At 44.0% G+C, this 57671-nt stretch carries 51 protein-coding genes (1 of these 51 running past the window's edge); 31 read left to right on the top strand and 20 right to left on the bottom strand.

Features of this window, described 5'->3' with window-relative positions; all coding sequences use genetic code 11:
• The 8 genes from GQF63_RS14860 to GQF63_RS14825 form a co-directional block, all read left to right on the top strand.
• Positions 1 to 206: the 3' portion of a DUF2795 domain-containing protein gene (locus GQF63_RS14860; protein ID WP_002996718.1), read on the top strand. 16 nt of this gene lie to the left of the window's left edge; the window shows 206 of its 222 coding nt (coding positions 17-222); the start codon falls outside the window, past its left edge; its stop codon occupies positions 204 to 206.
• Positions 207 to 295: 89 nt separating this feature from the next.
• Positions 296 to 757, top strand: a complete 462-nt coding sequence (locus tag GQF63_RS14855) for a hypothetical protein (RefSeq protein WP_160370029.1) — start codon at positions 296 to 298, stop codon at positions 755 to 757.
• Positions 758 to 960: 203 nt separating this feature from the next.
• Entirely contained in the window at positions 961 to 1950 is a 990-nt protein-coding gene (gene trpD / locus GQF63_RS14850; protein WP_160370028.1) for an anthranilate phosphoribosyltransferase, read from the top strand.
• Positions 1943 to 2590, top strand: a complete 648-nt coding sequence (locus GQF63_RS14845; RefSeq protein ID WP_160370027.1) for a phosphoribosylanthranilate isomerase — start codon at positions 1943 to 1945, stop codon at positions 2588 to 2590. The genes trpD and GQF63_RS14845 overlap by 8 nt, the downstream gene beginning before the upstream one ends.
• A complete protein-coding gene (gene trpB / locus GQF63_RS14840; protein WP_160370026.1) occupies positions 2568 to 3752 on the top strand; it encodes a tryptophan synthase subunit beta in 1185 nt (394 codons plus the stop codon). Before GQF63_RS14845 ends, trpB begins: the two co-directional genes overlap by 23 nt.
• 4 nt (positions 3753 to 3756) lie before the next feature.
• Positions 3757 to 4518, top strand: a complete 762-nt coding sequence (gene trpA / locus GQF63_RS14835; RefSeq protein WP_160370025.1) for a tryptophan synthase subunit alpha — start codon at positions 3757 to 3759, stop codon at positions 4516 to 4518.
• 275 nt (positions 4519 to 4793) lie between these two features.
• The gene (locus GQF63_RS14830) at positions 4794 to 5228 is read left to right on the top strand and encodes an HYC_CC_PP family protein (RefSeq protein ID WP_160370024.1); all 435 of its coding nucleotides are present in this window, start codon (positions 4794 to 4796) and stop codon (positions 5226 to 5228) included.
• 59 nt (positions 5229 to 5287) lie between these two features.
• Complete coding sequence (locus tag GQF63_RS14825; RefSeq protein ID WP_160370023.1) at positions 5288 to 7990, top strand: TonB-dependent receptor domain-containing protein; 2703 nt, start codon at positions 5288 to 5290, stop codon at positions 7988 to 7990.
• Positions 7991 to 8015: 25 nt separating this feature from the next.
• Here GQF63_RS14825 and GQF63_RS14820 read toward each other — a convergent pair whose 3' ends face one another.
• The 4 genes from GQF63_RS14820 to floA all read right to left on the bottom strand — a co-directional run bounded on the left by GQF63_RS14820 (position 8016) and on the right by floA (position 11053).
• Entirely contained in the window at positions 8016 to 8606 is a 591-nt protein-coding gene (locus GQF63_RS14820) for a Maf family protein (RefSeq protein WP_160370022.1), read from the bottom strand.
• The gene (locus GQF63_RS14815) at positions 8606 to 9124 is read right to left on the bottom strand and encodes a KdsC family phosphatase (RefSeq protein WP_160370021.1); all 519 of its coding nucleotides are present in this window, start codon (positions 9122 to 9124) and stop codon (positions 8606 to 8608) included. The genes GQF63_RS14820 and GQF63_RS14815 overlap by 1 nt, the downstream gene beginning before the upstream one ends.
• Positions 9125 to 9234: 110 nt before the next feature.
• Positions 9235 to 9357, bottom strand: a complete 123-nt coding sequence (locus GQF63_RS19885) for a hypothetical protein (protein ID WP_281346845.1) — start codon at positions 9355 to 9357, stop codon at positions 9235 to 9237.
• Between the two features lie 718 nt (positions 9358 to 10075).
• Positions 10076 to 11053 carry a flotillin-like protein FloA gene (gene floA, locus GQF63_RS14810; protein WP_160370020.1) on the bottom strand — a complete coding sequence of 326 codons (978 nt, stop codon included), beginning with the start codon at positions 11051 to 11053 and terminating at the stop codon, positions 10076 to 10078.
• A gap of 139 nt (positions 11054 to 11192) precedes the next feature.
• Here floA and GQF63_RS14805 point away from each other — a divergent pair, with 139 nt between their 5' ends.
• The 8 genes from GQF63_RS14805 (at position 11193) to GQF63_RS14770 (ending at position 21457) form a co-directional block, all read left to right on the top strand.
• Positions 11193 to 12320: a hypothetical protein gene (locus GQF63_RS14805; protein ID WP_160370019.1), complete on the top strand. Its 1128-nt coding sequence runs from the start codon at positions 11193 to 11195 to the stop codon at positions 12318 to 12320.
• A 10-nt stretch (positions 12321 to 12330) separates the two neighbouring features.
• On the top strand, positions 12331 to 15774 hold the full coding sequence (locus GQF63_RS14800; RefSeq protein WP_160370018.1) for a hybrid sensor histidine kinase/response regulator: 3444 nt from the start codon (positions 12331 to 12333) through the stop codon (positions 15772 to 15774).
• Positions 15762 to 16595 carry a CheR family methyltransferase gene (locus tag GQF63_RS14795; protein WP_160370017.1) on the top strand — a complete coding sequence of 278 codons (834 nt, stop codon included), beginning with the start codon at positions 15762 to 15764 and terminating at the stop codon, positions 16593 to 16595. Before GQF63_RS14800 ends, GQF63_RS14795 begins: the two co-directional genes overlap by 13 nt.
• Complete coding sequence (locus GQF63_RS14790) at positions 16595 to 17167, top strand: chemotaxis protein CheB (protein ID WP_160370016.1); 573 nt, start codon at positions 16595 to 16597, stop codon at positions 17165 to 17167. The genes GQF63_RS14795 and GQF63_RS14790 overlap by 1 nt, the downstream gene beginning before the upstream one ends.
• 7 nt (positions 17168 to 17174) lie before the next feature.
• On the top strand, positions 17175 to 18782 hold the full coding sequence (locus GQF63_RS14785; protein ID WP_160370015.1) for a response regulator: 1608 nt from the start codon (positions 17175 to 17177) through the stop codon (positions 18780 to 18782).
• 82 nt (positions 18783 to 18864) lie between these two features.
• A complete protein-coding gene (locus tag GQF63_RS14780; protein ID WP_160370014.1) occupies positions 18865 to 19401 on the top strand; it encodes a plastocyanin/azurin family copper-binding protein in 537 nt (178 codons plus the stop codon).
• Between the two features lie 182 nt (positions 19402 to 19583).
• Positions 19584 to 20990, top strand: a complete 1407-nt coding sequence (lpdA, locus tag GQF63_RS14775; RefSeq protein WP_160370013.1) for a dihydrolipoyl dehydrogenase — start codon at positions 19584 to 19586, stop codon at positions 20988 to 20990.
• Positions 20991 to 21049: 59 nt separating this feature from the next.
• A complete protein-coding gene (locus GQF63_RS14770) occupies positions 21050 to 21457 on the top strand; it encodes an acyl-CoA thioesterase (RefSeq protein ID WP_160370012.1) in 408 nt (135 codons plus the stop codon).
• A gap of 70 nt (positions 21458 to 21527) precedes the next feature.
• On the opposite strand, the gene GQF63_RS14765 is transcribed toward GQF63_RS14770, so the two are convergent.
• A complete protein-coding gene (locus GQF63_RS14765) occupies positions 21528 to 21749 on the bottom strand; it encodes a DUF3817 domain-containing protein (protein WP_246163557.1) in 222 nt (73 codons plus the stop codon).
• Between the two features lie 191 nt (positions 21750 to 21940).
• On the opposite strand from GQF63_RS14765, the gene lpdA (GQF63_RS14760) reads away from it, so the two are divergent.
• The gene (gene lpdA, locus GQF63_RS14760) at positions 21941 to 23329 is read left to right on the top strand and encodes a dihydrolipoyl dehydrogenase (RefSeq protein WP_160370011.1); all 1389 of its coding nucleotides are present in this window, start codon (positions 21941 to 21943) and stop codon (positions 23327 to 23329) included.
• 279 nt (positions 23330 to 23608) lie between these two features.
• Here the strand turns inward: lpdA (GQF63_RS14760) and GQF63_RS14755 are convergent, their stop codons facing one another.
• The gene (locus tag GQF63_RS14755; RefSeq protein ID WP_160370010.1) at positions 23609 to 24646 is read right to left on the bottom strand and encodes a DUF2157 domain-containing protein; all 1038 of its coding nucleotides are present in this window, start codon (positions 24644 to 24646) and stop codon (positions 23609 to 23611) included.
• A 116-nt stretch (positions 24647 to 24762) separates the two neighbouring features.
• On the opposite strand from GQF63_RS14755, the gene uvrA reads away from it, so the two are divergent.
• The gene (uvrA, locus tag GQF63_RS14750; protein ID WP_246163555.1) at positions 24763 to 27621 is read left to right on the top strand and encodes an excinuclease ABC subunit UvrA; all 2859 of its coding nucleotides are present in this window, start codon (positions 24763 to 24765) and stop codon (positions 27619 to 27621) included.
• A gap of 42 nt (positions 27622 to 27663) precedes the next feature.
• On the opposite strand, the gene GQF63_RS14745 is transcribed toward uvrA, so the two are convergent.
• The 4 genes from GQF63_RS14745 to GQF63_RS14730 all read right to left on the bottom strand — a co-directional run bounded on the left by GQF63_RS14745 (position 27664) and on the right by GQF63_RS14730 (position 33003).
• Positions 27664 to 28644 carry a hypothetical protein gene (locus tag GQF63_RS14745; RefSeq protein ID WP_160370009.1) on the bottom strand — a complete coding sequence of 327 codons (981 nt, stop codon included), beginning with the start codon at positions 28642 to 28644 and terminating at the stop codon, positions 27664 to 27666.
• Positions 28645 to 28729: 85 nt separating this feature from the next.
• Positions 28730 to 30841, bottom strand: coding sequence for a type IA DNA topoisomerase (locus tag GQF63_RS14740; RefSeq protein WP_160370008.1), 2112 nt, complete (start codon positions 30839 to 30841; stop codon positions 28730 to 28732).
• Positions 30842 to 31130: 289 nt separating this feature from the next.
• Positions 31131 to 32480: a deoxyguanosinetriphosphate triphosphohydrolase gene (locus GQF63_RS14735; RefSeq protein ID WP_160370007.1), complete on the bottom strand. Its 1350-nt coding sequence runs from the start codon at positions 32478 to 32480 to the stop codon at positions 31131 to 31133.
• Positions 32481 to 32529: 49 nt separating this feature from the next.
• Positions 32530 to 33003 carry a hypothetical protein gene (locus GQF63_RS14730; RefSeq protein ID WP_160370006.1) on the bottom strand — a complete coding sequence of 158 codons (474 nt, stop codon included), beginning with the start codon at positions 33001 to 33003 and terminating at the stop codon, positions 32530 to 32532.
• A gap of 107 nt (positions 33004 to 33110) precedes the next feature.
• On the opposite strand from GQF63_RS14730, the gene GQF63_RS14725 reads away from it, so the two are divergent.
• Positions 33111 to 34175 carry an aldose epimerase family protein gene (locus GQF63_RS14725; protein ID WP_212592598.1) on the top strand — a complete coding sequence of 355 codons (1065 nt, stop codon included), beginning with the start codon at positions 33111 to 33113 and terminating at the stop codon, positions 34173 to 34175.
• Positions 34176 to 34204: 29 nt separating this feature from the next.
• Here the strand turns inward: GQF63_RS14725 and argH are convergent, their stop codons facing one another.
• Positions 34205 to 35536 carry an argininosuccinate lyase gene (gene argH, locus GQF63_RS14720; RefSeq protein ID WP_160370005.1) on the bottom strand — a complete coding sequence of 444 codons (1332 nt, stop codon included), beginning with the start codon at positions 35534 to 35536 and terminating at the stop codon, positions 34205 to 34207.
• Between the two features lie 1015 nt (positions 35537 to 36551).
• Here argH and rbfA point away from each other — a divergent pair.
• The 5 genes from rbfA to GQF63_RS14695 all read left to right on the top strand — a co-directional run bounded on the left by rbfA (position 36552) and on the right by GQF63_RS14695 (position 41131).
• Entirely contained in the window at positions 36552 to 36923 is a 372-nt protein-coding gene (gene rbfA, locus GQF63_RS14715) for a 30S ribosome-binding factor RbfA (protein ID WP_160370004.1), read from the top strand.
• A gap of 13 nt (positions 36924 to 36936) precedes the next feature.
• Positions 36937 to 37605, top strand: coding sequence for a leucyl/phenylalanyl-tRNA--protein transferase (aat, locus tag GQF63_RS14710; RefSeq protein ID WP_160370003.1), 669 nt, complete (start codon positions 36937 to 36939; stop codon positions 37603 to 37605).
• A complete protein-coding gene (locus GQF63_RS14705; protein ID WP_160370002.1) occupies positions 37583 to 38662 on the top strand; it encodes an aminotransferase class V-fold PLP-dependent enzyme in 1080 nt (359 codons plus the stop codon). Before aat ends, GQF63_RS14705 begins: the two co-directional genes overlap by 23 nt.
• Positions 38659 to 39297, top strand: a complete 639-nt coding sequence (locus GQF63_RS14700) for a hypothetical protein (RefSeq protein WP_160370001.1) — start codon at positions 38659 to 38661, stop codon at positions 39295 to 39297. The genes GQF63_RS14705 and GQF63_RS14700 overlap by 4 nt, the downstream gene beginning before the upstream one ends.
• A gap of 154 nt (positions 39298 to 39451) precedes the next feature.
• Entirely contained in the window at positions 39452 to 41131 is a 1680-nt protein-coding gene (locus GQF63_RS14695; protein ID WP_160370000.1) for a mechanosensitive ion channel family protein, read from the top strand.
• 3 nt (positions 41132 to 41134) lie between these two features.
• Here the strand turns inward: GQF63_RS14695 and GQF63_RS14690 are convergent, their stop codons facing one another.
• On the bottom strand, positions 41135 to 41545 hold the full coding sequence (locus tag GQF63_RS14690; protein WP_160369999.1) for a hypothetical protein: 411 nt from the start codon (positions 41543 to 41545) through the stop codon (positions 41135 to 41137).
• 328 nt (positions 41546 to 41873) lie between these two features.
• On the opposite strand from GQF63_RS14690, the gene hemA reads away from it, so the two are divergent.
• The 5 genes from hemA (at position 41874) to GQF63_RS14665 (ending at position 48061) form a co-directional block, all read left to right on the top strand.
• Complete coding sequence (gene hemA / locus GQF63_RS14685; RefSeq protein ID WP_160369998.1) at positions 41874 to 43115, top strand: glutamyl-tRNA reductase; 1242 nt, start codon at positions 41874 to 41876, stop codon at positions 43113 to 43115.
• A 106-nt stretch (positions 43116 to 43221) separates the two neighbouring features.
• Positions 43222 to 44808 (top strand): hydroxymethylbilane synthase, encoded by a 1587-nt coding sequence (hemC, locus tag GQF63_RS14680; protein ID WP_160369997.1) that lies wholly within the window; start codon positions 43222 to 43224, stop codon positions 44806 to 44808.
• A 47-nt stretch (positions 44809 to 44855) separates the two neighbouring features.
• Complete coding sequence (gene hemB, locus GQF63_RS14675; protein WP_160369996.1) at positions 44856 to 45827, top strand: porphobilinogen synthase; 972 nt, start codon at positions 44856 to 44858, stop codon at positions 45825 to 45827.
• A 72-nt stretch (positions 45828 to 45899) separates the two neighbouring features.
• Positions 45900 to 47345, top strand: a complete 1446-nt coding sequence (gene asnS / locus GQF63_RS14670; protein WP_212592596.1) for an asparagine--tRNA ligase — start codon at positions 45900 to 45902, stop codon at positions 47343 to 47345.
• 95 nt (positions 47346 to 47440) lie between these two features.
• Entirely contained in the window at positions 47441 to 48061 is a 621-nt protein-coding gene (locus tag GQF63_RS14665) for an L-threonylcarbamoyladenylate synthase (RefSeq protein WP_160369995.1), read from the top strand.
• Here GQF63_RS14665 and GQF63_RS14660 read toward each other — a convergent pair.
• A complete protein-coding gene (locus GQF63_RS14660; RefSeq protein ID WP_160369994.1) occupies positions 48056 to 48496 on the bottom strand; it encodes an SRPBCC domain-containing protein in 441 nt (146 codons plus the stop codon). The two genes, GQF63_RS14665 and GQF63_RS14660, sit on opposite strands and share 6 nt — an antisense overlap.
• A gap of 94 nt (positions 48497 to 48590) precedes the next feature.
• Here GQF63_RS14660 and GQF63_RS14655 point away from each other — a divergent pair, with 94 nt between their 5' ends.
• Positions 48591 to 49415, top strand: coding sequence for a nucleotidyltransferase domain-containing protein (locus GQF63_RS14655; RefSeq protein WP_160369993.1), 825 nt, complete (start codon positions 48591 to 48593; stop codon positions 49413 to 49415).
• 1 nt (position 49416) lies between these two features.
• Here GQF63_RS14655 and GQF63_RS14650 read toward each other — a convergent pair whose 3' ends face one another.
• From GQF63_RS14650 to tilS, 7 genes are all read right to left on the bottom strand, one after another.
• Positions 49417 to 49977 carry a Crp/Fnr family transcriptional regulator gene (locus GQF63_RS14650; RefSeq protein ID WP_160369992.1) on the bottom strand — a complete coding sequence of 187 codons (561 nt, stop codon included), beginning with the start codon at positions 49975 to 49977 and terminating at the stop codon, positions 49417 to 49419.
• Position 49978: 1 nt separating this feature from the next.
• Complete coding sequence (locus tag GQF63_RS14645) at positions 49979 to 50878, bottom strand: EamA family transporter (RefSeq protein WP_160369991.1); 900 nt, start codon at positions 50876 to 50878, stop codon at positions 49979 to 49981.
• Between the two features lie 16 nt (positions 50879 to 50894).
• Positions 50895 to 51209, bottom strand: a complete 315-nt coding sequence (locus GQF63_RS14640) for a DciA family protein (RefSeq protein WP_160369990.1) — start codon at positions 51207 to 51209, stop codon at positions 50895 to 50897.
• On the bottom strand, positions 51196 to 52305 hold the full coding sequence (recF, locus tag GQF63_RS14635) for a DNA replication/repair protein RecF (RefSeq protein WP_160369989.1): 1110 nt from the start codon (positions 52303 to 52305) through the stop codon (positions 51196 to 51198). The genes GQF63_RS14640 and recF overlap by 14 nt, the downstream gene beginning before the upstream one ends.
• Before the next feature lie 36 nt (positions 52306 to 52341).
• On the bottom strand, positions 52342 to 52644 hold the full coding sequence (locus GQF63_RS14630) for a DUF4834 family protein (protein ID WP_160369988.1): 303 nt from the start codon (positions 52642 to 52644) through the stop codon (positions 52342 to 52344).
• Between the two features lie 82 nt (positions 52645 to 52726).
• The gene (locus GQF63_RS14625; RefSeq protein ID WP_160369987.1) at positions 52727 to 53212 is read right to left on the bottom strand and encodes a hypothetical protein; all 486 of its coding nucleotides are present in this window, start codon (positions 53210 to 53212) and stop codon (positions 52727 to 52729) included.
• A gap of 5 nt (positions 53213 to 53217) precedes the next feature.
• Positions 53218 to 54543 (bottom strand): tRNA lysidine(34) synthetase TilS, encoded by a 1326-nt coding sequence (gene tilS / locus GQF63_RS14620; protein WP_160369986.1) that lies wholly within the window; start codon positions 54541 to 54543, stop codon positions 53218 to 53220.
• Positions 54544 to 54693: 150 nt separating this feature from the next.
• Here tilS and GQF63_RS14615 point away from each other — a divergent pair, with 150 nt between their 5' ends.
• The gene (locus GQF63_RS14615) at positions 54694 to 57036 is read left to right on the top strand and encodes an OstA-like protein (protein ID WP_160369985.1); all 2343 of its coding nucleotides are present in this window, start codon (positions 54694 to 54696) and stop codon (positions 57034 to 57036) included.
• The last annotated feature ends 635 nt before the right edge of the window (positions 57037 to 57671 follow it).

The following is a 57671-nucleotide window of genomic DNA, read 5'->3' as shown; positions in this document are numbered from 1 at the left end:
AATTAGCTTCGCATTTAGAAGACGCTCCTTGGCCAGCTACCAAAGATGAATTGATTGATTATGCTATTCGTTCAGGAGCACCGGTAGAAGTGATCGAGAATTTACAAGCCTTAGAAGACGATGGTGAACCTTACGAGAACATCGAGGAAATTTGGCCAGATTATCCTACCAAGGATGACTTCTTTTTCAACGAAGACGAATACTAAAAACATGATAGAAGGCGCCTTTTTATAAAAAGGCGCTTTTTATTTAATCCTTTCGGGGATTTCTTCGTCAAAAAGAGAAAACAAACACTATGGGAAAACATCTACTCCTACTAATAAGTATTATCATACCTTATTTTGCTTCCGCGCAAGCGCCTAAATCGAGTGCGCAATTAACGAACAGCCTTACTGTAGCGAAGCACTTTATACAGGACTTAGCCGACCTCGATTTAGCCTTAGATATCGTTCTTAGTGAACAAGTTATTGTAAAGAATCCTGACCAAGAGTTGTATGATTACCTAGAAGCTTCTTTGCAGGAAATACGCTTGAATCTCTCGACAAAAAAAATCGAAGAACTGCAGTTTAAAAAGTATCATGAACTGCCGCAAAAAGAAGTTCGGGATATCGATCCGGAAGGCTTAAACGTAGAGCAAATGGTCTTTGTGTATTCCAAAAACAGGTTGCTAACAGCCTTGTATGTGGAGGGGAATAAAATCAGATCATTTACCTTGGTTTCCAAAGGAAATGAGATGGCGCATTTCGTAACCTATTAGCAAAAAATCATTTTTTTAATAGAATTCTTGCAAATATCAAAAGTATCTTTGATATTTGTTCAATAAGTAATGACAATAAATATCTTAAATACAGCTTGGTGGTGGCACAACAATTAATGTTGTGGCAAAATCCTATTCGTTGAATTTAATGATACAAAAATAGTGGGCTTGCCTTGTGGGCAAGCCTTTTTTTATGCCATATTATGAAAGAGATATTAATACATTTATTTGAGTACAAGTCTTTTACAAGACAAGAGGCTTACAACATCCTGACGAATATTGCGACAGGAAAATACGACAGCCACCAGATTGCGGCTTTCATGACCATCTACGGAATGCGCAGCATCCGTGTGGAGGAGCTTGGCGGCTTTCGGGATGCCATGTACGATCTCTGCCATAAAGTAGACTTCCAGGGCTATGATCTTATCGATATGTGTGGCACGGGTGGCGATGGTAAAAACACCTTCAATATCTCCACCTTGGCGTCTTTTGTGGTTGCCGGAGCGGGATACCACGTGGCTAAGCACGGCAATGTTGGGGTATCCTCGGGCTGTGGCTCCTCCAATGTGATGGAATACCTTGGCTATACCTTTAGCAACGATAAGGAGCAGTTGCAAGCGCAGCTCGAGCGCGCGAACATCTGTTTCCTACATGCGCCCCTGTTCCACCCTGCCATGAAAACCGTTGCTCCCATTCGCAAAGCATTAGCCGTTAAAACCTTTTTCAATATGTTGGGGCCTTTAACCAATCCTGCAAATCCGAAGTTCCAGTCGGTAGGCGTCTTCAGCTTAGAATTAGCCCGATTATACGCATACCTGTATCAGGGAAGTGATAAGCAATACAGCATTATCCACGCTTTAGATGGTTATGATGAAATCTCCTTAACCGGCGATTTCAAAGTGATTAACAATGCCGGAGAAAACTATTATACCGTACAGGAATTAGGCTTCGAGCCGATTCAGGCCGATGCACTGGCTGGTGGTAACACTGTAGAGGAAGCCGCACAGATCTTCCGTCAGATTATTGAAGGAAATGGTACCGACGCGCAGAACAATGCCGTATTAAGCAATGCAGCCTTCGGCATCAAAACCTTCCATCCGGAGAAAAGCTTTGCCGATTGCTATTATGAAGCAGAATCTTCATTATTAGGCTTAAAAGCCTTGAACAGCTTTAAACAATTAATCCATGGCTAAGCAAGGAAAGCTCCTGGTAAAAGTATGCGGTATGCGCGAGAAAGCCAATATTGAAGGGCTATTGCAATTGCCTATCGATTATATCGGTCATATCTTTTACCCGAAGTCGCCTCGTTATCTGGCTAGCCCGCTAGCCATCAGCTACCCAGCCTCGGTCAAGAAAACCGGCGTATTTGTCAACGAATCACAAGAGCAGATTAAGCAGCATATCCAGGATTTCGACCTGAATGCGATCCAATTACATGGCGATGAGCCTGCGGCCTTCTGCCAAGCATTTCAGGCTAGTGGCGTAGAAATTATTAAGGCTTTCGGCATAGACGATGATTTCAACTGGGATCGTTTAGCGCCCTATCTACCATACGTCGATTATTTCCTCTTCGATAGCAAAAGTGCTGCTTACGGCGGAACAGGAAAAGCCTTTAATTGGAATAAACTGAAAGATTACCCTTACGATAAACCCTATTTTTTAAGCGGCGGACTTTCCCTAGAAAACCTAAAGGAAGTGCCTGCCTTTGCAGATGCCCGGTTAATAGGCTTAGACCTGAACTCGAAATTTGAAACAGAACCCGGCTTAAAAGATCTAGATACCTTAAAAAAAGCATTGAAAATAATCAACCATGAGCAAATATCAAGTAAATAAAGAAGGGTATTATGGCCCATTTGGTGGCGCCTATATCCCCGAAATGTTATACCCGAATGTGGAAGAGCTACAGCAGCAATACCTCGATATTATGGCCGATCCTTCCTTTCAGCAAGAGTTCGAACAGCTCCTTCGGGATTATGTAGGTCGCCCATCCCCCTTATATCGGGCCAACCGACTTTCGGAAAAATACAAAACCAACATCTACCTCAAGCGCGAGGACCTCAACCATACCGGTGCCCATAAAATCAACAATACCATTGGCCAGATCTTATTGGCAGAGCGCTTAGGCAAGAAGCGTATTATCGCCGAAACCGGAGCCGGGCAGCATGGTGTTGCCACAGCCACAGTTTGCGCCTTGAAAGGCCTAGAATGTGTGGTTTATATGGGCGAAATCGACATCAAAAGACAGGCACCTAATGTAGCCCGCATGAAGATGATGGGAGCTACCGTTGTGGCGGCGCAATCGGGTAGCAAAACCTTAAAAGATGCCACCAATGAAGCGCTACGCGATTGGATTAACAATCCGGTAGATACACATTACATCATCGGATCGGTGGTAGGGCCACACCCTTACCCCGATATGGTAGCTCGCTTTCAATCCATTATTTCCGAAGAAACCAAAAAGCAACTCCTGGAGAAAACAGGAAAAGAAAACCCCGATATCGTGATGGCCTGTGTGGGTGGCGGATCCAATGCCGCCGGCATGTTCTATCATTTCCTAGACGCTGAAGACGTGCAATTGATTGCTGTGGAAGCTGCCGGACACGGGGTAAACAGCGGCGAGTCTGCGGCAACTACCGTGTTGGGCAAGGAAGGCGTGCTGCATGGCAGCCGTTCCATCCTGATGCAAACCGAAGACGGACAAGTGATCGAGCCTTATTCCATTTCCGCAGGATTAGATTATCCGGGCATCGGCCCGCAACATGCCTGGTTGTTTAAGTCAGGACGCGGCAGCTATGTAAGTGCTACGGATGATGAAGCCATGCAGGCCGGCCTACTGCTGACCAAGCTGGAAGGTATCATCCCGGCTATCGAGTCTTCACACGCCTTAGCGCATTTGGAGAAAATGAACTTTAAAGGCGATGAGACCGTTGTCATCTGTCTTTCCGGACGTGGCGATAAGGATTTGGATAATTATATGAACTATTTTGGATTTTAAGAGCATGCAGATAACAAAACACGCCAATGGATTATTATCCATCTATTTTACGGCAGGATACCCCCATATAGATAGCACCCTGGAAATAGCGAAAGCCTTGGAAGCCGCGGGTGCAGATTTCTTGGAAATCGGATTCCCTTATTCCGATCCGGTGGCCGATGGCCCTACCATCCAGCACAGTTCGGAGGAAGCCCTAAAAAACGGAATGACCCTCAAGGTCTTATTCCAGCAGCTCCAAGATTTACGCAAAGAAGTCAGCATTCCGGTTTACTTAATGGGTTATTTCAATCCGGTATTACAATTTGGAGTGGAGGCCTTTTGCAAAGCCTGTAAAGAGGTGGGAGTTAACGGTACGATTATTCCCGATTTACCCATGTATGAATACGAAGCCCTCTACCAACCAATTTTTGAGGAAAACGGCATCAGCAATATCTTCTTGGTTACTCCACAAACATCGGAGGACCGCATCCGGAAGATCGATAAATTATCCACCGGTTTTATCTACCTGCTCTCCTCGAATGCCACCACAGGGAAGCAATTAAATATACAGGAACAGTCGGAAGCCTATTTCAAACGTATTCAAGCGATGGATTTAAACAGCCCTTTAGTGATAGGTTTTGGTATTCATAACCAGGACACCTTCCAGAAGGCTACCCAATATGCACATGGTGCCATTGTCGGCACCGCCTTTGTCAAATTACTTCGTGAGGAAAATTACTTAGCGAAGATTCCGGAATTCATCCGAGGCATCAAGAACAAAAAATAAGGCTATTAAAAAAGGGGACTCACATCCCCTTTTTTAATTACTTAATTAACTCTATTGAGAATTTTATTAAATAAAAAAATGACCACGCCTGCCGCTAATGTCAGTCCCCCGACACCAATATACAGCAAACTAGGATGTGCAGCTAATTGTTCCATAATATTTTTAGGTTTACTATAAAAGTTATTCGAATATATAATCGAAGCTTCTTTTAAACAAGAAAATTACAAAGAAAATTTTCCACAATTGTTTCAAACTTTTCTATCTTTGATTTATCCATGAGAAAAATAGTTGCCATAATGCTTTTGATGATTTATTCTGTATGCAGTACAGGAGCAACCATCTATATGCATCATTGTGGAAAACGTACGTTGATCTCCTTGATGGATGAAGCCGAAGTAACTCATCAGCAATGTCCTTTTTGTGTGGAACACCATCACAATCAAGACCATAGCGAAGCTGATGGCAGCTGCTGCAGCGACAATGACATGTGCAAAGATGTGCAGGTAGAACTTAAGAATGATACCGAACAGCAACAGTCGTCCTATCAGCAATTGTTTCATTTTTACCCGGCCATCGTTGTTTTACCATGGATAAGCCCATTTATTGCCCAATGGTTGGAGGAATCAAAACCCCAACAAATTCAGGCAACCCCACCCCAATGGGCCTACGAAAACCCTGTTTACATTCTTAACTGCACCTTCAGAATTTGATTTTATTATTGATATCAACCCAATTTATTTCAAAAAATTGATTCAATAATAAAATTAACATGTACTTATATAGAATTTTCCCAATCCTAATATTATTATTTTGTGGGGCTTTAGCACAGGCCCAAACAGCTTTAACCACCGTAAGTTTTGAAGTGACCGGCAATTGTGCCATGTGTAAAAAACGCATCGAAAAAGCAGGTAAAGAAGCTGGAGCACAAAGTATCGAGTGGAGCCAAAACAGCCATCTAGCCACCGTAAAAGTAGATACAAACAAAGTATCCATCGATCATATCAAGAAGCAGATTGCAGCTGCCGGCCATGATACCGACACGCATCGTGCCGCAGATGAAATTTATGAAGTGTTACACGAATGTTGCCTTTACGAACGCTTAGGTGATGATGATCACGACCATGAGGGCCACGATCACGAAGGCCATAAGCACGACGATCATGACCATGAAGGACATGACCACAACCATGAAGGGCATGACCATGCCGGACACGACCATGCGAAGCATGACGAAGATGGTGGTCACAACCACGATCATGACCATGAAGTAACCGGCGTGGTAGTCGATGAAAACGACAAAGGCGATTTAAAACCCATTGCGGAAGTAACCGTTTACTGGGCAGACGAACCTGCGAAAAAGGTGAAAACCAATGAAAACGGCGTTTTCAAAATTATGCACGTGAAACCTTTCCGTTATTTGGTCATTTCCCATGCAGGCATGCAAAGTGACACCGTAGAGGTGAAAAATCTGCATGACATAGTCGTGGTGCAAGCCAAGAACAATGTGCTTAAGGAAATAGTTATTTCCCGCCGTCAGAAATCAAATTACATCTCCAAACTTACGCCTAACCGCATTGAAACCTTAACCGCGAAGGAACTGTTTAAAGCGGCATGTTGCGACCTGAGTGAAAGCTTTACCACCACCGCATCGGTGGATGTGGTCAGTAGCGATGCCGTAACGGGTAGCAAGCAAATCCAGATGTTAGGCTTAAGTGGCATCTATACGCAGTTAACGGTAGAAGGCTTACCGGGACCACGTGCTTTCTCGGCCCCCTTGGGCTTAAACAGCATCGCCGGTACCTGGATCGAAGCCATCAACATCAGTAAAGGGATTGGCTCCGTAGCCAATGGCTTTGAAAACATGGCCGGACAGATTAATATTGAACTTAAAAAACCACATAACAGCGAGAAGTTATTCCTGAATGCCTACGCCAACAATATGGGCCGTACGGATATCAACTTAAACTTAGCACATCACCTGAACGAAAAATGGTCGGTAGGCCTCTTATTGCACGACAACTTTATGTACAATAAGAAGATGAACTTCAGTGATAATGGTTTCCGAGATATCCCCGTGGGGAACTTATTCTCCGGTATTAACCGTTGGCATTATGAAAACGGAAAAGGTGTTATTGCGCAGTTCGGCGTGAAATTCCTGCACGACGATCGTATTGGTGGTCAAGTAGATTTCAATGAAGATACCGACAAATTTGGGCAGAACCGCTATGGTTTAGGCTTCAATAACCAGCGTATTGAAGGTTTCGGAAAACTAGGCTATGTATTTGCAGACAATAAGCACCGCAGTATAGGCTTGCAGCTTTCGGCCAGCCGCTACAAGCAAGAAAGCTTCTTCGGCCACAACACCTATGACAATGAGCAGAAGTCGATCTACGCCAACTTACTATACCAAGATATCTTAGGCTCGGTAGCTCATAAATATAAAGTAGGGGCTTCCGTTCAGCACGATAATCTGGACGAAGAAATAGGCCGCAAAACACAGCAGCAACAAGATTACCTCTTGAACTTTGGTCGCAAAGAAACCACTACCGGTGCCTTTGCTGAATATACCTTCAGCCCATCGGAGAATTTCGACGCTGTTTTAGGCTTACGTCAAGATTATAACAACCTCTATGGATGGTTTACCACCCCACGTGCGGTTCTACGCTATCAACCGGCTTTGGGTACTACCTTGCGTTTAAGCTCGGGCCGCGGACAACGTACCGCCAATATCTTTGCAGAAAACTTAGGAATCTTTGCGTCCAGCCGTGTAATTCAGGACTTAGTCGGCCTAACAGCACAACCTAATGCCTATGGTTTAAAGCCCGAAGTATCTTGGAACACCGGGATTACCATTGACCAGAACTTCCAATTATTTGGTCGTGAGTCTGGCATTTCGGTAGAGCTCTTCCACAATAATTTCGAAAACCAAGTGGTAATCGATTGGGAAGAGAGCCAACAAGTAAGTTTCTATAACCTACAGGGCAAGTCTTATTCCAACAGTATTCAGGCGGAATTCCGGTTCATGCCGATGCAGCACTTTGAGGCACGTATGGCCTACCGGATGCTGGATGTTAAAACCGATTACGAATCGGGCCGTTTAGAAAAACCATTGAATGCAAAACACCGGGGTTTCTTAAACCTGGCTTATAACCTGCATTCAGGCTGGAGTTTCGATTATACCTTGAACGCCGTGGGCACAAAACGCTTACCGCAGACAGCATCAACCTCTAGTCAGCAAACCGCAACACGATCTGATGCCTATGTAACCATGAATGCGCAGGTAAGTCGGAGCTTTGGTAAAAACAAAAACTTCGACCTCTATGTAGGTGCGGAGAACTTTACCAACTACTATCAAAAGGACCCGATCTTAGCGTATGATGATCCTTTCGGTGCCAATTTCGATACCAACCTGGTATGGGGACCGATTACAGGACGCATGTTCTATACCGGCATCCGTTACCATATTAAATAAGAAAAGGGGCTTAAGGCCCCTTTTTCTATACTAGTCGTTTCAATTCTTGTTGCAAACGGGCTGTTGGCAGCCCTATCACGTTCTCATACGATCCGGCAATCTGTTTAATGCCGATTCTGCCTATCCATTCCTGAATACCATAAGAACCTGCCTTATCCAAGGGTTGATAGCGATCTACATAGTAGGCAATCTCTTCGTTAGATAAGGTACTGAACCAAACCTTTGTTTCTTCAGCAAAGGAAAAGCGTTGCCCTTGAAAGGCTAAAGCCACCGCAGTATAGACCAAATGTGCACGGCCGGATAGCGAGGCAATAACCGCCTTTGCCTCCGCCAAATCGCGGGGCTTACCCAGCACCTCCCCTTCTTCATTCACTACAATTGTATCGGCGCAAATCACCAAGGCATCCTGGTAGGCAGCGCTATCAAACGCATTTAATTTAGCTTCTGCAATCGCCCGCACAATAGCTACCGCCGAGGCGTTTGCATCAAAGGTTTCATCCGTTTCCTTCACTTCAACGGTAAAATCCAAATCCATGGAAGCCAGCAATTCTTTCCGCCGCGGCGATTGCGACCCCAGAATAATGCGGATATCTTTTAATTTTTCTTGTAATAACATTAAACACTTTTTATCTGGGTTTCTACCCCCCACATCCCTTGAATCTTCAATATCTTCTCCAAAATATCGCGCACCACACCACGCCCACCTTTAAACGGCGACATGTAATGGCTAATCTGCTTGATATCTTCTACGGCATCCTGCGGACAGGCGGCAATACCCACCAGTTGCATCACTTCATAATCGGGCATATCATCGCCAACATAGAGCAGGTATTCCGATTCAATTTCATACTGCTGCATCAAACTTTCCAATACATCCCGCTTATTGCTCACCCCCAGGTGAATCTCTTGAATACCCAAACCTTCCAAGCGTTTGCGAACGCCCTCCGACTTGCCCCCGGAAATGACCCATAAGTGCAAACCCATCTTCACGGCAAGCTGCATGGCATAGCCATCCTTCACATAGAAAGTCCGCAATTGCTCGCCCGCTTCGGTCACTTGAAGGGTACCATCCGTCAGCACACCATCCACATCCAAGATCACCGCTTTTATCTTTGAAAACTTTTGAAAAATCATTTTGTTGTCCTTTGTTCAAAAATAAGAGGAATATTTCAATTAACCTTTTGTTCTTATTAATCTAATATTGCCAATATTTTATTTGTTATAACAGTTAAATCAGAGAATTGTCAGAAATTAGTTGCAGGGGAAACTTTTTCTTCCAAATCCTTTGCAAAATTAAATTCTTGCTTTACCTTTGTGTCATAATTCGAAGGATAAGTAGAATTATTAGTTAAAATTTGTCTTTTCATAATTTAGGTTTATAATTGGTTAGTATCAAACCCTGGCGCCCATCGTCAGGGTTTTTTCGTGGGGTACGGGAAGGTGGGCAGTGCTTTTAAACAGGGGAGGCTTATTATTACGTGCTGTCATCGTGAGAGGGTAAAATGTTTGCAAAATTTATTGGAAAGTGATGACATTTAGTAGTATTGCTTGTTAAGCTTTGCTTACAAACTGCGGCCCGCTTTATATTACGTGCCGGCAAGTATTGTCATCGTGAGCGGAGTCGAACGACTGGTACGTCAGTGCAATCAGCAACACCTAACAAACTTATTAAAACCATTTTGCGCCAACATCCATGAACAACTATTTTTAATATTGCCATTATTTCAATGCGTATTATGGCGTACTACCTGCACTGACGTACCAGTCGTTCGACTCCGCTCACGATGACAGCACGATGACAGCACGATGACAGCACGATGATAGCACTATGAAATCATAATGGCAAAATTACGACAGTAACCTCTCCCCTTTCACCCCCCTATCTTACCCTATTGCAAAGGGGGTTAATACGGGTGTGAAAGGGGAGTGAAAGGGATCTAAAAAGGGAGAAAGCAGTTCTTGCCCTAGGCTAGTGCATAAACAAAAACACCCGAAAGGCAGCAATCGCTACGCTTCGGGTGATAGATATGGGCACCTTCTTCCTGTTTAAAAAAGGTTAAAGGGCCCTATTAAGGTGGTTAGTTGTTACTTTTTCTCGGGGCCGTTGGGCTTGGAGATGGATGTGCGCATATCGGTATCGGCTTGGATGTTCTGCATTTTGTAGTAATCCATCACACCGAGGTTTCCGTTTCTGAAGGCTTCCGCCATTGCTAAAGGCACCTGCGATTCTGCTTCAATTACTTTTGCTTTGGCTTCCTGTGCTTTGGCGCGCATTTCTTGCTCAGAAGCTACGGCCATGGCACGGCGTTCTTCAGCACGCGCATTGGCTACTTTCAAATCGGCCTCTGCTTGGTCGGTCTGTAATTTAGCCCCTACGTTTTCACCGATATCGATGTCAGCAATATCAATGGAAAGGATTTCAAAGGCTGTACCGGAGTCCAAGCCTTTAGATAATACGGTTTTAGAAATACGGTCAGGATTTTCCAACACCTCCTTATGGTTGGCGGAAGAACCAATGGTTGTTACAATACCCTCGCCTACACGGGCCAGGATTGTTTCTTCACCAGCACCACCCACTAATTGGTTGATGTTGGCACGCACCGTTACTCTGGCTTTCGCAATTAACTGAATACCGTCTTTGGCAACGGCCGCCACGGGAGGCGTATTGATGACCTGCGGATTTACCGACAGCTGTACAGCATCAAACACATCACGACCGGCAAGGTCAATAGCAGTAGCCAATTTAAAGTCTAACGGAATATTGGCCTTATCGGCAGAGATTAAGGCTTTAATTACTTTATTCACATTCCCTCCGGCGAGGTAGTGGGTTTCGATTTCGTTCGTGGTAATTTTTAATCCGGCTTTGGTGGAAGTAATCATGGCATTGGTCACCAAGGCTGGAGATACTTTCCGTAGACGCATTAACACGAGGTTTAATAAACTAATTTTAACATTCGATAATTGGGCGGTAAACCAAAGGTTTACAGGCAGGATATACAATAGGAAAATAATGGCAATAACTGCCCCAATAATGATTAATACGAGTTGAAAAGCTGGATCCATTTAATTTAAGATTAATAAAAACTTCAATTTACTAAAGATATAAATTTTATTTAACACACAAGAGCCCATTTTCAGTTTAAACATATTTACTGATGAATTATTAACTATATTTAATTCTTGACTAATTGATATAAACATTATGCAACTATTGGAAGTAAACCATCCAGAACGCATAAAACTTTTTTTAGACCTTCCGGCCCGGATAAACAAACAGAACCCCGCTTATATCCATCCTATGAATCAGGATATCGAGTCGGTTTTTGATAAGAAATTGAATCCCGCTTTTTCACAGGGCAAGGCTTGCCGATGGATTTTGCTGCATCCCGATGGTACCTGTATTGGCCGAATCGCTGCCTTTCATCATATGGACAAACAGCAGCAACAACAGCAGGCAGGCTGTGGCTTTTTTGAATGCATAGACAGCCAAGAAGCGGCCGATATGCTGTTCGAGCAGGCGAAAACCTGGCTCGCAGCGCAAGGACTGACCCAAATGGATGGCCCGGTAAATTTCGGCAACCGCGACCAATGGTGGGGCTTACTGATTGATGGCTTTCACCCTCCTGTATATGGCATGTTCTACCATCCGCCCTATTATCAGGCGCTATTTCAGCAGTATGGCTTTCAGCCCTTGTTTTGGCAGTATACCTTCCGCAGGGCGCTGCATGCCCCACTGAGTGCAAGTCTGAAACGTAGGGCCGCTCGGATCATGGCGCAGCCCGACTATCAGTTTGCCGACAGCCGCGGATTGAGTACCGACAGCCTGGCGGAACAATTTCTAACCATCTACAATGCTGCCTGGCAACATATGGAGGGGGTAAACCCCTTAACCTTGCCCCAAGTGCAGCAGCTTCTCGCTAAATTAAAACCTATTTTAGATAAAAAAATAATCTGGTTTGCTTACTTCAAGGGGCAAGCAATCGGTTTTTTTGTGAATATTCCAGACTTAAACCAGCTCATTGTGAAATTTTTACGGCATGGAAGTTTAAACATTTACCAAAAATTCAGACTTTTGTATCGAAAAACATGGAAACAATGTCCAACAATGCTTGGCTTCGTTTTTGGCATCCACCCCGACTTTCAAGGTCGTGGGGTAGAAAGCGCACTAATTTTTAAGTTCGCCTCGCAATTTCGGGAAAAACGGAAAAGCGGTTATCAGGAGATTCAAATGAACTGGATTGGCAGTTTCAATAAACCTATGCTCCGGGTAATGCAGGCATTAGATGCCGAATGCTATAAAACACATTGCACGTATAGATATACCTTTTAATGGTTAACATATGACAATTGAAATCACGAAACTTAATACTTTACGCTGGCGCGCGATGTTTAGCATTGTGCTGGCGACCTTGGTGATTATAGGTTCCTTTTGGTATTTTATGGGGAAACAAAAGGAATACACCAATGCCATGAAGGATTACCTGGATTTGGCGCAGGAGAAATTCTACTTATTACAAGAATGGGAAATGGAAATTCAGCAAATTTCCAAGTTCAATTCCTTAGAGCATAATGTGAGTGCCTATTCGCGCGAGCGTGCCGGCAACCAGATCAATGAAATCATTAATAAGCTTGCCCAAACGAATATTCTTTTCGATAGCATTCCGCACAATACGGTAAAGTTGAAGGAGGTTTCCCATCAAATCTTAAGCCATAGCGAGCGCAAGTCGGCCAACAACTTAGACAGCATTTCCAGTGTATTAGCCGACGAGCAAGAGCTCATAATGACGGCGAGCAATGACTTTTCGAACGAAGTGATTAGCCAGCGTTCCCTGAAAACCCTTCAGAAGCTCGATAAACTAAATACCACCCGCAACATCAGCATCGCATTAGGATTATTGGCCTTAATCGTGATTCTGTTTGTGATCTATCAAATTTTAAACATCCTCGATTACCTACGCCGCACTTCGCTGAAAGAAAAAGAATTAAATGAGCAATTCTTGCAGACGAATCAGCAGATGGAGGAACTCAATTGGGTGTTAAATAATTCAGCCAAGGTACATACCATTATTAGTGGCAACCTCTCTGAGCATAGCATTGCTAACCATGCCTTAGCCATTGTGAAAGAAGTATTGAACAGTTATTCCGGCACCATCTACATTCGGAAAGTAGACTCGTATGAAATGGCTTTACGCAGTTCATTTGGCTTGGACGAGAAACAACTGCCCAAAAACATAATGATTGGCGAAGGTATAATTGGTGAAGTTGCCGAATCGAAAACGCCACAGATTATTAAAGTTTCCGACTTAAAGGATATAAAAATAAATACCAGCATTATTGCGGAGCTTCCGGCAGAGGTCATCATCTTCCCGATTATTTTTGAAGATTACTGCATCGGTATCATTGAGGTATTCGGCAGCTTCCCGGATGAGAAGCACGAGAACATCGTGAATTTCTTAGGCCGTGCAAGTAGAGCCATCGGATCGGCGATTAAATCGCGTCAGGATCAAAGTCTGGTAGAAGATCTGTTGGCAGAAACACAGCATCAAACCGAGGAGCTGGAAGCACAGCAAGAAGAATTACGCATTACCAATGAGGAATTGGTGTATAAAACCAACCTCTTGGAGGCTTCAGAAGAAGAATTGCGGGTGCAACAGGAAGAACTTTCGCAGGCCAATAAGGAATTAAACGAAAAGGCCAGCGAGCTGGAGAAACGCAATGATGACTTGAAAACGGCGCAGGCTGAGGTAGAGCTGAAAATTGCCGAGGTGGAGCAGGCCAGCAAATACAAATCGGAATTTATGGCCAATATGAGTCATGAACTGCGCACGCCATTAAACAGTATCTTGATTTTAGCGAAGCTTTTACAAGATAATAAGCTGCAGAACCTCACCGAAGATCAAATCAAGTATTCTTCTGTAATCTATAATGCAGGATCTGATCTGTTGCAATTAATCAATGAACTGTTAGACTTGGCCAAGATAGAATCGGGTAAAGTCGACATCAATAGAGAATCAATTCGTACGGCGGATTTTGCGCAGAATGTGGAAAGCCTATTTAAGGAGATGGCTGGCGATAAAAACATCAACTTCCAGATTGATATTACGGAAGCACCGGAAAGCTTTGTGACGGATGAGTATCGCCTGGAACAAGTGACCAAGAACTTCTTATCGAATGCCTTTAAGTTTACCGAGAAGAATGGCAACATTGAATTGAAAGTGCAGCTCTTGCAAAACAACCTGCATTTTACGGTGAAGGACTCGGGGATCGGTATCTCCAAAGAGAAACAGGCGATTATTTTCGAAGCCTTCCGTCAGGAAGATGGCTCCACCAGCCGTAAATATGGTGGTACGGGCTTAGGTCTTTCCATCTCCAAAGAAATTGCCTCCTTGCTTGGCGGCCGCATTACGTTGGAGAGTGAATCGGGTGTAGGCAGTAAATTCACCTTGATTATTCCTTATATGGCCAGCGACATGGAAATGAGCCATGCTGTTGCGGAGCCTGCCATCCGGGAAGCAGCAAAGGAAACCCGCAAGCAGGAAGGGAAAGAAAAACCGAAAGCGGCAGCGCCATTGGCGGCCTTAAAACTAGAACCGGGCGAGAAGAATATTTTGATTATTGAGGATGACATCAACTTCTCGGAAATTCTGAAAAGCTTCGCTGAAGGTTATGGTTTTAAAGCTAACCAAGCCTATGATGGTGAAACGGGTATTCAAATGGCCAAAGCACAAATTCCGGATGCGATTATTCTGGATGTGATGTTACCGATTGCCGATGGTTGGGAAGTGTTACGCACCTTGAAGAACACCGAGGAAACCAAGCATATTCCTATTCACATGATGTCGGCCGCGAGTTTCGATAAAAAAGAATTTCTGGAGGACGGCGCTATCGGCTTTATGTCTAAACCGGTTACCGAATCGAGCATTGCTTCGGCCTTTGAGAATATTAAACTAAACCTTAACAAAGGGGTTAAAAAGATCTTGTTGATTGAAGACCAGGAGTTTCAGAGCGATTTGATCAAAAAAGCCTTCGCAGAACAGCAGATCAACGTCATCCAGGCCTTTACTATTGAATCGGGATTGAAGAAACTGGAGCAGGAACCAAATATAGACTGCATTATTCTGGATATTAAATTGCCGGATGGTAGCGGTTTAGAAATGTTGGATCAGATTAAAGCGAAGGATAAATTCGAGCGCTTGCCGGTGATTATCAATACGGCCTATGACCTGACCACCGAACAGACGGAACGCATTATGCGCCATACCCAATCGATGGTATTGAAGTCGAGTAAATCCAATACCCGCCTAATCGATGAGGTTAACCTCTTTTTGAACAAGTTGACCGAACCGAGTTATAACCCGATGAAGAATGCCGAAAAAGTGGCCAACAAGGCGACTTATGGCACCTCTAATTTGGAAGGGAAACGCGTATTGATTGCTGACGATGACATGCGCAATGTTTTTGCTTTGACTTCCTCGCTGCAGCAATATAACATGCAGATTGAGATTGCCAACAACGGCAAGGAAGCCGTGGAACTGGTAAACGAAACTGGCAAGCAAATTGATATCGTGCTGATGGATATTATGATGCCGGAGATGGATGGTTATGAAGCGATTCAGGAAATCCGGAAAGATAAAAAGAACAACAACCTCCCTATTATCGCTGTTACGGCAAAAGCCATGAAGGGAGATCGCGAGAAATCGATCGAATTGGGTGCTAGTGATTACATCAGTAAGCCTATTGACATCGATAAACTTGTTTCATTAATGCAAGTATGGCTGAGTTAAACGAAACGCATGAGTTAAGCTTTGCGGAGATTGAAGACCTGGTGTTCTTATTAAAGAACATCTCCGGATTTGATCTTTCCGGGTACACGCGTTCGTCGCTTAAGCGGCGGATACAACGTATCATGGGCTTGGAGCACATGGATATTGTGGATTTGAAGAATGCTTTGGTGAATTTGCCGGGTTTTCAAACCTACTTTATTCAGGAAGTGACGGTAAATGTGACGGAGATGTTCCGGGATCCTGCTTTTTACCGGAAACTGAATAGCGATATCCTGCCCTACCTTTCCAGCTTTCAACGCATCAAAATATGGAGTGCGGGCTGCTCGACGGGTGAGGAGGTCTATTCCTTAGCGATATTACTAAAAGAACAACAATTGAACGAGCGTGCCTTTATTTATGGCACGGATATAAACAGCCAGGTATTGGATGTAGCAAAAAAAGGCATCTATCCTTTGAAGAAGTTTAAAGAGTATACCGAGAACTTCAATGCTATTCATTTGAAGGAGAATTTTTCTTCATATTACACAGCGCGTTATGATGCGGCGATCATCAATCATGATCTGCGGCAGAATATTTTGTTTTCTACGCATAACCTTGCCAGCGATCAGGTTTTCAACGAGTTTCATTTGATTACCTGCCGCAATGTGTTGATCTACTTTGATTTAAAACTTCAAGAACGGGTGATCAACCTCTTTTATGAGTCGCTGGCCTTGTTTGGTTTTTTATGCCTAGGCACCAAAGAGACCTTGATTCGACATGAGGTCATGAAGAATTTCAAGGTGGTTGATAAAGAGTTGAATATTTATCAAAAGATTAAATAATGATCGAGAAACCTGCAACCCACATGATTGCCATTGGCGGCTCGGCAGGCGCTTACGAATTGATCGTGGAGCTCCTGGAAAGCCTACCGGCACATTTTTCTGTGGCCATAGTGGTGGTGTTGCATCGGAATTCGAAATATGAAACAAAAATAGAATCCAGTTTATCACAACGACTCAATAAGAAAGTCATCTCCGTGAAGGACAAAATGACCGTCCTTCCGGATAATATTTACTTCGCCCCGCCGGGATATCACCTGTTGATAGAGCCTCATTTTAGCTTTTCCTTGGATATCTCTGAGCCGGTGCAATTTTCAAGGCCCTCTATCGATGTATTCTTCGAATCGATGGCCGACATCTACCAAGATAAGGGTACCGCCTTCTTGCTGTCGGGTGCTAACACCGACGGAACCTACGGGCTGAAACGCCTATTGGAAATGCAGGCAACCTGTTATATACAGGACCCTAAGGACGCCAAAATAGACACCATGCCTAGAAGCGGCATGACGGTTTCCAAAAAAATAAAGACACTGAATAACGCTGAAATCATAGATTTCTTTAGTCAACTAATTTAATGCTATAATGAAGACGATCAACATTTTACTCCTTGATGATAAAGAAGAAAACATCATCAGTTTACATGCTTTATTGCAGGATGTTGAACATGTGAACATCATTTCATCGACCGATCCGAACGATGCATTAAAGATCTGTTGGAAGGAAGAAATCTCCATTGCCTTGGTGGATGTACAGATGCCGAAGATCAATGGTTTTGAGTTTGTTTCCATCCTCAAGTCTAATCCGAAGACCAGCCATATTATGGCGATTATGGTTACGGCCATTTCAAAAGAAGACAAGTACTTGCTGCAGGGGCTGGAAAGTGGTGCCGTAGACTACCTTTACAAACCGCTGAACCCGGAGATTACCATTGCGAAAGTAAAGTCTTTTGTGCAGCAGATTATTATTCAGCAAGAAATAAAAGAGAAAAACAAGGAACTGGAAGAATCGCGGTTAGAGCTTTTACAAACCAAGGAGGAAGCCATACAAGCGCGAAAATCAAAGGAGATTTTCCTGGCGAATATGAGTCATGAAATCCGTACGCCGATCAATGGCATTATGGGGATTATGCATATGTTTAAAAGCTCGGATCTTTCCAACGAGCAACGCGACTGGTTGAAACGCCTAGACAATGCCTCCCAATCTTTATTATTGATTATTAACGATATTCTGGATCTTTCCAAGATTGATTCAGGCATGCTGAAGATCGAATTCGAAGATTTTAGTTTGGATAAGATGATCGAGGATATTAACCGCATCTATAAAATTAAGGCCAACCATAAGGCGCTGGATTTTAAAATTCAGGTGGACGATGGGGTGCCGCAATACATCCGCTACGATTCCCTGCGTCTGCAGCAGATCATCAGTAACTTTATTTCCAACAGCTTGAAGTTTACGGAAAAGGGTAGCATCACCCTGCACATCAATATCCTGGAGCAACGAGAAAACAATTTCCTGCTGCGCTATACGGTAAAAGATACAGGCATTGGGATTAAAGAGGAATCGGTAGATAAGATTTTCTTGGCCTTTGAGCAAGCCGATGACGGCATTACCAAGAAGTTTGGTGGCACCGGATTGGGCTTAGCTATTGTGAAGCGCCTGGCGAAATTGCTGAACGGACAGGTGGGTGCCAGCAGCGTATATGGGGAAGGTTCGGAATTTTTCTTTGAAGGCTGGTTTGAGGCGACAAGCCCGGCAGATGAAAGCAAGGAAAGCAGCGACCCTTCTTACAACACCTTTCCGAAGCTACAAGACATGCGTGTGTTGGTGGCCGAAGACAACGACCTGAACTCCTTTATGCTGGCGCATATGCTGCGCAGCTGGAATTGTGAGGTAGATATTGTGCGCAACGGTCGTTTGGCCTTGGAAAAGGTGGAAGCCAACCATTATGACCTGATCTTGATGGATACCCATATGCCTATTATGAGTGGTTTTGAAGCCATCAAGGAAATCAAGAACCACATTACACCCGAGAAGCACGGTATTCCGATTATCACGATTTCGGCTTCGGTATTGGAACATGAGCAGGCTGCCGCCTTTCAGGCAGGTGCCGATGGGGTGATTGGGAAGCCCTTTGATCCGATTGAATTGTATCAGAAAATTGTGGCTGTCACAACAAAGCTAAAATCCTAATAATAATTGCATTTATTAGGTTAACAATCGTTATACTAAATAATTTGTAGTAAATTCGAATAAATTATATTAAAGTTTAGTTATGAAAAAATTATTTTTAGCTCCTGCCCTTGCCCTAGCAATTGGAATCTCTTCATGTGGTAACAATGCAGAGAAAAAAGAGGAGACTACAACAACCGAATCAACCCCTGCAGAAACCCCTGCTGCAGCTGAAGAGACTGTTCCTGGTATTGAGAATGTAACTTTATCAAACACATGGACCGTTGAAGGGAATGATCAAATGCAGTATAACATTAACTTAATCCGTGTAAAAGCGGGTGAGCCTGTAGAATTGACGTTGAACAACGTTGGTAAAATGCCTAAAGAAGCTATGGGTCATAACTTTGTGGTTTTAAAACCTGGTGTAGATATCCCTACGTTTGGTGGTGAAGCTGCTTCAGCTGCTGATAATGAGTATATCCCTAAATCAGCATTGACTTCTATCGTTGCTCACACGAAACTTTTAGGTCCAGGTGAATCTGATAAAATCACTTTTACATTAGAAAAAGGGGTTTATCCATACTTATGTAGTTTCCCAGGTCACTTTGGTATTATGCAAGGTAAAATTGTAGCTGAATAATTCGGCCTACACTGGAAAAGATAAAAAGCCCCGCCTGTCGGGGCTTTTCTTTTAAATGATTGCTAAGATGTTATTTTAACGTCATTTATGCGGAAATTAAGTTGCCTAAATATTGAAATGCTTTCGTTAAATAGCTATTTAAATAGTAAATTTGGGCCATAAAAAAATATAAAAAAGACGCTATGCAATACGACGTAATTGTAATCGGTAGTGGCCCTGGTGGATATGTTGCTGCTATCCGTTGTGCCCAATTAGGTTTGAAAACTGCGGTAATTGAAAAATACAGCACCTATGGTGGTACCTGTTTAAATGTAGGTTGTATTCCTTCGAAAGCCCTATTAGACTCATCTGAACATTATCATAACGCTGCGCACAACTTCGCAACGCACGGTATCAGCTTGAGCTCATTGAAAATTGATATGAAACAGATGATCGCTCGTAAGAACGACGTCATTGCTCAAAATACTGCTGGTATCTCTTTCCTATTCAAGAAAAACAAAATCGACGGATACGAAGGGTTAGGCTCATTTGTTGATAAAAACACCATCAAAATCACAAAGAACGATGGTTCAACAGAAGAAATCAAAGGTAAAAACATCATTATTGCTACAGGTTCTAAACCTACAGCATTACCTTTCTTACCGGTTGATAAACAACGCATCATTACTTCAACAGAAGCGTTAAACTTAACAGAAGTGCCGAAGCACCTGATTGTAATCGGTGGTGGTGTAATCGGTTTAGAGTTAGGATCGGTATACGCACGCTTAGGTGCTAAAGTATCGGTTGTGGAATATGCAAAATCTATCATCGCTACCATGGATGGCGGATTAGGTAAAGAATTGCAACGCGTATTGAAGAAAAACTTAGGCATGGAATTCTTCTTAAGCCATAAAGTTACTGGTGCTACTGCCAAAGGCAAAAAAGTAACCGTAACGGCTGAAGATGCTAAAGGACAAACCGTAACCTTAGAAGGCGATTACTGTATCGTGGCTGTAGGTAGAACAGCTTATACCGAAGGTTTAGGCTTAGAAAACATCGGTTTGAAAACCGAAGAAAGAGGAAATAAAATCACGGTGAATGAGCACATGGAAACTTCGGTACCAGGTGTTTATGCTATTGGTGATGTGGTTCGTGGTGCCATGCTTGCGCATAAAGCGGAAGATGAAGGTATCTATGTGGCGGAACACATCGTTGGTCAGAAACCGCATATCGATTATAACTTAATCCCGGGTGTAGTATACACATGGCCTGAGGTTGCTTCCGTTGGACTTACCGAGGAACAATTGAAAGAAGCGGGTAAAAAATACAAAGCTGGAAGCTTCTCCTTTAAAGCATCGGGCCGTGCGAAAGCATCAGGCGATACAGATGGTTTCATTAAGGTATTAGCAGATGCAGATACTGACGAAGTATTAGGTGTACACATGATTGGCCCACGTGCGGCTGATATGATCGCTGAGGCGGTTGTAGCCATGGAATACCGTGCTTCTGCCGAAGATATCGGACGTATTTGCCATGCTCACCCTACCTTTACAGAGGCCTTGAAAGAAGCGGCGCTGGCAGCCACTGCAAATAGAGCGATTCACGCGTAACAAAACAGCAAGAAGGCAAACCGAGGTTTGCCTTCTTTGTTATTTACAAAATTTGTTTCATGAACTTTTATACGAGAAAATGGGTAAAACCCGAAGACCTCAATCCGAACGGTTCTTTATTCGGAGGTACCCTCTTGCGTTGGATTGATGAAGAAGCTGTAATCTACGCGATTGTGCAACTGGGCAACCCACATGTGGTAACCAAGTATATATCGGAGATAAACTTCGTATCTTCTGCGAAGCAAGGCGATATCATCGAACTGGGTATCGAGGCGATCCACTTCGGAAACAGCTCCCTAACCATGCGTTGCGAAGTGCGCAATAAAATCAGTCGGAAAACCATCCTTTCCATCGATAAGCTGGTCTTCGTCAATCTAGATCCCGCAGGGAATCCCGTTCCCCACGGTAAGACGAAGATTACTTATGACTATATGAGTATCGAAAAGGATATCAATAAACGCGATTAAGCCGCTTTCTGCGCTTGGATCTCGCGCTTCAAATCTTTCTCTACCCAGAAGGATACCACAGGAATCAAACTCAGGATGAAATACTTAACAACGCGGCCAAAGGTCCAATTGTCGTTTGCCAACAAGCAATCAATAGCACCACAAAAAGAACAACCAGAAATCCATGGATGGAACCTGCAACACGCACGGCTTCCGGAATGCCGGCGAAGTACTTTAAAGGCATAGCGACAAAGAACAATAAAATAGTGGAAATGGCTTCCCAAAGGGCTACTTGTTGAAATATACGTAACATAGTTAATCTATTAGAATTCGCAAAATAAATCAATTACTGCAGTTTCCAAAAGCGATCTCTTTTCTAATAATATTTATGACACTTCTGTGCTATTTTCCACCTAATTAGGATAAACTAATGGAAAGAGTAAATAAAAAATGTGTACTTTTGGATAATTGAATTACGCAACAACATAACGACAACTAATATTTATGAATTACGACATTATTGTTATTGGTAGTGGTCCAGGCGGGTATGTAGCTGCCATCAGAGCCTCCCAATTAGGGTTCAAAACAGCCATTATCGAACGTGAAGCATTAGGAGGAATTTGCCTTAACTGGGGTTGTATTCCGACAAAGGCACTACTCAAAAGTGCGCAAGTATTCGAATATTTAAATCATGCCGAAGAATATGGTATCAAAGTAAATGGTGGTGAAGCAGACTTTGGCGCTATCGTAAAAAGAAGTCGTGGTGTAGCCGATGGCATGAGCAAGGGAATCCAGTTCTTGATGAAAAAGAACAAGATCGACGTGATCATGGGTACCGCAAAGATTAAAAAAGGTGGAAAAATCGAGGTGAAAGCCGAAGATGGATCAACGAAAGAATATACAGCAAAACATACCATCTTAGCCACAGGTGCGCGCTCTAGAGAGTTGCCTAACTTACCACAAGATGGCAAGAAAATTATTGGCTACCGCCAAGCGATGAACCTACCTAAGCAACCTAAGTCATTAGTTGTTGTGGGTTCTGGTGCTATCGGTGTTGAGTTTGCATACTTCTACAATGCCATCGGTACGCAAGTAACCATCGTTGAGTTTATGGACCGTATCGTTCCGGTTGAGGATGAGGAAATCTCAAAACAATTGGAGAAATCGTTGAAGAAAGCCGGTATCAATATCCTTACGAAATCTGAAGTACAGTCGGTAGATACCAAAGCTGATCTTTGTAAAGTAAGCATCAAAACCGCAAAAGGTGTGGAGACTATTGAAGCTGAGGTTGTTCTTTCTGCGGTTGGTATTACGCCAAACATCGAAAACCTAGGTCTGGAAGAAGTTGGTGTTAAAACCGACAAAGGCCGCGTGTTGGTAGATGACTACTATAAAACGAATATCGATGGCGTATATGCTATCGGTGATATCGTGAAAGGTCAGGCTTTAGCACACGTTGCTTCTGCGGAAGGTATTACTTGTGTAGAAAAAATCAAAGGATTACACGTAGATCCTATCGATTATAACAACATCCCTGGATGTACTTACTGTTCTCCGGAAGTTGCATCTGTAGGATTTACAGAAAAAGCAGCTAAAGACGCTGGATACGAAGTGAAAGTTGGAAAATTCCCATTCTCAGCTTCTGGTAAAGCATCAGCTGCAGGTGCAAAAGATGGCTTTGTAAAAGTAATCTTCGACGCTAAATACGGTGAATTCCTAGGTGCTCACTTGATCGGTGCCAACGTAACAGAGATGATCGCTGAAGTGGTAGTAGCCCGTAAATTAGAAACTACAGGCCACGAAGTATTAAAAGCTGTGCATCCACACCCAACAATGAGTGAAGCGATTATGGAAGCTGTAGCAGACGCTTACGGCGAAGTAATCCATCTGTAATTTAGACAGGAGATTTGAGATATGAGATATGAGAACTTAACAGCTCATAAGGGTTTAAATCTCACTAGATTATTGTAATAAAGAAGTTTATTAAAATACAGATATTAAAAAGAGGAAAGCAGTGCTTTCCTCTTTTTAATATCTGTATATATGGAATATTCTATTTATGCTAAGCAAGAAAAAGCGTAGATGTTATTGTCAAATCAAAAGGCAAAGAATCAACCAGCCTACTCTCACATCTCAAATCTCATATCTCAAATCTCAAATCTCATATCTAAATTATTTTCTTTTCCAGATCTTCTCCGCCCAGCGGCCTACAAACCAGAAGGAGATTGCTAGGATGAGGAAGAAGATGGTTCGGTTGATATTATCCCAAAGGTATTCCACAAAGCGGGTATAGAGGTTTAGGATAAAGAATACAAATCCGATATCACGGGATACATTGTCCTTGCTCTTCATGCCGTAGAGTGCCAAACCTAAGGATAAGGCAATACCAAGCAATCCCCAATAGAAGATTTCATACTGCCGGATGGAAGACCATTTCTCGAAATCGCTGTAGTTTCCGAAGATGGACAGGAGCCATAAGGCGATCATGGTATACAAGAGTCCGATTACATAGGAAGTCGATTGAAAGAATTGTAGGGGTTTTATTCTGTTTTGCAGGAAGATAGCGAAGGAAGTGAGGAGGATGCCAAAGATGGTGAAGCGTAGGGGATAGTTCATGCCCCAGAATTTGAATCCCCAATTGCTATGGTAGGCTGTTTCTGTGGCAAACCATATCCCTAAAGCGACCAGGGTGAAGACCCAGATCAGCTTAGACTGCAGCTTCACGGAAAGATAGCCATAGATCAGGATCGATAGCAGAAAGAGAATCGTGAAATGATGTTCATTACGATCGAGAATCTGTCCTAGAAATCCGATACTGGCCGCAGTGGAGAACGATCCTGCCAGCATGAGGGTTTCATTGGAGAAGGCTTTATCCGGGTTCTTTTGTTTGTTACGGAAGCCCAGCAGGTAAAACAGCACTGCCAATCCGGCGAAGCCAATACAAAACACCACATTCGGCGTATCGTAAAAGTTCTCGATGAGCTTACTGAGGTAATCATCGGAGAATAAGGAGACCACCGAAAAGATTAAGGACGCCAATGCTACCCAAAAAGCATATCGTGCCAGCACTCCCCATTCAAAGCCTTTATCGTCTAGGTTTTCCTTCAGTTCTGCAGCTTTATTAGCATCCAGTAAATGCTGTTCTTGCCAATGGTTTAGGGCGTCTTCCAGAATTTCCCGTTCGGTTTTACTAACGTCTAGTTTTTTCAAGTGTAATTTTTTTGTAGAATAAAGGTAATACTTTTTTGTAGAACGTCGATTATTAGACATTAAAGCTAGCGCCTCTAAAATGTCTCTATAAAAATCTGTAACTTTGCATCTTGCAAATGAAGGATAGATTAATGGCCCAACGAAAAGCAGTAGATCTAGGAGATCAAAGCGAGGTTGAAGTATTTGGAGCTCGCGAACATAACCTAAAAAACATCGACGTTTCTTTTCCTCGAAATCAATTGGTAGTCATCACCGGCTTAAGTGGCAGCGGCAAGTCGTCACTGGCTTTTGACACCATTTATGCCGAGGGACAGCGCCGTTATATGGAGACATTCTCGGCCTACAGCCGACAGTTTCTAGGGGGCATGGAGCGTCCTGATGTCGATAAGATATCCGGCTTGAGTCCGGTTATTTCCATCGAACAGAAAACGACGTCCAAGAATCCACGCTCTACGGTAGGAACCATTACGGAAATCTACGATTTCCTACGTTTGTTGTTTGCACGTGCCGGGGAAGCCTTTTCCTATGTATCGGGCAAGAAGATGGAGCGCATGTCGGATGATGAAATCACCGACCGCATCCTAAAGGATTTCAATGGCGAGGCGATATACATCCTGGCACCCGTGGTAAAGGGTCGGAAAGGACACTACCGTGAGCTGTTTGAGCAAATCAGAAAGCAAGGCTATACCAAAGTCCGGGTAGATGGGGAAATCCTCGACCTGGCACCCAAAATGCAAGTCGACCGTTACAAGATCCACGACATTGAGATCGTTGTTGATCGCATGATGGTGGATGGTGATTCGCGAAAGCGCTTATATACCTCCATCGGGCAAGCATTAAAAACCGCCAAAGGGATTATCAAGATTGCCAACAAAGAAAATAAAGAACAGTTCTTTAGCCGCTATCTGATGGATGCCGAATCGGGTATTTCCTACGATGAGCCGCAACCGAATACCTTTTCGTTTAACTCGCCCTATGGTGCCTGTCCTACTTGCGATGGCCTAGGCTATATCTTTGAGATCGATAAGAACATCGTAATCCCCGATAAAACCTTAAGCATTCAAAAAGGCGCTATTGTGCCGTTAGGCCCTTTACGGGAGTCCTGGAACTTCGCTGTGTTGAAGGCGGTGGCCAAGAAGTACGACTTCTCCTTAACTACCCCTGTCGAAAAGCTTTCCGACGATATTATCAATATGTTGCTCTTCGGAGAAGAAGAACCTATCCACTTAACCGTTTCCTACGGCTCATACGGCGCCCGCGAATATAAAATCCAATTCGCCGGGATCTTCAAGATGCTGGAGGAGATGAGTGGGAAATACTCAGACGACAGCCCGGCGTTGGAAGACTTCCGGACACAGGTACCTTGTCCGAGCTGCCATGGCGACCGCCTGAAAGTAGAATCGCTACATTTCAAAATCGACAATAAGAATATCGCCGAATTAGCATCCCTGGATATTGTGGCACTGAATGAATGGTTCGATGGCTTAGAAAACCGCCTGAATGAACGCCAGGTAATCATCGCTACAGAAATTATTAAAGAAATCAGAACCCGTTTGGGCTTTCTGTTGGATGTAGGCTTAAACTACCTGACCTTAAACCGCAGCTCGAAGAGTCTTTCCGGTGGTGAGGCGCAGCGTATCCGCCTAGCGACACAGATAGGATCCCAACTGGTAAACGTATTATACATCCTTGATGAGCCGAGTATCGGACTACATCAACGCGATAACGAACGCTTGATCAGCGCCCTGAAGAACCTTCGCGACATCGGTAACTCGGTGCTCGTGGTAGAGCACGATAAGGATATGATCTTGCATGCCGACCATGTAATCGATATGGGACCAGCTGCCGGTCTTTACGGTGGTAAGGTAGTGGCAGAAGGTACGCCAGATGAGATCCTCAAAGCCGATACCTTAACCGCAGCCTACTTAAACGGCACAAAGGAAGTTGTTGTTCCCGGCGAGCGACGCGAAGGCAATGGCCATAGCCTCTCCCTTCAAGGAGCGACCGGCCATAACCTCAAGAATGTCAGCATTGATATTCCTTTAGGGAAACTAGTATTAGTAACCGGGGTATCCGGCTCTGGGAAGTCCAGCGTCATTACCAACACCCTATACCCCATCCTGAACCATCACTTCTTCCGTGCGAAGGCAAAACCCCTTCCTTATAAAAAGATTGAAGGCTTAGAACATATCGACAAGGTCATTGAAATCGACCAATCGCCGATTGGAAGAACGCCGCGGTCGAATCCTTCCACCTACACGGGGGTCTTCTCCGATATTCGCGCCTTATATGTGCAATTACCGGAGGCGAAGATCCGTGGCTACAAACCCGGGCGATTCTCCTTCAACGTGAAAGGCGGCCGTTGTGAAACCTGCCAGGGTGCAGGTATGAAGATTATCGAGATGAACTTCCTGCCGGATGTGCAGGTTCCTTGTGAAACCTGTAACGGAAAGCGCTATAACCGGGAAACCCTGGAAGTACGCTATCGGGGTAAGTCCATCGCCGATGTATTGGATATGAGCATCGATGATGCCGTAGACTTCTTCGAGAACATCCCGTCCATCTATCGCAAGATTAAAACCCTGCAAGATGTAGGACTAGGCTATATCACCTTAGGACAATCCTCCACCACCCTATCCGGTGGGGAAGCGCAGCGCGTCAAGTTAGCGACCGAGCTATCCAAGAAAGATACCGGCAAAACCTTCTACATCTTGGATGAGCCTACAACAGGACTCCATTTTGAAGACGTCAATGTGCTGCTAGGTGTTATTAACCGATTGGTAGACCGTGGCAATAGCATCTTGATTATCGAGCATAACCTAGATGTCATCAAAGCGGCCGACTGGGTGATCGATATGGGCCCTGAAGGCGGTAAGAACGGCGGAACAGTCCTCTTCCAAGGCACACCGGAGGAGCTTATCAAACAGAAGAACTCCGAAACCGGACGCTTCCTGAAACTGGAAATGAAAGGCTAAGCATAAAAGAAAACGGCGAACCTGATGGTCCGCCGTTTCTTGTTATTGGGGTAAGTTTTCTACAGTAATCGCTTTGCCCTCGGCATCCTTAATAAAACTCATCGGATGTTCCGGGTCTTTAATAATCTCGAACAGCGTATAGCCCCAAGGCTTCCAGAAGTTCTCCAGCACTTGCCCATAGGTCTTGGCTTGCCAAGGATCGAAGATGGGCTTCATCGTCCAATCATTTAGCGGCATAGGCTCCACAAATACCTTCTCGCCCACCTGCATATAGGTATATTCCGGTAAACGATTAAACAGATAGGCTGTATAAAAATAACGAGCACAGATTTCTTCAAACTGAATCGGATGTAAAAACTGCTCCTTCATCAGGGCAATGGCTTCCTCGTGGTAAATACCGTTGGTTCCATTATCCTGTAAGGTAGCTATCAAGCCAAAGTTCTTCATGCGCAAGGAGAACACCAAGGTGTTGATCTCATCGCGGTATAAGAAGGTTTCCGCGGCATTATCCACATGAAATACTTCCACCGTAAATGGATTCTTATGTTCAAACTCCATCGGGCGAACCATGGATTGCAGCATGGCATGCAAGTTTTTGAACTTATGCACCAAAGCCTGCGAGAAGTTCATCTCCTCTCCTGTCAGCACCGCTTGGCGGATACCGGCTTGAATTTCATTGAAAACAACGCCATACAGAATCTTGCCTACCCATTGAAACAGGGTCAGCTGATCCAGTTCTTTCACCCCTTCATAGCCTTTTTCCATCGCATATTCTACCCGACGGTCAATGGCTTCTACCGCAGCCGCAGCCTCTGTAGAACAAGGCAATTGCAACTTCTTATAGGTGCTAAAACTTTCATCCAGCATCTTAAAAGGTTGCTCCTCCAGGTTGAAGGCGCGCATCATCCACATCGGGAAAACCTGAATCTGCTCGTCGGCCGATTGCAGGGGTGCTCCCGTTAGAAAGCATGTCTTCTGATCGAAGGTGAAATTCAAAAAAGGATTATAGAGTTCTGTTGCCATATGCTTGCAAAGGTAAGATAATAGACTAGCTAACGTGTTTTTTCAACGACATATTACGAAGGTATGACCTGAAAGCGGACAGGTATTAGCCTATGCTCACTTTAAAATCAGTAAACAGGAGGCTACCATCAACCAGGCGGCCATCGGTATGCTTCAAGCCTTTCAAGGCCGATGTTTTTCCCTTTTCCAATAAGTTCTTCATTTCCTTCTCTTCCAGAAAAACACCATGCAGACTACGCCAGATCTTGAAGTCGCAACCGCGGGCATAATGATCACATTGGGCAACCTTATCGTACAGTTGGATTTGGCCAGCATCGCATTTCGGACATTTGATCTTGCCCTTTTGCTGCGGCTTCAGCTCCTCATGGGCAATCGCCACCCGCAATTGCAGCAGCTCGCCGGTAATCTTCTGCGTATAATCTTTAATGTGCTTCATAAACACATCATAGCTTACCTTATTGGCGCGCATCTCCTCCAGCTTCTGCTCCCATTTCCCTGTCAGGGTCACTTTCGCAATGGAACGATCCTTCACCAAGTGATAAACCGCCAGGCCCTTTTCGGTGGGAATCAGCTTCTTTTTATCGCGTTTAATATAGTCGCGCTGAAACAGCGTTTCAATGGTTGCGGCCCGTGTTGCCGGGGTACCCAAGCCACAATCCTTCATGGCCTGCCGCATCTCATCGTCCTCAATCTCCTTGCCCGAAGTTTCCATCGCCTTTAACAGCGAGGCCTCCGTATGGATAGGACGCGCTTTGGTAAAGCGCTCCGCAAGTTCTAAGGTTAATATTTCTAACAACTCCTCCGCAGAAAGCTTAGGCAGCTGTGCATTTTCATTATCCTGATCGTCGGTGTTTTTATCCTCGTCGGGTGCTTCCACCTGATCGGCTGATAAACGCCATCCGTATTGGCGAATCACCGTTCCTTTCGCAATCAGCTCCACCCCTGCCGCATCGATGGTCACCGTAGTGATATCCTTCAAACAGACCTCCGAAAAGCTCTCCACCATGCGCTTGGCAATCATGTTGTAGATGTTCTGCTGATCCATCGGCATGGGGCCAGGCTTCTCCTCGGTCACCAACAACGCATGGTGATCCGTTACCTTCTTATCATCTACCGATCGCTTGTTCAGCTTAGCACCAATGAGGTTCTTAGAAATCACGGCAATCTGCTCCGTAGCGGTATCTGCCAAGTGTTGGAACAGCTCCTCGATTTTCTCGAACACATCTTCCCCAATATAGCGGGAACCGGTACGCGGATAGGTAATCACCTTTTTCTCGTACAGGGTTTGGGCAATACTCAAGGTCTGATCCGCAGAATAACCATACTTCTTGTTGGCATCTTGCTGCAGGGAGGTCAAATCGAATAATAACGGCGGTTGTTCCTTGGTTTCCTTGGCTTCCACCTGGGTCACCTTGGCATTACTACCCACCTGAATCTTAGCAATCGTTTCCTCCGCCAGGTCCTTTTTATCGATCTTATTCGAGGTCGCTTTAAACTGGATGCCCTCCTTTTCAAAACCCGCCTGAATTTTATAGAAAGCCTGAGGCTTAAAATCTTTATTTTCTAAATAACGCGAGCAGATCATCGCCAAGGTTGGCGTCTGCACACGTCCTAAGGATAGCAGGCCCTTATTACCTGCGGCCAGGGTTAAGGCTTGGGTTGCATTAATCCCGATCAGCCAATCCGACTCGGAACGCGAGCGCGCCGACATGTATAAGCTATCGTATTCCGTGCCGGCCTTTAAGTTGGCAAAACCCTCCTTAATAGCCTTATCCGTTTGCGAGGATATCCATAAGCGCCGAAAAGGAACCTCCGATTTCAGGTAATAATAGATATTTCTGAAAATCAACTCCCCTTCACGCCCAGCATCCGTCGCCACGATAATCTCTTCCGCCTGTTCCAATAAGTACTTTATGGTATTCAGCTGCTTTAAGGCACCCTGATCATCCAGCTGCTTACCATCCCGACGAATCTTCTTCACTTCCAATCCAAACTGCGTCGGAATAATAGGCAAATTCTTCATCGACCAGGTATGAAAACCATAAGCTTGGGGTGTACACAGCTGCACCAAATGCCCAAAAGCATAGGTAAAGGCATAACCATTCCCGGCAATATATCCATCTTTTACTTCCTTCGCACCCATTACGCGTGCCAAATCACGTGCTACGGAAGGCTTTTCTGCAATTACAACTTTCATATTTAGATATGAGATGTGAGATGTGAGATTTGAGACCTTTGCTTCTTAATCCTATTCAACTAAGCAATCTGATTAAACGATCTTTATATTAGGCGTAAAGGAAAGTGTATTATAAACAAACCTTGTTTCAGCAATAAAGTGATCATTGTTTCAGCAATTAAACTATATAGCGATATAGAACCATAGCTACCAGCCATGCGAAAACTAAGCAAAGAACAAGATAATCGATATAAGGAACAATACCGTTCTCATATCTCATATCTCATATCTCATATCTCACATCTAAAATCTACTCCCCCAACGAGGCTATAGAAATTCCTTTTATTTTACGGTATAAATCCACGGCGTAGACATCGGTCATGCCAGACACAAAGTCCAGTACTGCGCGAATTTTAGTATATATATCTTCATTTTCTGCATGGAACTGCTCAGGCATCATGGCCACCAACTTTTTGTCGAACATCGACTTATTGGTTTTCAGATAGGCCGGTACAAATTCTTCCAGCAGGGCATTCATCACTTTAAAACCAGCAATTTCAATCTGCACAACAGTTGGCGCATTGTAAATGCGGGCTACTGAAATCTTCGAAATTCGTTGCATATGTGCGACGATATCGGCATTCAGGGCATCCATCAAGGGCTTATCAAAACTACCGTTCAAGAAGTCCTCCTCATGGTCCACAAATACTTGTGCACAGCCATTGATCAGGGTATTGATGGCCTTGGCCCGCAATAAGGACACGCGGCTGGCGGTATCGCCTAAGCTATCCAAACGCGCACGCAGGTCTTCACCGGCACACAAAGGCAATAATAATTCCTCCACTTCCTGATAAGACAGTATTTTTAAATGGTGTGCATCCTCCAGATCGATGATATTATAACAGATATCATCGGCTGCTTCCACCAAATACACCAAGGGATGGCGTAAAAAGCCCTTTGGATTCTGCGGATCACGCTTCAACCCCAACTCATCGGCAATGCGTTCAAAGCAGGCTTTCTCGGCATCGAAGAACCCATATTTCTTGCGGTGATGGGAACCTTTAATATGTCCGTCGATCGCTGCACAAGGGTATTTAACAATCGCCGCCAAACTGGTATAGGTCAGCGCAAATCCTTTCGGATCCTTGCCATTGAAGGCATGCGTTAAAATCCGTAACGCATTGGCGTTTCCTTCGAAATGCGTCAAATCAGCCCATTGCTCCTTACTCACCATTTCTTGGTATTTCATACCCTTACCGTCGGTAAAGAACGTAGAAATTGCCGCTTCCCCGGAATGGCCAAAAGCCGGATTACCCAAGTCATGCGACAAACAGGCTGCCGAAATAATATTACCCACCTCCTGTAAAAATGGTGCTTCCACATCAATATTCGGATGCTTTTTCTTCAGTAAGTTATACACCAAACGTCCTAAAGAACGCCCCACGGAGGCCACCTCCAAGCTATGGGTTAAGCGGTTATGCACAAACACCACGCCCGGCAATGGAAATACCTGGGTTTTATTTTGTAAACGGCGGAAAGGTGAGGAAAAGATCAAACGATCATAATCGCGTTGAAACTCCGAGCGGGCATCAAAATGCTCACTAGGCTCCCGTTGTTCATATCCCCAGCGCTTGGCCGATATCAGTTGGTTCCAATTCATTAAAACAATCAGATTTTGCTAGGCAAATATACATTTTAAAAATGGGAGCTCAGGACTGCGCGGCGCTTTTTTGGTAGTAGAGGCCTAAGCCTAAATTCAGAAAATAAAGGCTTTGCATCACTACTAAAATGAGGAACGAAAGGATGTAAAAGGACTGTATCCGCTGGAAAGTCTCCGTTAACTGACTTATTTGCTGGGGGTTGCCCTTCCATTCTGCCAAGCGATCCAGGTAGCGAAGCCCGAGTAACTGCCAGGTATACACATTTAAACATAGGCAGGTTAAACAGATGAAATGCATGATAGACCAACGGTGCGAATACAGCTGCTCTTCGCTGAAACGATAGAGTAAGGCAAACAAAAGGGAAATACCCGCCAAGGCAAGTACCAAATGGCGTAAAGGCCAAGTCAGCACAAAGCTGCTCGTTGGCTGAATGCTGAAATTGGAAGCCGTAGAAACCTGAAAAATAGCGATCAAGAATAACAGGATCGCCAAGCTGGCAAAATAAAAATAAATCGGTTTCATTCCTTTTCGTTTCCTTGAATTTACAAAAATCAACGGGCTTATTAAAGTTTTTCTTCTTGGCTTCCATTCCCTTATTTACTATCTTTAACCGAGTAATATGCCTAACAATGATTGTCTATACCCTTCCCGAGAAAAAAGATTTTGAAAGCAACATCCAGGGGAAAAACACCCACCTAATTACCCTTCGCAACCGTGCAGGGATGGAAGTTGCCTTAACCGACTTTGGTGCTCGCTTGGTGAGTGCCCTGGTGCCCGACAAGCACGGTAACCTCATCGATGTCATCCTGGGCTTCCCCAGTATACAAGCCTACCTGGATGCCAAGGAGCCTTACCATGGCGCAACAATCGGCCGCTATTGTAACCGAATTGCCCAAGGAAAGTTCAGCTTAAACGAAAAAGAGTATTGCCTGAACCAAAACAACGGCAGCAACAGTTTACACGGTGGGCCTACAGGTTTTCATAACCGGATATGGGATCGACAAGTCAGCTTTAATAAGATTGTTAACTTCTATTATATTTCCCCGGACGGAGAAGAAGGGTTTCCGGGCGAGTTAAAGACAACCATTACTTATGAGTTGACCAATGAAAACGAAATCCTGATGACCTTCCGCGCCTCCACCGATGCACCCACGATTGTCAACCTCACCAACCATGCGTTTTTCAACCTCAATGGCGAAGGCAATGGCGATGTATTGAACCATGAGTTCTGTGTACCTGCCGAAGAATTTATCCCGATAGATGAGAATCAAATCCCCACAGGCGAAGTGCTCCCGGTTGCCGGAACAGCATTAGACTTTCGGGAACCCCGCAAATTAGTAGATTCCATTAGCAGTACAGAAGAGCAGATTGTATTTGGCAGTGGCATCGACCACTCCTATGTGAATAAAGTTGCAGCAAGCCAACCGGCAGCGACGGCCTATGCAAAAGAAAGCGGCATCTTGTTGGAAGTATTTACCTCTGAACCGGCGATGCATTTTTATTCGGGGAATTTCCTTGCCGACGATCAAGGAAAAGCGGGGCAACGTTATTTGCGCTATGGTGGATTCTGTTTCGAAGCACAGCATTATCCGGATAGCCCGAACAAGGCGCATTTCCCTCCCGTGCTGTTGAAACCCGGCGAGCAGTTTGAAAGCATGATTAAGTATAAATTCAGCATAAAAAAGGAGGCCTAAGACCTCCTTTTTACCTTTCTTTTTATTTTTTACTTCACGAGCGCATCGAGTGCCTGATGCACCTTATCGAAGCCAAAGGCTTGCTTCACTTCCGCAAACATACGTTCTAATTGATGATTGCATAGGTTGCCGATGCTACCCTCATGGCTATGGTTCACTTCTTTGGCCGGTTGAAAAGTACCTTCCTCAATCGCCAAACCAATATTTTTGTAGGCCTCACGGAATGGAATGCCTTTTAACACCTCGTTATTAACCACTTCCACACTAAATAAATAATCATATTTCGGATCGTCTAAGATATCCTCCTTAATGCTGATGTGTTGCAACATATAGGTCGCGATGGCAAGACAATCATTTAGTGATTGAAAGGCTGGGAACAGGTTTTCCTTCAGCAATTGCAAGTCGCGGTGGTAACCAACCGGAAGGTTCGTCGTCATCATAGCAATTTCATTCGGTAAAGCCTGAATTTTGTTACAACGAGAACGGATCAACTCGAACACGTCTGGGTTTTTCTTATGCGGCATAATGCTCGATCCGGTGGTCAAATGAGCCGGAAAAGAGATAAAGCCAAAATTCTGATTGATAAACAAGGTCACATCCATGGCAAATTTCGCCAAGGTAGCGGCAATAGAACTCATGGCCTGCGCCAAGATACGCTCGGTTTTACCACGCCCCATCTGCGCATACACCACGTTATAGTTTAAATCTTCAAAGCCCAGCAGTTCGGTGGTCATGGTCCGGTTCAAAGGGAAGGACGAGCCATAGCCTGCAGCAGAACCCAGTGGATTCTTATTGCATACGGACCAAGCCGCTTTTAAAAGCTGTAAATCGTCGATCAAACTCTCGGCATAGGCACCAAACCAAAGGCCAAAGGACGATGGCATCGCGATTTGCAAATGGGTATATCCGGGCATCAACACCTGTTGGTATTGATTGCTTAATTGAATCAATTGTTGAAATAAGGTTTCGGTATTCTGGAAGATGCTTTCGATTTCGGAACGGAAATACAACTTCAGATCGACCAAGACTTGATCATTACGCGATCGGCCGGAATGGATTTTCTTCCCTGCCTCCCCAATCCGTTGGGTCAGCATCATCTCTACCTGCGAGTGCACATCTTCTACGCTATCCTCAATCTGGAATTTATCGTCCATCACCTCTTGGTAAATGGTTTTCAATTCCTGTTGCACCGCAGCAAGATCTTCCGCGCTCATTAAGCCAATGCTTTCCAACATTTTCGTATGCGCCAAAGAACCCAGCACATCAGCAGCAGCCAAGTGTAGATCCATCTCGCGGTCGCGACCAACCGTAAAGGATTCTACAAAGGAATCCACATCAATATTTTTTTGCCAAATCTTCATGTTCAATCTTTTGTGCAACAAAAATACCAATTATAAAAGCAATAAACCCCACAAAAAACAAGAGATTTTCAATTAAAAAAACAAGCCCTCAGCTCAAATGCTATTGCGTTTTAGCAAGCCTTATTCACAGATTATAAACAATTTATTCACCCCTGTTTAACATGAAAAATACCATTAAACCGCGAATCTATACCAAAGAAATAGATATTTACCGGAATAGCCGAAATTAAGTAACCACTTACTTTTTTTTCAAAAACATCTTGGAGTGAACAGATTAAAGCCCTATGTTTGTGATGTAAAGGGGAATGAAAAGAGTACCATAGTGAGTGTAAACTCACGTTAATAACCTCCTAAAAAACTAAACATGATAGACCCAAAAAGTCTTAAAACTTGAAAAATATTATTCTATCCAATTATAAACTAATTTTGATTAAAGACTTGTCACTATGCCCACGACAAGTCTTTTTTTGTGGGGTAGATTTTGCTCTGCTTTTTTATAAACTTTTGTTTTCGTGCTGCCATCGCTTTGTCATTGTGCTGTCATCGTGCTGTCGTCGTGCTGTCATCGTGAGCGGAGTCGAACGACTGGTACGTCAGTACAGGTGTAAAACTGTAATCGATTGATTTCCATTGTTATATTTACAAATTTTATTGTTAACAAGTGTTTTAAGTATGGTTGATTGCATTGACGTACCAGTCGTTCGACTCCGCTCACGATGACAGCACGACGACAGCACGACGACAAACACTCTAACTTCTAAAAGACAACCTTCCCCCCTCCTTCCCCGCTTCCCCCTTTCTCTCCCCTTACTCACCCCTTTATCACCCGTATCAATCCCCTTTGCAAAGGCCGCAACAAGGGACGAGCAAAGCTGCTAAAAAACGAAAGTTAAAACCCATGTCTTTTCAATGCCCTTCGCATTGCCCAATCAAATAGCCATAGCATATTTTCAAAATTCCTTATATTTGCCTTATATCGGAAACGTAATACAGCTTTCCGAAATTCGATAGCATTATGGGAACAGAAAGTAAAAGACAACAGCGATTTGCCGGTGTGATTCAACAAGATTTAGCGGAGATGTTTCAGCGGGAGGGGAATTCATGGGCACCTGGTGCATTTATTACCGTAACGAAAGTTCGTGTTACACCCGACCTATCCATTGCCCGCGTATATTTAAGCTTCTTGAACAGCAGTACAGCTAAGGAAGCAATCACGAATGTACGTAGCAAAACCAATGAAATACGTTATAAATTAGGGGCACGCATCAAGAACCAGGCACGGATTGTACCGCAATTGGAATTCTTCTTAGACGATACCAATGAATACGTAGAGCATATGGATAAATTGTTCGACGAAATCAGCAAAGAACCACGTCAACCCGAATAAGCAGCCTTCCTTCATGGCTTTTTTATTGGATCCAGCTACCTTGGCTTTTCCACATCCCCGTTTGGCCGATGAGGATGGCTTGTTGGCGGTAGGTGCTGACTTGAGCGTGGAGCGACTGCTCTTGGCCTACCAAAATGGTATTTTCCCGTGGTATGACGAAGACAGCCCGATCTTATGGTATGCTCCTAGAGAACGCTTTGTCATTAGCCGTGCCGACATGCGCATCAGCAAAAGCATGAAGCAGGTGATGCGTGGAAAGAAGTTCCGCATTACGCACGATCAGGCTTTTGAAGCCGTTATTCAAGCCTGCGCGAATAGCAAACGAGCAGGACAATCGGGCACTTGGATACTTCCGGAAATGCAGGCCGCCTACCTGCAGCTGCATCAATTGGGTTATGCCCATAGCATTGAAGTATGGGATGGCGATGCGCTCGTAGGTGGATTATATGGTATTCAGGTGGGTGCCGTTTTTTGTGGAGAAAGCATGTTTTCTACGCAAGCCAACAGCTCCAAATTAGCCTTTATCCATTTAGTGCAACTGGAAGGCATCGCCCTCGTCGATTGCCAGATCCATTCTGAGCACTTAGCAAGTATGGGTGCAAAATTGATAGCCCAAGAAGATTTTACTAGCTTTATACAGAATCAACACTTACAGGCTTATGAATTTCCGCGATTACTTTAATATTCCAAGTGATATTTGCTACTTAAATAGCGCAGGAAATGGCCTGCTGCCGGCGCGTAGCTTACAATGGCGTCAGGATTGGCAGGAACAGTTTTTTGATGCCCGTGAGGATCACCGCGACAAACAAGGGGAGTTCCTGAATACGGTACGCGCCAAAATTGCCACCTATTTTCAAGCAGCAAACAGCAAGGTATACCTCTGTCCGAACTTTTCCTTTGCTTACGCCAGTCTGCTGGATCGTTTGCCTACAGATCGGGAGTTTTTAATACTGGAAGGCGAATATCCTTCCATCCAATACCCCCTCATCGCGCGCAAAAGAAAGATCAATAGCCTGGCGGTACATCCGGAAATTGAGGCCAGTATATACGAAGCATTACGCAAAAACCCTAGGCAGGTTTTTGTGGTCAGCATTGTACAATACATCACAGGGCTGAAATTAGATATTGCCTTCTTTCAACAATTGAAGCGTGATTTTCCGGAAACACTCATCATTGCCGATGGTTCTCAATATTTAGGAACCGAGCCTTTTGATTTCGACGCTTCCGGCATAGATGCCATGGCCAGTAGCGGCTATAAATGGCTGTGTAGCGGTTTTGGAAATGGCTTTTTGCTGCTGAATAAAAACTTACAACAACTGTTAGATGCAAACCTGGAGGGAATACCTCGTCCGACGGTAGACTTCTGGCGCGAAAAAGAGGTTTTGGACACGTTCTTTGAACCTGGCCATATCGATACCATCGCCCAAGGTACCTTATTAAGTACCTTGAGTTTATTTCAGGAATTTAATGAAACTGCCATAGCGGAGCATATTCAGGCATTAAGCAACAGCCTATACCCTCAATTGGAGGAGAGAGAACTAGTGCTACCCCTGATTAGTCAACGGAAAAACAAAAGTTCCTTAATCAATATTCAAGTCGATCCGAACCTGTACCCAGAACTGCTACAGGCGGGATTGAAGTGCTTCCCGCGAGGGAGCGGCATCCGCATTGGCTTGCATTTATATAATAATGAATCCGACATTCAAACGTTAATACGCATAATAGATAAGATAAGATGAATTTTAAAATAGGCGATTTGGTGCGTTTTGTAGACGAACCTATCGAAGGACATATTACCTCCTTTATGGCCAACGGCATGGTTGGCGTAACGGACGACACGGGTTTTGAGATCCCGGTGTTACAGAATAAGATTACCCTGGTGCATGGGAATATGCGCATGGAAGAGGATGAAGAGCCTGTGTTGGTAAACAACACGCAGAAATTTATTGATAAGGGCATCTTTTTAGCCTTAACAGGCGAGCAAAAAGAAGGCTTGGTGAAGTTTTTTATTGCCAATGAAACAAGCTATGAGCTGCTGGTGGCCGTGAAGGAACAGAGCGGAGGCAAGTGTACCGGCATTTACAATAATATTATTCCGGCACGGGAATACCATCAGATCTATACCGCCAATTTCTCCAACATCCATAAATGGCCGAGTCTGGAATTTCAGATCATCCGAACATCCAGAAGAGCCCATAGCCCCGTAGCGCCGTTGGAAAAGACCATTAAAGTGAAAGCACTAGACCTGATTAATTCCAAAGAAAACTCGGAAGTTCTACCGGAGAAGGCCTGGTTATTCGAATTGGATAAAATTGAAGAAAACATTGGACTCGATAAATTGAAAGCCCATTTTATCTCCCATCGTCCAAAATAAAAACAATAAAGGCCGACCTATTTTCCCGAATAGGTCGGCCTTTATTCCTGAAAAACAAGCGAAATCAAGCATATTTTCCTCGTATTCACTATTTATTCTTTAAAAGAAATTAAATAAATTAACGTAACTTTGTTGTGCACAGCAGTTACACTATATGTTATTTTATTACCTCCTCGTTTTCCTTCATCTTCATACCTTCTTCTTTACCGCATTAAACATACAGGAAAGCCCAAGCAGCAACCTGGCGGCAAGCATCGTTAGCCCTGCGGCTGTGCCCACACAAACCAGCGAAAAGATTGGGGATGCCGAACCTAACGATTCGGTGAAACTGGGAAAGCCCGCTTCCGGTACAGCTGAAGTCCGGCTATTACCAACTTCCTATGCCGTACGCCTGAATCAAGATAGTCTATTTGCCATTTATACCAAGGTGGGTTCCTTTTTGCCCAAAGAACGTGCAGCAGCTATTAGCGAGAAAATTAAACAGCTTTATCAAGCGACCCATTTTGAACCGGAGCAACTCCAAATTCAACAACAATCGGATACTGAGGATATTGTATACGCTGGCGAGGAAGTTATTATCAGCATCAGCAACTTAGATGCAAGCATGCTTGGCTATTCCAAAGAAGAACTGGCCAGCAATTATTTAAGCATTATAAAAGAGAGTATTCTGAAAGAAAGGGAGAACCACAGCTGGTTGACCCTCTTGAAAAGGTTAGGTCTTTCGACTTTGGTGCTGTTAACAACGGCCTTATTGATCTATAGCATCCATCGCTTGTTCCAATATTTAGCGCACAATATATCTGCGAATAAACAGCGTTATGGCAATATCGGTTTATTGAAGCGCTTGAAAATTGTGAAACCCGAACATATTGAGAACATATTCTTACGCATCAATGGCTTATTAAAAATCATATTTATTGGCTTAAGCATCTATTTGACCATACCCTTGCTCTTTAGCCTTTTTCCGGAAACAGAAGCTTGGACAGGCACCTTGATCGACTGGGTATTAAGCCCCATAAAATCAATGGTATGGGCTGCAATCGCCTATTTGCCAAACCTGATTCGCATTTTATTGATTTTTATTCTCTTTAAATACGGCATTCACTTAATACGCTATGTATTTCTGGAAATGGAGCGCGGCCATATCCACCTAAAAGGTTTTCATGCCGATTGGGCCTTGCCCACCTTTAATATCCTGCGGTTTATGCTGTATGCCTTTATGTTGGTGCTCATCTTCCCCTTTCTGCCGGGCTCCAGCTCGCCAGCCTTTCAAGGGGTAACCGTGTTTCTTGGCGTCCTGGTATCCCTGGGTTCCTCCAATGCCATTGCCAATATTGTTGCCGGCCTGGTGATAACCTATATGCGCCCATTCCGTATTGGCGACCGCGTAAAAATTGGGGATTCGGTAGGTGATGTTATGGAAAAATCGATGTTGGTGACGCGGATAAAGACGATAAAAAATGAAGATATTACCGTTCCAAATTCCATGATCCTTTCCAGCACCACGGTAAACTATTCTAACCACACTAAAAATGACGGTAAGGGATTAATTGTGCACTACACCCTAAGTTTAGACTATGAAGTACCTTGGGAAAAGGTATATCCCTTATTGATTGAGGCAGCCCTACACACGCCATATATACAGCAAGAGCCTAAACCATTCGTATTGCAAACGCAGCTTAATGATTTTAATATCTCCTATCAAATCAATGCCTATACAAAGGAAGCCAATGCCCAGGCCATGATTTATAGCAAACTATTGGAAAACATACGCTACGTGTTCCAACGCGAAGAGATTGAGCTGCTCTCGCCGGAATTCCATGTATTGAAGTAGCCGCTAGGCCTCAGGTAAGTTTTGATTTTTCTTCGTGCGCACGCTGAAACAAATCAACAAAGCACCGAAGAACATGACAGCCCATCCCCAGCTCATTGTTACGGCTTTGGAAATGAGGCCATCGATCATTTTCATGCCGAAATAATTGTGAATCTGAAAGTAGACCGCAATAAAGGCGATGATCAGCCAGGCCAAGAACACGTAACTACTGATTTGAAAAGCTCTTAATTTGCGCATGAAGAACAACAGCACATTCAAACCAAGGATACCCATGCTAATCATAAATAAAGCGGTATCGACTTGGTAGAGATTCCAATCGCGTTTTAAGGGAATATTGAGAAACGGACAAAAGATGGATGAAAAGAACACCACACAAAATCCGATTAGGGCCAAGGGCTTGAGTAAAACCTGCATACTTTTTTTTAACAAAGATGAGAAAATCACCGCTTATTTGCTACCTAAAAACCCGATTGCCGGGAGATTTTGTTAGCGAAAAAGGGGAATTTGTGGGAAAAGCCTATTTTTAAACAGTGAAATTCATCATTTATTGCCCAGCTAGGATATGATTGTAATCACACTTTTAGCGCAAACAGTTTTACAACAGGCTCTACAACAAGCTTTTAACATTTCTTTAACACTATTTATAATCGTTCTAAATTCACTGTATTGACAGATTTTTGACAGAAAGCCTGATGTTTTCATCTACATTTGCATAACAAAATTGTTGGCGAAATATTAGGCTTTGAAGAATTTAAAAGTTATAGCGTTTACCCATAAGCATGTCGATATAAAAGACCTGGGGAATTTGGTTATATGCAATGAGGAGTTGGATAGCCGCCTTATTAACCTTAAAAATAGTTTAGACATTCCGGAAATCTTCTACATCGGTACCTGTAACCGAGTGGAGTTTGTTTTTTATGGGTCCCACGAGCTAAACGATGATTTTGTGGTGGAATTCCTGGACAAGATGAATTTCTGTGTGCCGGCCGAGCGTATGCAATGCTACCTAGGTCAGGTAAACAGATACGAAGGCCTGGATGCCCTAAACCACCTTTTCCGCACATCCTGTTCCTTAGAGAGCTTGGTGGTGGGCGAAAAGGAAATCTTAGCGCAGATTCGTCGTGCTTACGACCGCTGCAGAGCCGCAGGATTTACCGGCGACTTCCTTCGCTTGATGATGGATCGTTTGGTGAAGACAGCCAAAGAAGTATATACCTTTACCAATATTTCACGGAACCCGATTTCGGTGGTGTCATTAGCCTACCGCAAATTAAGAGAGGTTAAGTTTACCGAAAACCCGAGAATCTTAGTGATCGGGTCGGGCGAGACAAACCAAAATCTAGCGAAATATTTAAAGAAACATAAATACAGCAACTTTACCATCTTTAACCGCACGGTGGCCAATGCTGAAGTACTTGCCGATGAATTGCAAGGAAAAGCTTTCCCATTGAGCGAATTGAAGAACTACAAAAAAGGATTCGACGTGATGATTACCTGCACAGGAGCTCCTGAGGCTATCATTAACGAAGAACTCTACGCTTCTTTGCTGAATGGCGAAGAAGACCGCAAAGTAATTGTCGATCTTGCCGTACCAAACGACATCGACGCTGCAGTAATTGCGAAATACCCTATCCAATACATCGAAGTATCCAGTCTGCAACAAATCGCGGAGAAGAACATCCAGGAACGCTATGCGGAATTGGAGAACGCCGAAAAGATTATCGCACAGAACATTAAAGAGTTCTTACCGATCTTGAAGCAACGCCGTGTTGAAGTTGCCATGAAACAAGTGCCGGAGAAAATTAAGGAAATCCGTTCCATGGCCATGACTGAAGTATTCGCCAATGAGGTAGAGCAATTGGATCCGCAGGCCCGTGAAATCCTGAACAAGGTGATCAATTACATGGAGAAAAAATACATTAAAGTTCCCATGTTAATGGCCAAAGAGATTTTAGTAAAATCCGCGGAATCAGAAAGTAATTAACGCTTAATTTTCATTATTTATTCGGTATTCTGACATTAAAAGGGCGGAAGTATATCCCTATTTCCTTAACTTTGCAACCGAATCATTCATTTGTAAATCTTTGAACGTGAATAGAAAACTTATTATCGGTACCCGAGGCAGTGAATTAGCTTTATGGCAAGCAAACTTCGTAAAGGATCGATTAGCGGAAATAGGTGTCGTAGCCGAACTAAAAATTATTAAAACACAAGGTGATATTATCCAGCATTTACGCTTGGATAAATTGGAAGGAAAAGGATTCTTTACCAAAGAATTGGAAGAAGAATTATTATCCGGGCAAATTGACCTTGCCGTTCATTCGCATAAAGACTTACCTACCGTTAACCCGCCAGGATTAATCATTGCTGCCGTATCGGAACGTGAAGATCCGTCGGAAGTATTGATTATTCATAAAGACTGTGTGGATATCAGCAAAAAGCTTTCTATTAAACATGCCGCGACCATCGGTACCTCATCGAACCGTAGAAAGGCACAATTGCTTTCTATCCGTCCGGATTTGGAGTTTGATGATTTGCGAGGAAACTTACAAACACGCGTTCAGAAATTAAGAGATGAGAAATACGATGCTATTATGCTGGCGAAAGCCGGTGTAAGCCGTATCAACATGGATCTTTCGGATTTCCATATTGAAGACCTCTCACCTATTATGTTGGTTCCAGCGCCTGCACAAGGGGTGCTTGCCATTCAAATTCGCGAAAGCGATCAGGAATTATTCGAAACCTTACAGCAGATTCACGATGCCGCCGTAGCGGAAACTATCGCGGTAGAGCGTAAAGTATTGAACTTATTCGATGCCGGTTGTCATGCGCCACTGGGCAGCTATTGCCGCAAAAAAGACGGTAAGTTCCAATCGTGGACTTCCATTGCGGATACCAATGAAGACTTCCCGGATCGTGTATTTATGGAAGCAGAAAGCAGCGAAGGCATGGCGGAGAAAATTTTCGCCAAATACCAAAAAGATAGAAAACTACCTGCTTCTGTTTTTATTACCCGCGACTTAGACGAGAATGCTTACCTGGCGCAATTCTTTAAGAAACACAACATCACGGCCGATGCGCGCTCCTTGATCCGCATCTTCCCGACGATTAATAAATTAGATTCCTTCATCTTGAAACGTGCCGACTGGATTTTCTTTAACAGTAGGAATGCCATTGAGCATTTCTTTAAATTGGAACCCCTGATTTTAAAGAAAACAAAGATTGCCGTTTTAGGCCGTGGATCGGAGGAAACATTGCGTAAATTCAACCGTAAGGCTGATTTCACAGGCGATCACCTGGGCATCAATACCGAGGGCATCGGGGCCGAATTCGCCAAGTTGGTGGCTGGGCAAACGGTGCTGTTCCCACGTGCGGAAGGCTCTTTGCAAACCATTCGCAAAGCCTTGACCGAAGACACCAAGGTAATCGATATGCCGATTTACGAAACGGTTATTGAGGAAGAAGTAGATAAAAGCAATGCCGATGTGTTGGTGTTTACCAGCCCTAGCAATGTAGAAGCTTACTTCCGCGAGAACCTGGTAGACCCAGGTCAGAAAATTATCTGTATCGGTAACAGCACAGCAAAAGCTATCGAAGAAATGGGACTTAAATACACGCTCCCATATTCTCCCGATGAGATCGGATTGGCGGAAGCCATCTTTGGTTTAGATTATTAATAAAAATACATAAGGGGGCAAGCCCCCTTTCATATTAAATATACCTTATGTTACATCGTCCTAGAAGAAACAGAAAGTCAGCAGTGATCCGCGATATGATCCAAGAGAACCATATCCACGCTGCAAACCTGATTTTCCCCTTGTTTATTGTAGATGGAGAAAACCAAAAAGTAGAAGTATCCTCCATGCCGGGCATCTACCGCTATTCGGTAGATAACCTATTGCATGAAGTGGAAAGCTGCATGAATATCGGCTTAAAAGCATTCGATTTATTCCCTGCGGTGGAGGAATCGCTAAAAGATAAATATGCAACGGAAAGCTATCGCAAAGGCACCTTATACCTTCGTGCTATTGAAGCCGTAAGACAGCGCTTTCCGGAGGCTTGCATCGTTACGGATGTGGCTATGGATCCCTACAGCTCCGACGGCCACGATGGTATTGTGGAAAATGGCGAAATCTTAAACGATGAAACCTTGGAGGTATTAGGAAAAATGGCCTTGGCGCATGCTGAATCGGGTGCCGACATTATCGCACCTTCCGACATGATGGACGGCCGTATTGGCTACCTGCGGAATGTATTGGATGAAAATGGCTTTAGCAATGTATCCTTAATGTCTTATACCGCGAAATATGCTTCCGCTTATTACGGACCATTCCGCGATGCCTTAGGTTCTGCACCAAAAAAAGGCGACAAGAAAACCTATCAGATGAACCCGGCGAATAGCCGCGAAGCTCTGATCGAAGCCCAACTGGACATGGAAGAAGGCGCGGATTTCTTGATGGTGAAACCTGGATTGCCATACCTCGATGTGATTAAACTATTGCACGATAATTTCGATTTACCGATTGCTGCCTATAACGTATCCGGCGAATATGCCATGTTGAAAGCAGCGATTGCCAACGGCTGGCTAAACGAGCAGGTGATCTTAGAAACCTTAATGAGTTTCAAACGCGCCGGCGCAACTTCCATCTTAACCTACCACGCTAAGGAAGTTATTGAAAAAGGCTGGGTAAAATAAACGGAATAAATCAATTAAATGGCTATTTTTGTAGGGCTTACAAAATAGCCTAATATTATTCTTTTGTATATAATGGAACACACACGCATTAAAGACTTATTAAAATCGGAAGAGTTCGGGAAGGAAATCATCGTGAAAGGATGGGTTCGTACTTTCCGTAATAATCAATTTATAGCAATCAACGATGGTTCTTCCATCAATAATATCCAAGCCGTAGTAGATTTCGAAAATACCAATGATGAGGTATTGAAACGCATTACAACAGGTGCTGCCGTACGTGTTAAAGGTAATCTGGTGGAATCTTTAGGTAAAGGACAACGCGTGGAAGTGAAAGCAACAGAGGTTTCTATTATCGGTGACTCTGACCCGGAGAAATACCCTTTGCAACCCAAAAAACACAGCTTGGAATTCCTACGCGAGATTGCACACTTACGCTTCCGTACAGGTACTTTTAATGCGATCTTCAAAGTAAGAAACGCCTTGGCATTCGCCGTACATAAATTCTTCAACGAAAGAGATTTCGTTTATATGCATACGCCTATTATTACGGGTTCGGATGCGGAAGGTGCAGGCGAAATGTTCCAGGTAACTACATTGGATTTAAATAACCCGCCACGTACGGAAGAAGGGAAAATCGACTTTAAAGAAGACTTCTTCGGGAAAGCAACGAACTTAACCGTATCTGGTCAATTAGAAGGCGAATTGGCTGCCATGGCTTTCGGAAACATCTACACTTTTGGTCCTACCTTCCGTGCAGAGAACTCCAATACCACCCGCCACTTAGCAGAATTCTGGATGATTGAACCAGAAATGGCCTTCTACGAACTGGACGATAACATGGACTTGGCCGAAGACTTACTGAAATATGTGATTCGCTATGCCCTAGATACCTGTCCGGATGAGATTGAATTCCTGAAAAATCGCTTGTTGGAAGAAGAAAAATCTAAACCGCAAAACGAACGTTCGGAATTAAACTTAGTCGATAAATTAAACTTCGTACTAGAAAATAACTTCGAGCGTATTACCTATACAGAGGCGATCGATATCTTGCAAAAAAGTAAACCAAACCAAAAGAAACAGTTTAAATACGTTATCGATGGTTGGGGAGCGGACTTGCAATCGGAACACGAACGCTACTTAGTAGAGAAGCATTTCAAAAAGCCGGTAATCTTAACTGACTACCCTCGTGCTATTAAATCTTTCTACATGAAGCAAAATCCTGTGGATGCCCAAGGTCATGAAACCGTACGTGCCATGGATATCCTTTTCCCGGGAATCGGGGAAATGGTAGGTGGCTCTCAACGTGAGGAAAACCTAGATAAACTACTGGCCCGTATGGAAGAAGTCGGTATTCCTGCAGAGGAAATGGAGTGGTTCTTAGATACCCGTCGTTTCGGATCAGTTCCACACTCAGGTTTCGGTGTTGGATTCGAGCGCTTGGTATTATTTACCACCGGCATGACCAACATCCGTGATGTTATTCCTTTCCCAAGAACACCGAATAACGCAGAATTTTAATACCACTAGATAATCCCAAAAACCGTCAAAACAAACTAATTTTGGCGGTTTTTGTTTTACCATAGATAAACCATTAAAGAAAAGAAGAGCAGGTTATGTTAATTAAGATTTATAACGACAATCCGAATCCTAAGGCGATTGAGCAGGCCGTCGAGATATTACGCAAAGGCGGAGTGATTATTTACCCCACAGATACGGTATATGGTATAGGCTGCGACATCACGAATCATAAAGCTATTGAGCGGGTTTGTGCCATACGTGGCATCAAACCAGAGAAGTCGAATCTATCCTTTATCTGCTACGACCTGACGGACATTTCCCAGTATACCAAACCCTTTGATACAGCGGTATTCCGGGTGTTGAAGAAAGCCTTGCCTGGTCCTTTTACGTTTATCTTTAATGCAAGCTCGCAGGTCCCTAAGCTGTTAAGCTCTAAAAAGAAGACCGTCGGTATTCGTGTTCCCGATAATAATATTGTCCGGGAGATTGTAAAGCAGCTCGGAAATCCGATTGTGACGACCTCCATTCACGATGAGGATGAGATCATCGAATACTCCACCGATCCGGAATTGATCTACGAAAAGTATGAAGACAAGGTCGATCTGATTATCGATGGCGGCTACGGCGATAACGTCGCTTCTACGGTAGTAGACCTTACGTCCGGCGATTTCGAAGTTATCCGGGAAGGAAAAGGCGATTTAGATCAGTACTTATAAGCTTCCTTCCACTTCTTTTTTTAAGGCTTGATTGAACAGATTAAAGCCTGCCAAGGTATTACCCTTAATCATCTTACGGAGAAAAGGAACTAGAACACCTGAAAATAGCTCTCCTTGAATCAATAAAGTTTGGCCGTTAGCCAAAGGCTTTAAGACAAAGTAATGCTCACCATCGAATAGGCCAGCAAGGAATAATTTGCCCTTCCAGCGTATTTCCTGCTCTTTAGCAATCCGAAGAAATATGGGGTTCATCTTGATACGGGTGCCGCCGGGTTGCTGCAACCATACTTTCGTCTGTTTCCCTTCTTCCGGAATTCCCTCGAACTGCTGGATCGTCGGACTCCAATTCGGATAGTAAGCGAAGTCTGCAAGCACCTTCCATACCGCCGCTAGTGGCGCCTGGATAACAATTTCTGACATTATTTGTTCTTTCATAACACAAAGGTAGAAGCCCTTTGTCCAAGTCCACTTGACATTTATCAAGAAGATTTTTTTTGTAACTTGGATTCACGCATTACAGCACGCATATATGGAACAGCAAATCCTACAAGAGGTTGTTGCCGCCTTTTCTGAACTGCCCTTTATTAAAGGCATTGTATTGGGCGGATCGAGAGCAACGGGAACAGCAAGTCTAGATTCCGATATCGACATCGGATTGTATTATAACCACGAAGATTTAGATTACGATGCCTTAAACGAAAAGGCAAGACAGCTTGACGATCAACATCGCTTTAACTTGATTGGGAAAGAAGGCGATTGGGGACAATGGGTAAACTTTGGCGGCTGGTTAAAGATGCATGGTATTGCCGTAGACCTCATTTTCAGAGATATCAAGCGCATCGCATACATTATGGATGAAACCCATGCTGGTATCTATTCCAATAATTACCATGCCGGCCACCCGCATGCTTACATCAGCTGCATGTATCGCGGAGAGCTTGCTCTCAGTAAATTACTGTATGCAGCAGACCCATCGTTTAGCGATTTAAAAACCTTAGCGCAGCAGTATCCCGAGAAACTACAGTCCTCACTAATTCAGTATTACCTCTTTGAGGCTGATTTCTCCCTGATGCTCGCCAAGAAGGCAAAGAGTGCAGAAGATCTGTACTACCTCTCCGGTATCTTGTTTAGGGCGATATCCTCCTTAAACCAAGTGGTCTATGCCAAGAATAAAATCTACTTAATCAATGAAAAGAAGGCTTTATTGCAGATCGATCGGTTTGAGTTTGCACCGGTAAACTATCGGGATAGGGTGAATGCTATCTTTGAAACGATGCACTTGGAAAGCCATCAGCCTATACAGCTCTTGGAATCCTTATTGGCCGATGTGCAAGACTTAATCATCAAACAGTAGGCTAGGCTTTGCTACGGATACGGCTAAGGGTCTCGGGGCTCATACCTAACACGGAAGCAATATATTGCAGCGGCACATGATTAAACAGCTCCTTATTCGCTTCGAAATACTGCTGATACCGTTCTTCGGCACTCTGGGAGATGAACTGAAAGATACGCTGCTCCAACAGCATAAAGCATTTCGCGATAAAGCGCTTTTCCAACACATTCCAATTGGGAATCTTTTGCTCAAACTCCTGGTAATCGGCCTTATCCAAGGTCCAGAGGGTCACAGGGCTCAGGGTTTCGATCGACCAGACGGCAGGCTTATCGAATAGGAAGGAAGCCAGGTCGGTCACAAAGTAACCAGCACCGCCAATCCACTGGGTAGCCTCCTTGCTGCCCGTCCATTTATACACACGGCAATAGCCACTGGCAATAAAACTCAGACTACGACAGGATTGTCCCTCTTCCAACAGCTGCACATTTTTATCCAGGGTCTCCTTATGGAACTTCGACAGAATCAGTCCTGCCTGTTCCGCTTCTACCTCGAATAACTGAAATAACTGCTCTTTAAAGTCCATATTAGGCTGTTTTTATCCCCAACTTACGGTTCCTTTCATAAAGATACGCGATATTAAAGATAACCACGGCAAGCATAATCATCGAGAAAGCGATAATCTGTTGGGTATTGATAGGTTCCTGATAATAGAGCACAGCCAGAAAGAAGCTGATAATTGGGTTTAAGTACATCAGGATCCCTACCACGGAGGAGTCCAATAACTTCAGGGCATAGTTATTCAGAAACAGCGGAATAATGGTATAGCCCACGGCGATAATAAAGATCAATTGGTAGAAGGAAGTCGGTTTTGCCACACTGGTATCCACCATGCCTACAATTGGTAAGAGCAGGATCATACTCATTACGATATGAATCGTGAGGGCAAAGAACTTGTCCAATTTAAAGCTATTCTTCTGCAAAACGAGGTAGATGGCATAGGTCATGGCCACCATTAAGCTATACAGCAGGTCCATAAAATGCCCATAAGCCAGTACAATACAACTTGCTATCGCCAGCAGTACGGCCAGCCATTGCCCATTATTCAAATGTTCTTTTAGGAAGATACGTGCTAGAATGGTCGTCACAATCGGACAGATGAGGTAGGCTAAGGAAGTCGCATTCACCGAAACCGCATTCATCACATAAATAAAAAGGAACCAGTTTAAACCCAGAAAAACGGCGGAAGCCAGCACGTTCAACAAGAGTTTCCCCTTCATCTTCTTATCCAGGGTTTTGATGTATTGAATACTAGTGAGGGTTTGTTTTCTTCGGAATAGGAAGCAAGCAATTGCGATGGCTAGGGCTGCAAAGATAACCCGATGAATGAGAATATCTAGGGCTGCAAAATCACTGAGCGGCTTAAGAACTAAAGCAAATGTACCCCATATGATAAAGCCCAGCAAGGCTGACGTATAGTATCTCATAAACCGAAAGCATGCACTACAGGATAATAAACTCTTCGACCACCACTTGGCCAACATGCTCATTCACGCGACCGATAATCTGCCGACGCATAATAGCCAACTCATGCTTAATCACGGCCGACTCTACCTTCACGTAGAGCTTTTTATCGCGAATATAGATCTGCTGCGTCCGATTAGCGATCGCCGAACCAATGAGTTGCGGCCAAGCCGAGATAATGGAGGTTTCATCAAATTTACGGCGCAAGCGATAGGCATCCAGCAGTTTTTCCACTGCTTGCCTAATCGTTATATCGTCAGATTTACGGAATGCATCGTCTCTATATTTCGCCATTTACTTGTCCTCCTTCAACCTCAAAGATACGAATAGGTTTATCAATTTCTTGGAAAATTCGACGGATTCTCCCCGAGTCGGTATCGGTTAAAAAGATCTGTCCAAACTCATCTTCCGACACCAATTGCATCAGCTTTTTAGTGCGTTTATCGTCCAGTTTATCGAAGATATCATCCAGCAGCAGCAAGGGTTTAAAATGCTTTCTATTTTTCAGAAAGGCATATTGCGCCAACTTTAAGGCAATCAGAAAAGACTTCTGCTGCCCCTGCGAGCCAAACTTCTTCAGTGGCATCTGCTCATGAATGCTGAACTGCAGATCATCTTTATGAATACCCACGGTCGTACGTTCCAAAGCGCGGTCTTTATCCAGCTGCGATTCCAATAGCTGGATGAAATTATGACTCAGCAATTGCGACTCATAAATCAGGGATACCTCTTCGGCATCTTCTGATAAAAACTGATAATAGCGTTGAAACTCCGGTAAAAACTCCTGCATAAATTCCTTACGGCGGGCAAAGATTTTCTCGCCACTATCCACAAGTTGCATATTGAGCACTTCCAACAGGCCCAAGTCAAACACTCCGGTCTCGCGGATATTCTTCAATAGCGTATTCCGTTGTAGCAGGATGCGGTTATATTGAATCAGGAAATCCAGGTAATGTATATCCGTTTGGGAGATGACATTATCCACAAACTTCCGGCGTTCCTCGCTTCCATCCAGAATCAAGAATGCATCGTTGGGGGAAATCATCACCAAGGGGAATTGACCGATATGGTCTGCCAGGCGGGTATATTCCTTTTTGTTTTTCTTAAACTGCTTTTTCTGATTACGCTTCAAACTACAGGAAACCTGATCCTGCAGGTCTTCCCGATCAAAATCTCCTTGCAGCATAAACCAGTCCTCACCCTTTTTGATGTGCTGTGAATCAATCGGATTAAAGTATGATTTACAGAGGGAAAGGTAGTGAATGGCATCCAATAGGTTAGTCTTTCCGGCGCCATTTTGCCCGGTAAAGGCATTGGTAGCGGGAAGAAATTCTAAGGAAGATTCCGTATAATTCTTAAAGTTTAAAACAGAAAGGTGTTTAAGCCACATAGCATCACAAAGATAGGCTTTTTATGCTGGCTATGCTTATTTTACCTCCTCAAAATCGATGAATTCACCAGCGGTTGCTGTTCCTTTTTTCGATTTCTTTTCTTTCGGCGGCATATAGTCCACCTGAACTTTTCCTTCGGCACGCTTTTCACGCTGGCTATACTGCTTAAAGGCATCGCCATAGCTTTGCTGAAAAGGTCCTTCGTTTGCATATTGCTGTTGCTTGCCCATCAGGCGTTCGGCCATCTTCCGCATGAAGAAAGGCAACATCAGGCGCATACCAAACTTAAAAAGGTAGTAAAATAAAATAATGGATATCAGGAAATAGATAAATGTCATTTCTAATGCTTTTTCTCAAATTTAAACAATTATTGGTCCCAATTCCAATGATTTTGTCAGCGAAATATCAGTTAACAAAATTTTACGATTTGCCCTTGGCCTGCTCAATAGCCGTAAACAATTGCTGAGGATGCTGAGAACCAATTACATATACCAAGCCGTCCCGATCGGTTAACCAAACGGCTTCTTTCCCACCCGAATAGAAACGAATCTTTCCATTCTTATGCAGGTTGTATACCGGGTTGTTGAAAATAAAGGTAGAATATCTTTTTTTCTCCACCTTCACAATGGAGCTCAGGTCAATCTTTACCACCGAGGTGGTCCATAGGCCGCTCATCAAGATATGCGTGCTCATCACCTTGGTGCGGTAGGAAATTAAATACAGCATCACAATAGACACCAATAAAATACCCACCCCTACAATAAAAAACAACTGCCGCGACAGCACATGTTCTAAATTGATGTAGTAGGCTACAAAACAAAATAAGGCCAAGATCAAGCGCACGCTAATCCACGTCATATCACGACCTAAATATTGTTTCTCCTGAAATAGAATTTGCTCGTCCATAGCTGCTATTTGAGTACTAAAGTAAGGACTTTCTTTGTATTTTCGGTCACCCGAAAGCGATTATCTAAGCGATGGTTCAGCAACCAAATAATTTGCCCATCCCCATTTACTAGTATAGGAACCTGCCCCTTCGCAAAACGATCGATCTTCTGTTGAATAAAGAAATCGCTCAGCTTTTTGCGGCCTTTCATCCCAAAGGGCACAAAGCTATCGCCTTGTTGCCAATACCGTAACTGCAAGGGATAAACCAAGAGATCGGCATCGATGCTGACACTATTTGGCAAACTGGCAATTTCCGTTTTCTTACCCTTACGCGCTGTAAGCTGCTTTCCCTGAACAGCAATCGGCGCGTCGAAGGAAGAAATCTCCAGCTGCAAAGCTGCTTCTTCAGGAATCGGGCGTAATATCAGCAGCTCCCGATCCAGTAAAGCTTCGGTGCTTGCCGAGCTAAACAGCTGCCCCATGGGGCGCTTTAGGCAGTCCTGCAGATCCATTAATTGCTCTTTTTTAAAACCATAGGGTTTAAAAAGCTCAAACAACAGGTAGCTATCGTCTTGATAAGCCGCCAAATCAGCTAATTTAATCTTAACCTGCCCCTCTGCTTCCTGCATAATGGCCTTTCGGATATCGGCCACTATCCTTTCGATAAAGCGATAGCTTTCCTCAAAATACTGCATATTCTGCTGCATCACCTGCTCAAAATCAGGCTGAATTTCCTTCAGCTTCGGAATCACTTCCAAGCGGATCTTATTCCGTGCATATTTCGTTGAAAAGTTCGATTGATCGTCCCGGTATGGCACGGCATATTCCTTGGCTGTTTTCTCCACCTCCTCTGCCGTAAAGCATAACAAAGGGCGAATTAAGTCCCCTCTTTTCGGGGAAATACCCAGCAAGCCCTGTAAACCGGTTCCGCGGGTCAAGTTCAATAGGGCCGTTTCAATATGGTCATTCTGATGTTGGGCAATGGCCGTCACAACACAGCCCTCCGCTTTGGCCAGCTCGGCAAACCATGCGTAGCGTAGTTCGCGTGCAGCCATTTGAATGGAAATCTTGTTCTCCTTTGCATAGGCTTCTGTATCGAAGTATTGCACGAAAAAAGGATAGCCCAAGCGCTCGGCATACTGCCTTACCAAATCCTCATCCTTATCCGATTCCTCACCACGCAACTGAAAATTGCAATGTGCAATAATGCCTTGGTAGCCCAAGTCATGAAATAAACAGGCCATCAGCATGGAATCCTTGCCCCCACTTACAGCCAGCAACACCTTATCGGCAGCCGTTAACAGCTGCTTTTTCTTGATAAAGGTCTTTAGGGTATTGATCGTCGCCATACTCAAAAATAAGCATTCCTAGCCTGCCGATGCTATTTTTTGCTATAAATATTGGTATCCTTTTGGCTAGGCTATATAAAAAAGAGGTTTAGCCATTTAAAATTTAGGCTTTAACAAATTTTTGCTAATTATTTATATATTTTTGCGCTTGTGAGGAAGCTACTCTTATTCATTACGCTATTAACCTGTTTTTCCGCTTACGGACAGATTACGCCATCTCCTGCCGTGCCAGGAAATGAAATGCGTTTATTGTCTTCCTCCACCACCAGTTCCCTCAATCAGAAAATATTACGCAGCTACCATCCGGTGTACGAACATAAGGGTTCTACCCTGGCCGCAGATAGTGGCGATTTATACAAGGATGATATCGGCCGGGAATTCTTCGAAGCCCATGGCAATGTGGTCATCACCCAGCCTTCAGGCACGGTAATCTATGCCACCCATTTACATTACGAGGCCAGCACACAATTGGCCGAATTAACGCAAAACGTGAAGGTAGTAGATGGTGAAACCATCTTAACCACCAATTACCTGACCTACAATATGGGGAGCCAACGTGGTTCCTACCGCAACGGTGGACGTATTGAAAGTAAAGGCGATACCATTACCTCGGTGAATGCCTATTATTTTGAAACCTCGAAAGACGCCTATTTCAACAAGAAGGTGGTGGTTAGAACCCCTAGCGTGGTGATCTATACCGATACTATGCAATATAACACCATGTATCGGGATGCCTTTTTCTTCGGCCCTACCAACATCAAAGGTCGCAAAGGGGAAAACCTCTATACCGAAAAAGGAGCCTATAACACGGCTTTCGGAATTGCCAAGTTCAACAAAAACAACCTCTATACAGAGGGAAGCCGCTTCTTAAAAGGCGATAGTTTGTTTTACGATAAGAACAAAGGCATTGGCGAGGCCTTCCGGAATGTATTGTTTGTAGATACCCTGGATAAATTCTACTCCAGTGGACAGTATGGCAAATACCTAGAGGGCGATCAGTCGATCTTAATGACCGGGAAACCCCTGGTGAAATACGTCGTAAAAAACGATTCCAGCACGAACGAGCAAGATTCCTTAGCCGCCGATAGCCTGGAAGCGCAAAAGAAACTCTCCAAACGGGAACTCCGCAAAATTGAAAAAGAAAAGGAAAAAGAACTGAAGGAACAGGAGGAGCTGGAAAAGAAAGACCCTACGCTGGCTGAGAAGAACCTGGCAAAAACAGATTCTATACCGCCGTTGAAGCAAAAACCTGCCGTCGATACCGCGTATATGACGGCCGACACCCTCTATTCTAAAGTGATTTTCGTTCGCGACTACCATCCGCTGGACCTCAAACTGGATCGCAACGGTGGCCAACTAGAGGATACCGTGGAGGTGGATTATGGCGACGAGGAGAATATGGATTTCGACCTACCCAACAACACGGAACCAGGCGAAATTACCGCCCCAAAAACATTAGAAAAGGCCGAACCTGCCTTGCTTAAAAAGGCCGCTGATGTGCCCGTTGCACCGGTGAAAAAACCGGTAGCTGCCAAGCCGAAGCCGAAGGCTCCTGACTCAACCAACATACAGGTGACCACAAAGGCCGATAGCGTGCTGCGTAGGAACGCCGTAATGCCAAGTGGTAAAGAACATGCCGACCTGATGGACGATGCCTTAAAATCGGCCCAGCAGGCCGATACCCTGATGAAAGACTCTACCGTTACCTTTGCCGATACGGCCAAAACACGTATTGTCAGGGCGCATTATAACGTGCGCTTATTCAAATCAGACTTGCAAGCCGTCGCAGATTCTGTATACTACGGCATGGTAGACTCCATGTTCCGCTTTATGGGATCGCCGATGATTTGGTCTGATGGCTCCCAGATCTCTGCCGACACGGTCTTTATGCAGATCAAGAACGGGAAGATGGACAATGCCTTACTGAAAGCGAATGCCTTTATGGTAAACGCCGTATTGGACACCTTAAAATTCAACCAAATGAAAGGGCGAAAGATTACCGCATTCTTCGCCAACAACAATATCGATAGGCTCTTTGTGGATGGGAATGCCGAAAACCTCGTGTTCTCTACAAACGATAAGACGCATACCATCACCGAGATGTTCCACGATCGCTCCAGCCGCATCAAGATCAAAATGGAAAACCAAAAGGTCATCGACTACGTATCCATCCGTAAAGTAGACCAGAAAATCTATCCTTTTAAGCTGGTAACCCAAGAGAATGAGGTGCTACCGGGCTTCAGTTGGAAACCGGAGGATCGCCCGAAATCAGTGGAAGACATGCTGAACAGAAAGCGCGTTAAAACGGCAGTCGTTCCGGATGGAGAGGATAAAGATGCCGAGCAAGACGAGGATGGAAAGCCTAGTGCGCCAGCCGCTAAAAAGCCAGCATTGGATAAACCGGAAGTAAAAGATACGTTGCCGGCAGCAAAGGAACTACCCGCCATAAAGCCCAATACTCCAGCCGGGCCAAGAAAACTTCAAATTAAGTAGGGTTGATAGTATTTTGATTGGGTAGTTGTAAACAATTGTTAATAAACAAGTTATACATTATTGATTGCATTGACGTACCAATCGTTCGTGGTTCTACTCCGCTTACCAAGACACCTTATGATGGCATGCTTATGATGGCAACTCTTTCGCAAAAAATTGCTAATAAGGTAGTTATACAATACTGATTGCATTGACGTACCAGTCGTTCGACTCCGCTACCAATGACATGTTTTTGTAACACGTTGTTAATAAGTGTATTATGTATTACTGATTGCACTGACGTACCAATGGTTCGACTCCGCTCACCATGACAACCCTGGCCACAACGCGACACAAAGCGGGCCGCAGTTTACCAGCATAGCGTGCCGTAGTTTGTAAACAATGCTTAACAAGAAATGCTACTTCATGTCATCACCTTCCAATAAATTTTGCAAACATTTTACCCGCTCACGATGACAACTCACGATGACAACTCCCGATGACAGCCCTACTCTCATATCTCATATCTCCTTGTCCATTCCTAAAAATGGTTTACAAAAAGCGGACATTAAGAATTAACTTTAATAGTTATGAGAAATCCGGAGAAGAAACGTAAAACAGGAGGACAAGCTGTTCATAGTGATAGCCTAAAGATC

Source organism: Sphingobacterium humi (assembly GCF_009768885.1).
GTDB lineage: Bacteria > Bacteroidota > Bacteroidia > Sphingobacteriales > Sphingobacteriaceae > Sphingobacterium > Sphingobacterium humi.
Note: the sequence above shows the minus strand (reverse complement) of the source record. Positions and strands in the feature narration are given on the sequence as shown.

Bases quoted from the DNA above. Each gene is read 5' to 3' on its own strand.
- GQF63_RS14785 (WP_160370015.1), top strand. From the start codon at position 17,175: ATGAAGACGATCAACATTTTACTCCTTGATGATAAAGAAGAAAACATC.
- GQF63_RS14700 (WP_160370001.1), top strand. From the start codon at position 38,659: ATGAATTTTAAAATAGGCGATTTGGTGCGTTTTGTAGACGAACCTATC.
- tilS (WP_160369986.1), bottom strand. From the start codon at position 54,543: ATGGCGACGATCAATACCCTAAAGACCTTTATCAAGAAAAAGCAGCTG.
- GQF63_RS14795 (WP_160370017.1), top strand. From the start codon at position 15,762: ATGGCTGAGTTAAACGAAACGCATGAGTTAAGCTTTGCGGAGATTGAA.
- GQF63_RS14725 (WP_212592598.1), top strand. From the start codon at position 33,111: ATGATTGTCTATACCCTTCCCGAGAAAAAAGATTTTGAAAGCAACATC.
- hemB (WP_160369996.1), top strand. From the start codon at position 44,856: ATGTTACATCGTCCTAGAAGAAACAGAAAGTCAGCAGTGATCCGCGAT.
- aat (WP_160370003.1), top strand. From the start codon at position 36,937: ATGGCTTTTTTATTGGATCCAGCTACCTTGGCTTTTCCACATCCCCGT.
- GQF63_RS14630 (WP_160369988.1), bottom strand. From the start codon at position 52,644: ATGACATTTATCTATTTCCTGATATCCATTATTTTATTTTACTACCTT.
- GQF63_RS14640 (WP_160369990.1), bottom strand. From the start codon at position 51,209: ATGGCGAAATATAGAGACGATGCATTCCGTAAATCTGACGATATAACG.
- GQF63_RS14780 (WP_160370014.1), top strand. From the start codon at position 18,865: ATGAAAAAATTATTTTTAGCTCCTGCCCTTGCCCTAGCAATTGGAATC.
- GQF63_RS14745 (WP_160370009.1), bottom strand. From the start codon at position 28,644: ATGGCAACAGAACTCTATAATCCTTTTTTGAATTTCACCTTCGATCAG.
- GQF63_RS14820 (WP_160370022.1), bottom strand. From the start codon at position 8,606: ATGTTATTACAAGAAAAATTAAAAGATATCCGCATTATTCTGGGGTCG.
- GQF63_RS14805 (WP_160370019.1), top strand. From the start codon at position 11,193: ATGCAACTATTGGAAGTAAACCATCCAGAACGCATAAAACTTTTTTTA.
- GQF63_RS14665 (WP_160369995.1), top strand. From the start codon at position 47,441: ATGTTAATTAAGATTTATAACGACAATCCGAATCCTAAGGCGATTGAG.
- GQF63_RS14735 (WP_160370007.1), bottom strand. From the start codon at position 32,480: ATGAATTGGAACCAACTGATATCGGCCAAGCGCTGGGGATATGAACAA.
- GQF63_RS14705 (WP_160370002.1), top strand. From the start codon at position 37,583: ATGAATTTCCGCGATTACTTTAATATTCCAAGTGATATTTGCTACTTA.
- GQF63_RS14800 (WP_160370018.1), top strand. From the start codon at position 12,331: ATGACAATTGAAATCACGAAACTTAATACTTTACGCTGGCGCGCGATG.
- trpA (WP_160370025.1), top strand. From the start codon at position 3,757: ATGCAGATAACAAAACACGCCAATGGATTATTATCCATCTATTTTACG.
- trpD (WP_160370028.1), top strand. From the start codon at position 961: ATGAAAGAGATATTAATACATTTATTTGAGTACAAGTCTTTTACAAGA.
- GQF63_RS14660 (WP_160369994.1), bottom strand. From the start codon at position 48,496: ATGAAAGAACAAATAATGTCAGAAATTGTTATCCAGGCGCCACTAGCG.
- GQF63_RS14650 (WP_160369992.1), bottom strand. From the start codon at position 49,977: ATGGACTTTAAAGAGCAGTTATTTCAGTTATTCGAGGTAGAAGCGGAA.
- argH (WP_160370005.1), bottom strand. From the start codon at position 35,536: ATGAAGATTTGGCAAAAAAATATTGATGTGGATTCCTTTGTAGAATCC.
- GQF63_RS14815 (WP_160370021.1), bottom strand. From the start codon at position 9,124: ATGATTTTTCAAAAGTTTTCAAAGATAAAAGCGGTGATCTTGGATGTG.
- lpdA (WP_160370011.1), top strand. From the start codon at position 21,941: ATGAATTACGACATTATTGTTATTGGTAGTGGTCCAGGCGGGTATGTA.
- GQF63_RS14845 (WP_160370027.1), top strand. From the start codon at position 1,943: ATGGCTAAGCAAGGAAAGCTCCTGGTAAAAGTATGCGGTATGCGCGAG.
- GQF63_RS14730 (WP_160370006.1), bottom strand. From the start codon at position 33,003: ATGAAACCGATTTATTTTTATTTTGCCAGCTTGGCGATCCTGTTATTC.
- GQF63_RS14765 (WP_246163557.1), bottom strand. From the start codon at position 21,749: ATGTTACGTATATTTCAACAAGTAGCCCTTTGGGAAGCCATTTCCACT.
- GQF63_RS14855 (WP_160370029.1), top strand. From the start codon at position 296: ATGGGAAAACATCTACTCCTACTAATAAGTATTATCATACCTTATTTT.
- GQF63_RS14770 (WP_160370012.1), top strand. From the start codon at position 21,050: ATGAACTTTTATACGAGAAAATGGGTAAAACCCGAAGACCTCAATCCG.
- GQF63_RS14625 (WP_160369987.1), bottom strand. From the start codon at position 53,212: ATGGACGAGCAAATTCTATTTCAGGAGAAACAATATTTAGGTCGTGAT.
- GQF63_RS14740 (WP_160370008.1), bottom strand. From the start codon at position 30,841: ATGAAAGTTGTAATTGCAGAAAAGCCTTCCGTAGCACGTGATTTGGCA.
- GQF63_RS14645 (WP_160369991.1), bottom strand. From the start codon at position 50,878: ATGAGATACTATACGTCAGCCTTGCTGGGCTTTATCATATGGGGTACA.
- uvrA (WP_246163555.1), top strand. From the start codon at position 24,763: ATGAAGGATAGATTAATGGCCCAACGAAAAGCAGTAGATCTAGGAGAT.
- GQF63_RS14825 (WP_160370023.1), top strand. From the start codon at position 5,288: ATGTACTTATATAGAATTTTCCCAATCCTAATATTATTATTTTGTGGG.
- GQF63_RS14790 (WP_160370016.1), top strand. From the start codon at position 16,595: ATGATCGAGAAACCTGCAACCCACATGATTGCCATTGGCGGCTCGGCA.
- GQF63_RS14655 (WP_160369993.1), top strand. From the start codon at position 48,591: ATGGAACAGCAAATCCTACAAGAGGTTGTTGCCGCCTTTTCTGAACTG.
- GQF63_RS19885 (WP_281346845.1), bottom strand. From the start codon at position 9,357: ATGAAAAGACAAATTTTAACTAATAATTCTACTTATCCTTCGAATTAT.
- trpB (WP_160370026.1), top strand. From the start codon at position 2,568: ATGAGCAAATATCAAGTAAATAAAGAAGGGTATTATGGCCCATTTGGT.
- floA (WP_160370020.1), bottom strand. From the start codon at position 11,053: ATGGATCCAGCTTTTCAACTCGTATTAATCATTATTGGGGCAGTTATT.
- recF (WP_160369989.1), bottom strand. From the start codon at position 52,305: ATGTGGCTTAAACACCTTTCTGTTTTAAACTTTAAGAATTATACGGAA.
- asnS (WP_212592596.1), top strand. From the start codon at position 45,900: ATGGAACACACACGCATTAAAGACTTATTAAAATCGGAAGAGTTCGGG.
- rbfA (WP_160370004.1), top strand. From the start codon at position 36,552: ATGGGAACAGAAAGTAAAAGACAACAGCGATTTGCCGGTGTGATTCAA.
- lpdA (WP_160370013.1), top strand. From the start codon at position 19,584: ATGCAATACGACGTAATTGTAATCGGTAGTGGCCCTGGTGGATATGTT.
- GQF63_RS14695 (WP_160370000.1), top strand. From the start codon at position 39,452: ATGTTATTTTATTACCTCCTCGTTTTCCTTCATCTTCATACCTTCTTC.
- GQF63_RS14690 (WP_160369999.1), bottom strand. From the start codon at position 41,545: ATGCAGGTTTTACTCAAGCCCTTGGCCCTAATCGGATTTTGTGTGGTG.
- GQF63_RS14830 (WP_160370024.1), top strand. From the start codon at position 4,794: ATGAGAAAAATAGTTGCCATAATGCTTTTGATGATTTATTCTGTATGC.